The sequence below is a fragment of the Leptospira weilii genome, assembly GCF_006874765.1.
Classification (GTDB): domain Bacteria; phylum Spirochaetota; class Leptospiria; order Leptospirales; family Leptospiraceae; genus Leptospira; species Leptospira weilii.
Window position 1 is genome coordinate 3,862,501 of the sequence record NZ_CP040840.1, and the last position, 57,671, is coordinate 3,920,171.

The window sequence follows — 57,671 nt, forward strand, 5'->3', positions numbered from 1 at the left end:
GGACAGAATGACAACTTTAATACAACCTATAACTTGTATTGTTTTATGAAACGTAGAAAAGTTAGATTATGTATCATTCAGATACAAAAGAAGCGAACTTGAAAAGTTCTTCGACAAAGTTGCGATTGTATCCGATCAGACGACACTCAAAGCCTTCAAATCACTCGATTGAGTTTTAATCTTCAAAATCCCATCTTGAATTTTTCCGGATTCCTGGGTGATCTCGTTCACTTCCTTCTCAATCTCAAACATCGCTTTCATCATCTCTTTGTGACCGGTCATCTGCTCTTCTGTGGAAGAAAATAACTCATCAGATAATTTCTTCGCTCTCTCCAAATTCCTTACAAAATCATTGATTATCGTCGTTCCACGATCATACAAACCATTCATCTCTTCTATCTTAGATACCGTAAGATTAATTTTCACGCTCTGATTCTCAGTCGAATGACCTGTATCAAGAGACGCTGTGTTCGCCTCTTCGATAAACTCCAAAGATTCTTGAACCACTTTCGAAATTATTTTCGCATTCGTAGCCGTAAATTCCGCAAGTTTACTTACCTCTTGAGCCACTACGGCAAAACCGCGACCCGCTGCCCCTGCACGAGCCGCTTCAATAGAAGCGTTCAGAGAAAGAAGATTCGTTTTGTTCGCGATTTCACCAAGAATACGATTGATCTCATCCACACGTTGAAACGAATTCGAAATGTTCTTTAAGAATTGGCCGGTCTTTTCAACAGACTTCTTCACTACTTCCATTTCCAATTTGCTTTCTCTCGCATTCGTATCCAAACCTTTGGAATGGTCGGATATTTTTGCGATTACATCCAAAAGAACCTGAGACTTTTGATTCAGTTCGATCAGATTCTCGTTTTGAATTCGAATCGAGTCCACGTTCTTCTCCGAAGCGTTCGATAAGGACTCGATCACTGCGTTGACCTCTTCCAAGGAAGCCGCTTGCGATTCCATTTTCGCGCTGGTTAAACTCGTAAATTCCGAAAAGTCAGTCACCGAAGTATCCAATGTTTCCGCCGAAGAATGCAGTCGTTTTCTTGTGTTTTGAATGGACTGCGCCATTTTGTTAAACGAACGAGCGATAAATCCGATTTCGTCCTCCACCTTAACTTCAAGACGATATTCTAAATTTCCGGAATTGGCCTCCCTTAAACCGACTACCACCTCTTCGAGAGGATTGAGTAAAGCTCCTTGAAAGAAAAAACGGAATCCGAATAAAACAAGAAACAAAATACAAAGCACGGATACATAAAGGATTTTACCGGTAGGATGGAGATATTCCCTTAGGGATTCGTATCGAAATCCTACTTCATAAATTTTTCCTTCAGATACGTAAAAATAAGAAATATAATGTTTGGGAACCAGACCGTTTAATTCATAAACTCTTTCCCCCTTGTATGTTCTTTCGTCCGGCTTTCTTATTTGTGTCAGAAGAGTATCGAAAATTTTATCCCTTGTTGCAGAATCCGTCACATCCGGATTTAACGCGAATTTTTTTAGCTCCCTTAGATATCCGTCGATTCCTGGAACTTTCGATTGAAACAATTTATCCAAAGCAACCGGATCGTTTTTTTCCTTCGGAGGTAAGTGAAAGTGTTTGTTCCTAAGCACGACTAATGTATTTTGCAGAGAATCAAAAAACGATTCTATGTCCTTTCCTGAAAGTTGAGCTTCGTTTTTGGAAGAAAGATAATCTTTTACTCCCGCTTTATACGCATCGAAACCGGAGGGGGAATTTTTTAATATATCTTCCACACTTTGTTTAAATTCCCCATTGGGAAGAGAAGGAAGTTCGAAAAGACTATGAGCTATTTTGAAAAAACGGAATTCTCTCAGCGTGGATTCGTCAGGTTGCTGAGAATTTCCCGGAAAGAGGGACGTTATCGAATCCGTCCCGGAATCGTATTGGAAAACGTATTCCAAGTCCTTGGAAGCTTCTAAACCGGCTGCGGAAAGTCTAACCTCTGTTTTTTTAATTAAGTCGTACGATTCTTCATATTGATTGAAAATAAATATACTTACGATCTGTAAGATTAGAAAAAACGTAGCGAGCGTAATTCCAGTGATTCTAGAAAGAATGGAAGTTTTTTCACTCGTATAATTGATATAACCTACAAGCACGACAAACAAACCGGTTACAAGAGAAATGTCCAAAACCGTTTGGTACAACTCCCTGGAAACCGCCCCATCTCGACTCATAGCGTTGAACACTCCCGGAATCAGAATAATCAGGGCCATGGGTATTAAAACGATTCCGGTAATAATTCTGTCCTTGCCTTTGAGTGTTATCATTCTCCAAGTACCGATTGCCACGAAAAGAAAGGTATAAAAGATGATGGCTATGGCATAAACCTTATAGAAAAAGTTAACTTGAAAGTCCCAATAATGACCCGAAAAGTAAAAGACTCTTTTTGCGGAGAAAGACTCGTAAAAATACCAAATACAGATAATGACTACCCCAGACAAAGCGATTGAAAACGCGGGAATCATTATCTTTTTGGAAACCGGTTGCGGGTATTGAAAAAAGAACATTGCGAGAAATAAAGTCCCCAAAAAGGGCGAAGGAATTATGATCCATCTATGAAAGACGGACCACGATGAGTAAAATGGAAAACCTGCCATGTAACCGACGTGAAGTACTCCAAGAAATAAAAGACCGACACTAAGATAAATCGTGCCGGACGCTTTTTCTTGAATGGAGAAAAAAAAGAACGCAGTGAATCCGATAAAAAGAATCCCGATTAACGAAGCCAAAGAGAAATAATTTAAATAGATCAGATCCATAATATAGGTATTCTATAAACTTTTGCAAACTACTATCGTCAAGGAAATTCGAAAACCCATACTCAATATTGTTTACATAAAAAGAATTTAAAAAACAAGAGCGCCATCGAAAGATTTGCAAAGAGTCGTAGTTTCAACCTACGGTTTAGGTTTGTTGAGTAGTTTGGACATAAATTCAAATTCCCCTAACATTCCAAAACAGGGACGATAAGAAACTCGGGTTTAGACCGACCACAAACACTTAGACAATTTGTCTCTTAAAAACCGCCGATACAGACATACTTGATGTTAAGATATTCATGAATCCCGTATTTGGATCCTTCTCTTCCGAAACCGGACTCTTTTACACCTCCAAACGGCACTTGTTCACTGGAAATGAGACCTTCGTTGACTCCCAACATTCCCGATTCGATTTTTTCCGAAAGAAGTCTAATCTTTCGATAATCCTCCGTATAAACGTAAGCCGCTAATCCGGACGGCGTAGAATTCGCGATTTGAATCGCCTCTTCAATCGACTCAAATCGATATATAGGAGCGATCGGCCCGAAAATTTCCTCCTCCATCGAAAGAGAATTTTCTTTTACCTCGGAAAAAATAGTCGGAGAAAAAAACAATTTATCAGGTTCGATTCTGTCCCCACCGATGATGAGTTTCGCTCCTGTCGATTTTGCGTTCTCAACATGAATTTCCATCTTACGAACCGCCGCTTCATTGATTAACGGACCCATATTTACATCTTTTTCAAATCCGTTTCCTACTTTTAATTTTAAGACCGCTTCCGAAAATGAATCTAGAAATTTCTTATAAATTCCTTTTTGAACCAAAAATCGATTCGCACACACGCAGGTTTGTCCCGAATTTCTGAACTTGGAAAGAATAGCTCCTTTGACAGCGGCTTCCAAATTTGCGTCGTCAAAAATCAAGAAAGGGGCGTTCCCTCCCAATTCCAAGGAAAGTCGTTTTAAAGTTTTAGAACTCCTTTCCATGATAAGTTTTCCCACACGAGTGGAACCGGTAAAACTAATCTTTTTTACGTCAGCATGATCAATCAAAGTGTTCGCGATATTTTCGGGATAACCCGTTAGAACTTGAAAGACTCCTTCCGGAATTCCCGCCTCCTGTGCAAGCACGGCTAACGCAAGCGCGGAGAATGGCGTCAACTCGGAAGGTTTACAAATTACCGTACAACCGACGGCCAAAGCCGCTGCCGCTTTACGAGTAATCATCGAAGAAGGAAAATTCCAAGGAGTTAAAATTCCGCATACTCCTACGGGTTGCTTTAAAACTTCGATCTTCGTATCTTTTCTATGACTTGGAATGATGTCCCCGTAAGTGCGTTTCGATTCTTCGGAAAACCATTCCAAAAAGGAAAATGCGTAATCGATCTCGCTTCTGGACTCATCGAGAGGTTTTCCTTGTTCCAAGGTCATAAGAATCGCAAGATCCTCTCGATTCTTTTTCATCTTTTCAGCCCAATTTCGAATGAGAATTGAGCGTTCTTTTGCGGGTCTGTTTGACCAATCCGAAAATGCCTGTACAGAAGTTTGAATCGCCTCCGAAGTTTCCTTGGAACCCAAAGAAGGAACGAAACCCAAAACATCAAGGCTTGCGGGATTGTTTACGGAAATCTTTTCGTTAAGATATCCCGACTTCCAGGATCCTCCCCAAAAAGCCTCTTCTTTAAACAATTCTTTTCTATAAAGAAATTTCAAACTCAAGGACGCACCTCTTCTTCTTTGTATATTCTCCAAAACCGGAAAAAGAAAGAAAAATCCGTTAAAATTGTTTTCCAAATATCCGAACTTTTTTTCATTTTGAAATTTTAGAATCGAATGGATTCCGATTTTTTACGCTCAATGCAATGTAATCATTTAAAAGGATACTGTTTATGAAATTCAAAATTCTAAAACACAAAAAGGCTCTTTATTGTCTTCTATTCGCTTTCAATCTTCAAATAAACGCAGAGGCCGCCAAAATTGTCTCCGGGCCGATTTTGGGATATTCCACATTAAAGGAAGTTTTAGTCTGGATTCAAACCGATCAGGCATCTAAAGTTGCATTAGAATATTCTGAAATTGGAAATCCTAGGAATAAGTTTATTTCTGAAACAATACAGACGGATTATAAAACCGGTTTTATCGCAAAATTGATCGCAAACCGCGTCGAACCCGGCAAAAGCTATAATTACAATCTACTCGTGGATGGGAAAAGAATTAAAGGGGAACACCTGCAAATATTTCAAGCACAATCATTTTTTGCCTATGGATCCCATCAAGAGCCGCCTTCATTTTCGTTTGCACTCGGAAGTTGCGCTTATGTCAATGAAAGTGAATTTGACGTCCCCGGAAAACCTTATGGCGGTGAATACTTTATCTTTAACTCCATTCTTTCCAAAAAACCGGATTTCATGCTTTGGCTTGGAGACAACATCTATCTGAGAGAACCGGATTGGGATTCAAGAACCGGTTTTCTACATCGTTATAGACATCAGCGTGGAATTCCGGAGCTTGCTCCGCTTTTTGCATCGGTCCATCACTACGCGATTTGGGACGATCATGATTTTGGGCCGAACGACTCAGATTCCTCCTTTTGGATGAGGGAAACTTCGGAAGAAATGTTTAAACTTCACTGGGGAAATCCGAATTATGCAAAAGAGGGTATCTACGGCTCTTTTATTTGGGGAGACGTTCAATTTTTTCTCTTGGATAATCGAACATTCAGAACGGCAAATAACAACAAGGAAATCGGCCCGAGACAAATTCTGGGAGAAAAACAATTTCAGTGGTTTGTAAATTCCTTAGCATATTCAAAAGCCACATTTAAGTTCGTCGCGATCGGCGGACAATTTTTAAATCCGAATCCTATTTTTGAGAACTACGCCACATATCCTCAGGAAAGAAATAAAATTCTCTCCGCGATTCGAGACTTAAAAATTAAAAATCTGATTTTCCTCACGGGCGATCGTCATCATACGGAGTTGAACTTTCTCCAGGAAGACGGTTTATCGATTTATGATTTTACAATTTCGCCATTAACTTCCAGATATCATTCCCCTTCCGAAAAAAACCCTTTACGGGTGGAAGGAACCCTTGTTGATAAAAGAAATTTTGGAACGATTTCCGTAAGCGGGAAACGAGGTCAAAGAAAACTTGTTCTACAGACTTTTGACGTATATGGAAAGGAGCTTTGGAAAAAAGAAATCCTTCCAACTCCTTAATGTTTTATGAAAAGATCTATGAATCCCATTTTTATATTCTTATTATCTGCTATTTTCCTGGTTTTGATTCTCGTTTGGTGGAACCAAGACAGGCTGATTTTTTTTCCGGAAAAACTTCCCGAAAATTTTGTATTCCGTTTTCCGAACGAGTTTCAGGAAATCCAACTCAATACCCCCGACGGAGAAACAAGTTACGGACTTTACTTCCCATCCAAAAGTAACATTTCTAAGAAAACGGTTTTATTCTTTCACGGAAATGCGGGAAGTTTGAGAACTTGGGGAGGAATCAGCGAAGACTTTCTTTCCTTCGGATGGAATATTCTAATCACAGACTACCGAGGATACGGAAAGAATTCGGGAAATATTTCCGAAAAATCGATGAACGAAGATGCCGAGTTGTGGCTGAATTACGTACTTCAGGAAATTAAGGTTCCTAGAAACGAGATCGTAATCTACGGTCGTTCTATCGGCACAGGAGTTGCGGCGGACTTGGCTTTTAAGAATCCGGATCTTGATTTATTTTTAGAGACTCCATTTACGGATTTACCGACTCTGGCACGAAATTATTATCCGTTCCTACAAACTTGGATGTTACGTTTTCAATTTCAGAACCTGAGCAAATTGGAAACCGTACATTCTAAAATCAGGATTTTCCACGGAACGGAAGACGAAATCATTCCATATTCAAATTCGGAAATCATATTCAAAAAATTGAAAGAACGCAATCAAGATGTGATTCTTTTTACGATCCCAAACGGCTCGCATAACGACCTCGCCCTTTATCCGGAATACCGCCGGGCCTTGAAAAAAAGTTTAGACGAAATCCGATAAAAGATCAGTTTAAAAATATTCCGGAAAAAGAACTTTGAGCTTTTTTACGGTTTCCGGATTTCTTTTTTCAGGTGTCGTAATGATCGAATACCGAGTGCTATTTTTTAAACTCAGATCGTCCCCGTTTCCGATCACATGAATCAGTTCGGAAAGAAGTTTTTTAGCGGTTTCTGCGTTTTTCGTAAGATTTGCAATCACCATTTCAACGGTGACGGATTCTTCCCCTTCTCTCCAACAGTCATAATCCGTAGACATACAAATCATCTGGTATGAAATCTCGGCTTCGCGAGCAAGCTTCGCTTCCGGAAGTACGGTCATATTGATGATATCCGCACCCCAAGAACGATAAAGATGAGATTCGGCCTTTGTGGAAAAAAGAGGTCCTTCCATACAAATCAATGTTTTATTCGTATGAATTTTCAAGCCGATCTTTTTAGCGGTTTGTTCAATTCTTTTACCCAAGTTTTGAGAAAATGGCTCCGCGAACGGAGCGTGCGCAACCACTCCGTTTCCGAAATAAGTCGAATTCCTTAAACGAGTACGATCAATAATTTGAGAAGGTAAAACGAAATCGAGAGGCTTTATTTCTTCTCTCAAACTTCCAACCGAACTAAACGCGACAATCTCTTCCACACCAAGTTGTTTGAGCGCGCAGATATTCGCATGATTTGGGACTTCGGGCGGCGAAAGAAAATGCCCGATTCCGTGTCTCGGTAAAAACGCGATCAGCTTTTCTTTGTATTTTCCGATTTTGATTTTGTCGGAAGGTTTTCCCCAGGGAGTATCGGGATAAATTTCCTCTATCAATTCCATTCCATCCAAGCTGTAGAGTCCCGTTCCGCCTATGATCGCCGCTTTTACGTTATGTGGCATTAATCCGCTCCCTAGAAAAGAAAGTTATCGATTTCTTCAAGGACAGTTTTGGAAAGAGGACCTAAATTGTAAATCGGAAGTGCCTCACAAAGCGGATTAAATGACACTCAAAGCCTTCAAATCACTCGATTGAGTTTTAATCTTCAAAATCCCATCTTGAATTTTTCCGGATTCCTGGGTGATCTCGTTCACTTCCTTCTCAATCTCAAACATCGCTTTCATCATCTCTTTGTGACCGGTCATCTGCTCTTCTGTGGAAGAAAATAACTCATCAGATAATTTCTTCGCTCTCTCCAAATTCCTTACAAAATCATTGATTATCGTCGTTCCACGATCATACAAACCATTCATCTCTTCTATCTTAGATACCGTAAGATTAATTTTCACGCTCTGATTCTCAGTCGAATGACCTGTATCAAGAGACGCTGTGTTCGCCTCTTCGATAAACTCCAAAGATTCTTGAACCACTTTCGAAATTATTTTCGCATTCGTAGCCGTAAATTCCGCAAGTTTACTTACCTCTTGAGCCACTACGGCAAAACCGCGACCCGCTGCCCCTGCACGAGCCGCTTCAATAGAAGCGTTCAGAGAAAGAAGATTCGTTTTGTTCGCGATTTCACCAAGAATACGATTGATCTCATCCACACGTTGAAACGAATTCGAAATGTTCTTTAAGAATTGGCCGGTCTTTTCAACAGACTTCTTCACTACTTCCATTTCCAATTTGCTTTCTCTCGCATTCGTATCCAAACCTTTGGAATGGTCGGATATTTTTGCGATTACATCCAAAAGAACCTGAGACTTTTGATTCAGTTCGATCAGATTCTCGTTTTGAATTCGAATCGAGTCCACGTTCTTCTCCGAAGCGTTCGATAAGGACTCGATCACTGCGTTGACCTCTTCCAAGGAAGCCGCTTGCGATTCCATTTTCGCGCTGGTTAAACTCGTAAATTCCGAAAAGTCAGTCACCGAAATCTCCAATGTTTCCGCCGAAGAATGAATTACCTTTCTGTTATCCTCCAACTTATTTAGGAATTGTTTATTTTCCTGAAAATAGGAAGTTGCTTCCTGATATAAGTCGTCAAACAATTTCATCAAACGATAAAGAATAAAGCTCACTCCCATCATAAAGACAACCTTCGTGATTTCCGCGCTGAGTTTAATATAGCCTGGCTGCATATTAATCACGTTGTCCTCAGAAAATTGAAGACCGTGGAATACAGCATTTGTCAACGCAATCGCATAACCTATAGAAGAAATCAAACCCGTAATCAGTACAAACTTGGGTTTTCCTAACAAACCGGAATAAGCGATAATAAAATAATAAACGGAATAGAGAATCGCATTTTTGAGAACGGGCGCAATGATTTCCGCAGAAACCATACTATCCAAAAAAATCGTCATACTCAGTGTAAGAGAATCTAATATTATGAATAAATCATGAACCCAATTTTTAATCTCGTACTTTTTATATAGGATAAAACCTAAAATCGAGTAAATAAGCATAGTTAACGCGCCGCAAGTATGAATCACCCTAACCTGAGTCTGAAGAGCTTTAAAACTCGACGCCAAGGAAAGCAGCATCATAATCATAATTCCCATCCTGGCGTAATAGGTAAGCGTTTCTCCTTTCTTACGAATGGATTCTATAGATTGTTTGGACATAAACCAAACCTTTACAAAATTTAATTTAAGTAAATGAAAAGTAGGAACTTTTTTAGAAATCCAATACCCATATTATAAAAGGACAAATTACGACTTTAGAGTGGTGAAATTTTTACATTCATTCTTAATATTTGTTTAGAATTTTGGTTATTCCAGCTAGAAAATAATTGGAAAAAAACTTTCAGAAGGTAAGGAATCAAAGCAATTAGCCCATAAATAAATTCAAAATAATCGCGTACACATTTATAGAGACTCTAAATGAGAAACATTTCCGCAAAAATTATCTCTTTGCTCATTTCCACATAATAAGGTGTTCAAATTTCTACGCCTAAACGTGAGATCTGTACTCAAATTAACGGTATTCTATTTTATAGGGATCAGTAGTATCTTTTATCGTTTTAGAAGCTATCTCAAAAATACTTTATCTTTGTTTAAAACGTCGATCCCAATTATTTTAAGATATTCTTGAGATAGCTTCTAAAAACGACAGACAAACAAGGAAGAAATCAAAGTTTTACAACCTCGCCTATTTTATAGGATTGAAAATTCGATTTTGGAATTACTGATAAAAGAAAATTTCATAATTCCTTCAAAGACTCTCGTAAAGATTATAATCAAATTTTGCACCATTTTAGGATACGCCCGAAACTAAATGGTCCGTCTCGCTCTTGCTTATTTCCCAACCGATCATGGCCATTTTTCTCTCGGAACCCCAGCGATATTCTCCGATGCCACCTGTGCTTTTGATCACACGATGACAAGGAATCAGATATCCGATCGGATTTTTTCCGATCGCAGTTCCGACAGCCCTCGATGCGTTTTCTTGTCCAATGGAGTTCGCAATATCCGTGTAAGAAGACAACTGGCCCTCCGGAATTTTAAGAAGGGCTTCCCAAACCTTGATTTGAAAATCGGTTCCTTTAAGATGAAGTTCGATTTTTTCTTTTCCGTCGAATGTTTTATCAAAAAAGCGAATGACTCGACTTTGATTCTCGTCCGTTTGCTGAATTAGATTCGCTTTATTCCATTGCTCTTTTAGTTCGGAAACCACCCGTTCTTTAGAAACATCATAAAAGTATAAATTACAAATCCCTTTTTCTGTGGAAGCGATTACGTAATCACCGAAAACATTTTTCTGAAAGCTGTATCGAATCTTGAGTTTTTCTCCGCCGTTTTTAAATTCTCCGGGAGTCATTCCTTCGATTTTCACGAATAGATCGTGCAATCGACTCGTTCCTGACAAACCAATTTCATATGCGGCATCGAACAGAGTCGCTTGGGGTTTGGAAAGTATGGATTTTGCATTTTGCAACGTAAGATATTGCAAAAATTGTTTCGGACTGACACCGGCCCATTCGGTAAAAAGCCTTTGAAAATGAAACGGACTCAAGTTCACGGACTTTGCAATTTCATCTAATTCGGGTTGAGAAACAGCGTGTTTTTGTATGAACCGTATTGCTTCTGCGATTTTTTTGTAATGTTCCATATTTAGAATATTATCCGAAAGTCAAATTTTTAAAACCCGATCCTTGCTGTTTTTAGAATATTTTGGAATTCCTCAATTTGTTTTTTAGCGTCGCCTTTGTCGTTCTTAAATTTTCTTGTATGAGTTCCTATAAATTTTCATTTTAGTTACGACTCAAATTAAAATCGTATTGACTTCTCAACGTTTCTAACCAGTTCATTCTTTTTCAAATGCTGATTCTCCTCAAGAATCTACTCCCAAATCTTGTTCCGATTTTAACCATTCTTTTTAACTGTCCCGACAAATATCTAGCTTAAAAGATCTAGAATTTTCCCAAATCCCACCAAGCGCTAAGAGAAAGCAAAACGTCTGAGTTTCATAAAAATGTGGGAACGTTTTAGATGTCGGTGGATAGGTGTTAAGACTTTACAGAAAAGTAATTGAACCTGATTTCTATACATTGACATCTAAAAAGCAGATGAAGATCGACTTTCAAGAGAAGATGATCGAGTTTGCGGAGAAAGAATACTCAGTAGATACTAAAAAATTTGGTTCCAAACACTTCTGTGGTATTGGGAAGAACGATCTCGATTGAAAATAAAAATGTCTTTGTTGTATCTGGTCCTGAATACTACTTATCTCTGCAGAATAGAGCGCCTAAAGTTTTGCGTCTAAACGTGGGGGTCGTGCTCAAATCAACGGTACTCTATTTTATAAGGATCAGTAAACTAACCAAACAAAGATCGGAATATTTTAATAGAAATTTTAGCCGCGGAGTAAAAGTTAAGAATGCAATATTTTCAAGGAGAAGTTTCGTTCAAGTTTCCGGCGATTTGTCTACAGATTCCTTTTTCTTTCCAATCTAGTTTCCAGTCTGTCGCGGATGAATCCTCTTTGAATAATTTTACAATCAGATTCGAACAGATATAACGAATATTAAGGTCTGAAACTTCGTATTCTCCCGAATAACGATACCAATGCGTTTCCAAATCACTTCCAGCTGTCGGTTCGCCAATTTTTAGATTTTCGATCGTTTTTCCCTTCCATCGATCCTGGAGTAAACTTTCCTCAATCAATTTAAGAACGGTTTCTTTGTCCGGAGATTCCCTACCCGGATCGGAAAGAATTATATTTTTGCCGAATCCTAATTCTGAAAATAACCAACCTTTTGTACGAATAAAAATATAGTTCGCTCCAACTTCGGTACGCGTTACGCTACCATCTTTGTGCTTTACCGTAACTAAAAACGGAAATTTGTATAAAATATCCGCGTTAGATTTTGAGTTTTCGATGAGAACGGGTTCTCCGTTACTTTCGATGGATTGAATCTTATCGCCAGCGTTCCTTTTAAGCCAATGAGTTTGAACGTCTCTTTTCGCTTTTTCCTCATCGGGGGGACCTATCAATTGTGCGTCTAACAATGTCGGTATTAAAATGAGTAAAGTAATTCTTGCTAACGCAAAGACACCTTTCATAGCCTCATTATTAACCTTCTCTTTTATATCTTGTCAATGAATTTAAAGTTGACCGCAAAACAGTAAAAAGAGAGACAAAATTCATTGAAACAAATCCATTTATTCAGGCACTCTAAGTCGGATTGGAAAACGGGATTCAAATCCGATCACGGAAGACCTCTTTCCGAAAAAGGGAAGAAAAACGCTCGATCTCTTCGAAAATATTTAGAAAAGATAGAATTCAAAATCGATCTCTTTTTAGTTTCAGATTCCAAAAGAACTGTGGATACTTACAAAATTATAACTAAAGATCGAACTCTATCTTCTGAAACGAAAATCACAGAAAAATTATATGAGTCGGATAGCAAAGACATTCTAACAATGATCAGAGGGTTAAATTTAAGATTCAAAGATGTGGCTTTATTAGGTCATAATCCCGGAATCGAAGAAATTGCAAATCGACTCATTCGAGGTAATGAAGACCCATCACTCTCCGAATCCGTGTTTCTTAAATTTCCTACGTCGGGTTTTCTCAGTATACAAATTGAAACGGAATCTTGGGAAGAATTAGGCAAAGTTCCCGGAAAAATAATTCAATTCTGGATACCCAGATGAACGAGATCGATTCAAATATTTTACGTCCTTGTTTTAGTCGAGAGCAGATCTCTCAAAAAGTAAAATTTCTAGCTTCCGAAATAACGAAGGATTATAAAAAGTTAAATCCGATTTTTATCTGTGTATTAAAAGGCGGAGTGTACTTTTTTACAGATTTAACAAGAGCGATTTCTTTTTCGGTAGAAATCGATTTCATTCAAGCAAGGTCTTATTCCGGAACTTCCTCAACCGGAAATATCGATTTATTGAAAGATATCGATACAGACCTCTCCAATCGTCATGTGATTCTCGTGGAAGACATTTTAGATACGGGTCTTACCCTTCAATATCTCATACGACATATCTTTACCCGTAATCCTGCGAGTTTGGAAATCGTAACCCTTCTTTTAAAAGAAAGAAAGAGTATCTTAGAATTCCCTGTAAAGTATGTGGGTTGGAGAATTTCAGACGAGTTCGTCGTGGGTTATGGTATGGATTTCGACGGAAAATACAGAAACCTGCCAGACATTCATGTTTTGGAAACAGGGCAATTTTCCGTTTAAGACTTTTTTATTATACCTTGAATTTGAAGGAAATAATTCATTTTTTCAGGAATTGTTTCCTTATGAACAATGTCGTTTTAAAATTTCGAATCACCTCTTCTGTTTTCTTTTATATGCCGATTTTTGTCAGATCGATAAAAAAAATGTTTTTTACTTTAAGAATCTTTCATACCTTAGCATGCAGAGCGATTTATAGGAGACCGAGTACTTGTCGTGAAAATTAAAACGCGATAAGGAATAAAGTTTAGGACAAACCGTAAATGGAGCATCAGTCACTCTCCCTTTTAAATGATATAGCCTTGAGCATTATCTTTGCTACACTTTTCTCCCACATAGCCAGGATTACAAAACAACCTTTGATTTTGGGTTATGTAGCGGGAGGGCTTTTACTTGGGCCGAATCTGGGTTTAAGCCTTGTCGTTAACGAAGAGAGCATAGAGTTGATTTCCGAGATTGGACTGATCCTTCTTTTGTTCATCATCGGTCTTGAAATTGATTTAAAAGAACTGGCACGTATGGGAAAGTCGATGTTCATTCTTGGGATTGTCCAGTTTGTGTTCTGTGTGTTGTTGGGGCTTTTATTTTTCAGGGAAATTCTCGCTAACTTCAGCGGTAAGTTCGATCTTTTATATTTCGCCATCGCACTGGCCATCAGTTCCACGATGATCGTGGTCAAACTTCTACATGACAAATTCGAAGTGAGTACGATTGCGGGCCGCCTTACAATCGGAGTATTGGTTCTACAAGATATTTGGGCGATTATCTTTATGGGTATTCAGCCGAGTCTTCAGGATCCGCAGATTTTAAAGATTGTAAGTTCGCTTGGAGTCGGTTCGGTATTAGTCTGCGTTTCATTTTTAATCAGTAGATTCTTTTTATCCAGATTGTTTCAAGCGGCGGCTTCCAAACCGGAGCTTATCTTAATCACTTCGATTGCCTGGTGTTTTTTACTTTGCGGTTTCGCGGAAAGGGCCGGTCTATCCAAAGAGATGGGAGCTTTAATTGCGGGAATTAGTATCGCCGCATTTCCTTACGGAGCCGACGTTATCGCAAAACTTTCGGGGATTCGAGATTTTTTCATCACTCTCTTTTTCGTTGCACTTGGAATGAAAATTCCGATTCCTTCGATCCAGATTATCAGCGTTTCTTTAGTAGCGGTAGTGTTTGTAATTTTTAGCAGAGTCCTCACCGTTGCGACTCCGGTTTATTTTTCCGGCAGAGGACTTAGAGCCGGAATTGTAACCGGTTTAAATTTGGCTCAGATCAGTGAATTTTCTCTTGTGATCCTCTCATTGGGAATGGGTTACGGTCACATCAGTAAAGAATTGGAATCTACAGTTTTGACTTCGATGATTCTCGCATCGGTAGTTTCCACTTATATCATTTTTTTCAATGATCCGATTTCAAGATTCATTTTAAGGCTATTGGGAATAATCGGTCTAAAAGAAGAAAAAAGAACCGAATCCTATACCAACGGTCGGCCGAAAAGAGACATCGTTATTCTTGGTTATTTTAGAATTGCGCAAAGTCTTTTAGAGGAGATAGAGCGTGAAAAACCGGAATGGCTCAATCGAATTTTAATTGTGGATTTTAATCCCGTCTTTCGTGGATTTCTGGAAGCGAAAGGAATTCGTTGGGCTTACGGCGATCTCGCGAATCCGGAAACTTTGCATCACCTTGGAATCGAAGATGCAAGATATGTAATTTGTACAATCTCTGATATGATTCTCAAAGGGACAACCAATCGTAGACTTTTGGAGTCAATCAAAGGAATTTGTCATCACACACAACCTTCTATCATTCTTACCACCGACGATGTAGAAGAAGCAGAAGTTCTTGTCAAAAGCGGCGCCGCTCATGTGATCGTACCGGGAAGAATCAGTGGAATGTCTCTTTTTAAAGAAATGAAAACGATCGTAAATCATTCTAAAAACGATACCGCGAACGTTCCGCTTAAATCGAAGAAAAAACCGTTGAAGAAACAAGTTGTTTCCAAATCTAAAGTTAAAGCGAAGTAAATAAATTGATTCGTTCGCCGTGCAATAAGATCTGCATAATGGACTCTAAATCCGGTTATTGTCAGGGATGTTTTAGAACCATAGATGAAATCGGAAACTGGTCTCGTTATTCCGATGCCGAAAGAGAAAATCTATTCTTGAAATTGAAAGTTCGCAAAGAAGAGATTTTTTCCAAAGGACCGAATAAAAGTAATTTATAATACTCTAAATCTTTGTTTCAAAACAGAATGACGTGTTTTCGATTGTCATTTTATTCTTTTTGCGAAATTTTTAGGATAGACTTTTATAAACCTCCAAAATTTCTAAAGCCGCCTTTTCCCAAGAAAATCTGGCGGAATTTTTTTTTCCTTTTATGATCAAGTTTTTTACGATGTTTCGATTTTTTGAAAAATCTCTCAAAAGACTTTGCAATTCTTCCGGTTTATTCGGAGAAAAATAGTACACACTGTCTCGAAGAATTTCCGGCATGACAGTTGTATCGGAAGATACCACCGGACGACCGCAGGCTTGGGCTTCTAAAGGAGGAAATCCGAAACCTTCGTATTTTGAAGGAAAGATGAAAAGTCCCGCGCAAGAATAAAGGCAACGAAGTTCGTTCAAGGACAGTCTTTCCATGGGAAGAATTCGATTTTCATAACCCATAATGTCCGCTTGCAAATAATCGGGAATTTTTCCAGAAACACCGCCTAACACCCATTTTGTTTTTAGAATCTTAGAATCCCAAAGAGGTTTTAGAGCATTGAGAACAAAGTTTAAATTCTTGTGGCCTTTTCCGATTCCTACGCTCAGTAAATAACCCTCTTTGAGTTCGTATTTTTTTAGAAATTTTTTTTTCTCCGTAGCCGTCGCAGGATAAAAAACGGATCGGTCGACTCCGTTGTGGATTACTTTAATTTCCTCTTTAGAAAAACCGAAAACGAATTCCAAATCCTTTGCCGTATATTCGGAAACGGATACGATTTTTTTTGAAAATCGTCGAAGCAAACGAAATACGACCTGCATATAAATCCGTTTTAGAAAACTCGAATGAAATTCCTTCATTCGAAAGGGAATGATATCGTGGATTGTCACGATCGATTTTCTGAGATATCTCAAAGGTGCATTGAAATGAGGTATGTCCAAAAGATCCATTCTTCCCATCAAAGGATGACCTAAAAACTCGGAAAGAGAATAGATCGGAGAGCGGTAGCGAATTACAGGATAAGAAAAATCCTTTTCTTTTTTAGAAGAATTATCCGAAGTTTCAGTTTCACTTCGGTTTTTTTCAAAATCGGAAAATTCATAACATAAAATTCCTTCGTTCAAAATCGTCGTTACATCTCCAAAAAGATAGATCTGAAAATTCTCTTTCAACGCAATTGGACCGAGATACTTCAAAAGACCGCGGATTCTCATCCCAATCCCTGAATGAGCGATCATGCGCGCATCCAATCCGATCGCCAAAGCTCGGTTTTTTTGTACTTCCTTTCTTTTGGTCCTCATGATCAGACAGAATTACCCGCTGTCGGAAATCTGCAAGAAAATGAAAATCCGATGGAAGATTCAATAGGCACTTTCGAGAATGGGAATGAGGCGTTAGATTTAAAAAACCGATCCGGAATTCTCCGAAAGAAATCTAACCAAAAGACTCCCGATTCAATTGGGATAATCGAATGAAGAGAGTTTAATTTGGAAGAAAATATCGTAAACATTCTAAAATCAATCGGAGAAGATCCGAACAGAGAAGGTCTCCTCAACACTCCGAAACGAGTGAAAAAAGCTTACGACTTTCTGACATCCGGCTACCACGTCGACATTACGAAAGTTGTCAACGGAGCGATCTTTGAAGAACCTACGGAAGGAATGATTCTTGTTCGAGACATCGAAGTATATTCTCTTTGTGAACATCATCTTCTTCCTTTTTACGGAAGAGCTCACGTCGCTTATCTTCCTAACAAAAAGATCATCGGGATCAGCAAAATTCCTCGAATCGTCGATGTGTTTGCCAGAAGACTTCAAGTTCAGGAGCGTCTCACGGAACAAATCGCCTACGCCGTTCAGGAAGTTCTTGATCCCCAAGGAGTCGCGGTGGTCATTAAGGCGAAACATCTTTGTATGATGATGAGGGGAGTCGAAAAACAAAATTCGGAACTTTTCACCTCTTGCCTGTTAGGGGCTTTCAAAGAAAATATGGTAACCCGTTCCGAGTTTTTGGATCTCATTCGTACCGGATCCACCTAAGTAATCAATATCTTTCGGACAATTTTCCTAAGAGAAAGGTTCAAATTTTCCTTTTCCGCAATTTGGTAGACAAAGAGAAAAAAAAGAACATTCTTTGCTGAATTCGGAGGAAAGTTATGGCAAAAGAACGAGTAGTTTTACCATCCGCGGAATTTAAAAAGAATGCAAACATTACCCTTAAGGATTATAAATCTCTCTATAAAGAATCCATTGAGAACCCGAACAAATTTTGGGCAAGGGAAGCGAACCGACTGACTTGGTTTAAAAAATGGACCAAGGTTTTAAACCACGATTTTAAAAATGCAAAAGTGGAGTGGTTCAAAGGCGGAAAGCTCAACGTTTCTTACAATTGTTTAGATCGTCACATCAGTACTCCTTTGAAAAACAAAGCCGCTTTGATCTGGGAAGGAGATAATCCTTCAGAATCCAAGGTTCTTACATATTATGACCTTTACAGAGAGGTAAATCGTTTTGCGAACGTTCTCAAAAAATATGGAGTAAAAAAAGGAGATCGGGTTCTTGTTTATCTTCCTATGATTCCGGAGTTAGCCATTACGATTCTTGCATGTACTCGAATTGGCGCAATTCATTCCGTTGTTTTCGGTGGATTTTCTCCGGAAGCGCTTCAAAGCAGAATCGACGATTGCAAACCAAAGTTAATCGTCACCGCCGACGGAGGTTTCCGAGGCGGCAAACCCATTGAACTCAAAAGGAACGTCGACCTTGCTCTCGAAAAGTCCAAAGAGAATGTTAAAACAGTAATCGTTGTTCGTCGTACAGGGAACGAATCCGGTCTAGTTTGGAAAGACGGTCAGGATTATTGGTATCATTTTTTGATCGGCGATCCCGATTTGCCTTCCTATTGTAAACCGGAATCGATGGATGCGGAAGATCCTCTTTTTATTCTTTACACTTCCGGTTCGACGGGAAAACCGAAAGGAGTTTTACATACTACCGGCGGTTATCTTCTGGGAGCTAATTTAACATTTCATTATGTATTCGATATCAAACCAGAAGACACATATTGGTGCACTGCGGACATAGGTTGGGTGACGGGTCATTCTTATTTAGTTTATGGTCCTTTGTCCAACGGGGCTTCTTCTGTGATGTTTGAAGGGGTTCCTTCTTATCCGGACGCAGGAAGATTTTGGGACGTTATCGATAAGTACGGAGTGAATATTTTTTATACGGCTCCGACCGCGATCCGTGCTTTGATGAGAGAAGGATTGACTCATGTTCAAAAAAGAAATTTGAGTTCTTTACGTCTTCTGGGTTCTGTCGGAGAGCCGATCAACCCTGAAGCTTGGGAATGGTATTTTAAAATTATCGGAAAAGGAAAATGCCCGATCGTAGATACTTGGTGGCAAACCGAAACCGGATCTATTATGATCACTGCGTTGCCCGGAGCTATTCCGCAAAAGCCGGGTTCGGCTACTTTACCGTTTTTCGGTGTTCAACCCGTATTGGTGGATAATAACGGAAAAGAAATAAATAACAAAGGAGAAACTTCCGGAAATTTGTGTATCAAGAGTCCTTGGCCTTCGATGATGCGCGGAGTTTACGGAGATTCGAAACGATTCTTTGATACATATTTCTCTCAATTCAAAGGATATTATTTTACAGGAGATGGAGCGCGCAGAGATAAAGACGGTTACTATTGGATTACTGGTCGTGTAGATGATGTGATCAACGTTTCCGGTCATAGAATCGGAAGTGCGGAAGTAGAAAGCGCACTCGTTGAAAATAAATCCGTCGCCGAGGCTGCTGTAGTCGGATTTCCTCACGATATTAAAGGGCAGGGAATATACGCATATGTTACCGTAAAGGAAGGCGTTACGACAAATGATGCCTTGAAAAAAGAGCTCGTTGCAACCGTTGAAAAGGTAATCGGCAAAATTGCGAGACCAGATGTGATTCATTGGTCGCCAAGTCTTCCAAAAACTCGTTCCGGAAAAATTATGAGAAGAATTTTAAGAAAGATCGCTTCGGGAGAATTCGAGGGGCTCGGTGATACGTCGACTCTCGCGGATCCGTCGGTGGTTCAGAAGTTGATCGAAGACAAAAGGAAATTCCATAGTTAAGATCGGATTTCCTATAGAAACCCTTTCGAAACGAAAGTAAAAAATGAGCGAATCATTATGCCGAATTCCAATAAACTTTGTTTGAACAAGATGAATGATTCTATAACTCAAACCTGCAACGCGACCCTTAGGGAGCGTTGCATGAGTTACTTATCACTATGGTCGCTTCGCGGAACTCAAACCTCGCTCCTATGGTCGCTTCGCGGAACTCAAACCTCGCTCCTATGGTCGCTTCGCGGAACTCAAACCTCGCTCCTATGGTCGCTTCGCGGAACTCAAACCTCGCTCCTATGGTCGCTTCGCGGAACTCAAACCTCGCTCCTATGGTCGCTTCGCGGAACTCAAACCTCGCTCCTATGGTCGCTTCGCGGAACTCAAACCTCGCTCCTATGGTCGCTCGGTTAGGTCCGAAAAGAATTATCTGTCTCACAGAAGAAACGACCGAGTTATTTTATTTACTCGGAGAGGAAGAACGTATCGTAGGCATCTCCGCATATACAGTTCGACCTCTCAAAGCTAAAGAACAAAAACCCAAGGTTTCCGCGTTTATCAACGGAAATATTAAACGTATTCGGGAGTTGAAGCCGGATCTTATCATCGGCTTTTCGGATATTCAAGCCAACTTAGCAAAAGATTTAATATCGGAGGGACTTAACGTTCTTGTAACCAATCAAAGAACAATTTCCGAGATTTTTGATACGTTGTTGCTCCTCGGATCCATCGTAAACAAAAGGAACGAAACACAAAAACTAATAGAAGGTTGGAAAAGAAAGTTAGACGAAATTCAGAAAAGATATCTTTCTCGAAGTCGTGTTTCCGTTTTCTTTCAAGAATGGGACGAACCGATCATCAGTGGAATCTCCTGGGTTTCCGAATTGATTGAGCTGGCGGGCGGAAAAGATTGTTTTGAATATCTTAAAAAAAAATCCTTAGCGAAGGATAGAATTATCTCCGCATCGGACGTGGCAAAAGCGAATCCGGACATATACATAGGTTCTTGGTGCGGAAAACCGGTGAATTTTGAATGGGTGCAGAAACATCCGGATTGGCAAAATGTGAACGCAATTCGAAATCAAAAAATTTACGAGTTGGATTCTTCAATCATTCTCCAACCTGGTCCCGCATTATTTGAGGAAGGGATCGATCATCTCGTCAGATTGATTCATTCTTAAAAAAGTTTCAAAGCCTTAGAAATAAGTTATAATACTACGCAAAAACATTTCAAAATGAAATATAAAAATTTTAAGATGAAAAGTCTGCCGCAAGTCCTTAGAATGTAGGAACTTTTTAAGGCAGGATTTAAATTCAAAGTCCTTGCCCTTTCGCGGAAGATAACCATTTTATCCAAATTCAACAATAGAACCACAGTTTATTCATCATTTATGAGCTGTAGGAATTCTTACATTTTTTGTCCTACTAAATTATTCAGTTAACGTGAGTTCAGCGTAAAAAACCCATAATTCATTTTTCGTTGGAATTTGAACTTTATAAATCTATTCTTAAAATACAGAACTGCAACAAATCTTGATTTTACGGACAAATTCTTTCTCATTTTCAACCACCAAACTCACGTTAGTTAAAAAACCGGAGGACTTCCTAGAATAAGACTATAATTTATTTTCAGTTCATTACTGATCTTTATAAAATAGAATATCGTTAATTTAAGCACAATTCCGCGTTTGGACGAAGAATTTTAGGCACTCTATTATGTAAAGATGAGTAGCATCTATTTTAAAAATAATTTATAATATTAGAGTTGTTGAAAAATTAATGTTCCATTTGTTTCTGTTTCATTGAAATGGACGATTGAAGCGGTTTTGTGAAACTTCATAATTGAATTTTTCAAAAATTTTATTATGTATAATGATTTTCCAAGTACAGTAGCGGATTTCGCAGCAAATTCCAAAAAGAAACTCGCGTTTTTCATTAAATTTTTTTATATAAAAAATTTTTAGTTTCCTAAATTATAAAAATCGAATTTTTTATGAGACAAACTTTAATTTCCCGACGATAAATCTTTTACAACCACGTTTATCCTGGAAGTTTTTTAAAGGCACCGTTAACAAACGTATCGGCAGATTACCGATTACAATATGATGGAAACGTTTATTTTAAAATTTGCGATTCTACTAGAAAATGAATTTTACAATTATTTTCTAACTGATACTATGAGAGCATAAGTCTGTCCCAAAGCCTCAGAATGTAGGAGCTTTCTAGATGTTAGTGGATTTTATACTCCCGATCCCTATAAAATAGAATATCGTTAATTTAAGCGCAAATTCTATGTTTGGACACAGAATTTTAGACACTCTATTAGAGAGATGAGTAACATCTAGAAAGTTTCACATTTTTGTGAAATTCAGGCGTCTCGCTTCTATTGGCGCTCGATAGAACTCAACGTCTCGCTTCTATTGGCGCTCGATAGAACTCAACGTCTCGCTTCTATTGGCGCTCGACGGGTTTGGGACAGACTTCAAATTTCGAAGTCATTCGAAAATAATTTTGTTTTCGATCAAAGAAGGACAAAAACATTTTTCGAATGACTCAGTAAAAAGAGGCTGATTGTGCAAGAAGTCCATCAGTACTTGAATCAATATTTGGAAGAAAATATTCTTCAATCGGAAACAATTCACAGAATGAAACACGTCATTCGAGAATTCAGTATTCGAGCACCAAAAGTTCTCGTCACAAAATGTATCGACGGCCGCGTTCACGGAAGTAAATTAAAAGGCTATCCAGTGACTACGATTCGTTTCGGCAGAACGGACGGCAATATTGTTTCCACAAACCTAAATAACTTTTGGTTCTGGAATCGTATTGATCGTTTGATCAATGACGCAACTTGCAATACGCCGAACACTCCCGCTTTATTCATCGCATATATGCATAGATCCGACCTACCTGGACTCGGCTGCGCCGCTCACAATCACGACGATCAAGCCGCCAGAAAAGCGATCCAAGCGCAAACTCAAGCGGTCCGTAAAATCTTTAAAAAAGACAGACTCTATGTGATGGAAGGAATTACCAACACAGACTCCATGGCGGAAACATTGATCTTTGAAAACGAAAGCATGCTAGATACGACTGAGTTCATTCGTAATTTCGACTTTCAAACTAGTTCTGATATTTTTCATAAGGCGTTTTTAAAATTTCCTCTCAAAGATACTTCAACAGCCAGATACGTGGGTTTTAAAACTCCGGAAGAATTGTTTGCGGAACCAGAACTTGCTTTTTTCAACGATTTTCAAACCGCACTTTGTATGAAATCGTACCTCATTCGGGAAGTAATCGGAATTGTCGTATCGGACGATTTCGCTTCTCAAAAATTGATTCAACCCGATTTGTTCAACGCATTGGCTCAAAAACTTTTTTCAGTCAAAGATCTTCCCCCTCTTTTAATTCCCGCTCTTTTATATCAATCCATTTGGAATATTGCATATTCTCTTTATCACAAGCGAAAATTATCCAATCTAAGCGAGATTGAAAAATGGAAAATTTTAGATCATGCAGAGGAGCTGATCTGTTACGGAGACGGTTTTGAGCTATTGCAGAGAAACAAAGCGATTCTTGTAAAGACGGGAAGAGGAAACGATACGGATGCCTTAAACGTCGCTCGAAAAGTTTTAGAAAAAAATCGAGCGAAACAATCCGAAAAAGGTCCCATTCTCGTTCATCTCAACATAGAAATTTCGGGAGAACTTTCCGCTTGGGAAGATATCAACGAAAACATCGCTTCTAAAACAAACACTTTACTTCGAAATTTAGAACAGGTCTTTCATGATGTTGAAACGGTCATTTTAACGACTTATTCCTATAGAGATCAAAAACGTTTTTATCCGATTCATACGAAAAAGGATAAACGAATTACATATCCCGTAGACATCTTAAGCGGAATGAATTCAGAAACATTGTTTTCAAGTATGAGTTTAAAATCTAGAGAAGCTCTTTATGCTACGGAAAGAATGGGAAAGTTCATTTAAAAACATGTTTTTATTCCCGCCTACTATAAATTATTTGGTTTCCTTTAAATTTTGAACGAACTTTGCCAGTTCCGCTCTGAAAGAGAACTCTCTGGTTCCCATCAAATACCGAAACGCGGAAACAATCACATCCGGGCGAGGAGGATCTCCTCCAATGAACAAGTCAGGTTCTTTTGGAAGTTTACCGAGCTTGAAAAGCCCTCCTGAAACCGCTTCCGAACCGCAAGCCACAAGAGCTTTTGGAGAAGGCATCGTCTCCCACGCCGTATCGAGTGGGCCTTCCATATTCGGTCCAACCGGACCCGAATAGACAAGCGCGTCCGCGTGCTTCGGAGAAGCGACGACCCGAATTTTACTCGCCTCACTGTCAAAGAGAGCGTTAAAACTTGCGTTGATTTCCGCTTCGGTTGTATTATTCCCGCTGGCAGCGACCTCTCTAAACTGAAACCCGGTTTTCTTTGTGGCCTTTCTAAACCGCTTTACTTCCTCGTTTTCCATTTCCGGTTTTTCATCCGGCATTCCATTGGTATACGTTACTTTTAAGGCTTCCCGATCGGTGGAATATACGTGAACAAAACCAGAATCGATAATCTTTCCATCAGAGCAAAACTCGGAACATCTTCCACACTGAAGACAAGCTCCATAATCAAAACTCATCTTATCCTTGGAATGAATTTTGAGTGAATGAGTCGGACATACTTGCTCGCAAGACTTGCAGGAAAGACAGGATTCATTGGAAGATAACATAGGAATCGGAATTCCCCTCGCGTTCGGGTTGAAGGGTAAAACCTTTTTATAATTCATCGTTTTTGCAGGACGAATTATATTCAATATTTCGAATATAATTTTCATAGATCCACTCCTACGTAGCTCAGATTAAAGGATTTATTGTTTAACGGAAAATCCCCGATGTATTCTCCCCTTACGGCTAACTCAAGAGCATGCCAATTAGGAACGGAAACTTCCCTGATATAAGCGTTTTCAATCGAGCCGACGGCGTCCAAATCCAAGGATACGAGCACCGGTCCTCTCCATCCTTCCACTGCGGAATAATAGGTCCCTTTTTTGACAGCGGATTTTGACTGGACCTTTCCGAGTTTCAGGGAGAAAGCGGCTTCTAATTTGGGAATCGCCTCTATGAGCCATTTACCGCTGTTTTTCAATTCCTCATAACGCAGATAAAATCTTGCCCATGCGTCCCCTTTCATATGATCCCGATTCAACTCAAGAGAAATCGGAGAACTAAGCATATACGATTTTTCTAAATTACGAAGATCCCTGCTGAGTCCTGTGCACTTCTCCACCATTCCTATAAAGCCAAGATGTCTAACTTGTTTCTGCCGGATTATCCCGCAGGACTGGAGCCTCTCCCGGTTTGTGGAAACGTTCGCGGCTCGTTCAAAATGTGCGACGACATCCGCAGTAACGGAACGAATTCTTTCTGCGAGTTCGTTTAATTTTTCGCGGTTGAGTCCCTTTCTAAGAACGACCTTACCCGGAGATAACGCTCCTCTTCCGAAACGATTCCCGGTCAACGCTTCCATCACTCCAAGAGGAATCCCCCTTTGCAAAGAACAAACACCTTGTAAAGGATAATAACCCACGTCTCCCGCAATCGCACCCATATCTCCGATATGAATCGCAATTCTTTCGAGTTCCAAAAGAACGAGTCTTGCAAAATCCAATTCTTGAGGAACGACGATTTTCTGCGCCTCTTCGAAAATTCTGGAAAACGCGATCGCATAAGCAATTGTACTATCTCCTGAAATCGCTTCCGCATAGGGTAAAGAATCCTTCGATCCTTTTCCCTTGATCAAATCGATTAAACCTCGTTTTTGAAAACCGAGCCGAATGTCTAAATTTCGAATCTCTTCTCCCTTTACGATAAAACGAAAATGACCGGGCTCGATCACTCCCGCGTGAATCGGTCCGACTGCGTGAGAATAATGACTCGCCGGAATCGGTATTTTTAATCCTTTATATACTAAATCTTTAATGCCTTTTTTGGTTACGAACTTTTCCAGATCGGTTTTGCGATCTGCCGTAATATATCTTTCGAAATCATAGGAAGAATAATCCTCTTCTCCCTGATCGGTTCCAAGAGAATGCCTGAGAATCCAAATCGGATTCGAGGTGTCCTCAAAGGCTTCCTTTTCGGAATACTCTACGATCTCGTGTTCCACTCCGTCGCTTGTAAGCCAAAAGCGGTTGTAACCCTTTTTACCCTTTCTCGGATAGAAACCAGTCACGCTACGCATTCAAAATTCTCCTTGCAGTAGATGATAAAAACCCCAAATACCGAGGCCGAGCACCATGATAAAAAGCAAAAACGAATTGGTCATACGGATCTGTAATGTTCCGGCAAATTCCTTTGCAAACGGCCGGTCCTCCAAGTTAAAAAGAGGAACCGTTTTGTAGAGCAACACTCCGAAAAAGATCAATCCCAAAAACGGCACCGTAATCACAAACCACTGGCCTTGAGCCCAGCCTACTTTCAAAAGTAAAAGATCATTTACGAAAATCGGAGAACCGGGAAGAATAAATGCGACAAACAAAGAAGCCGTATAAAGCGATAACGCTTTCTTGTTGATCTTCTCAGAAAGAAAAATTTTGCTCAACTCTCTCTTTCCGGCATCCATTCTCACGATCCCCATCGTTAAGAATAGGACCGATTTCATTACGATATTTCCGGCCATTACGAAATTGAACACAGAATCAGGAAGATCCATCCAGAGAAAAATTCCAATCGCGCCACTGTGAAATAGAGCCACCTTCGCAGTCATCATTCTCAAATCGTTCCTTTGATAGAGCGCAACGATACTCTGCAACATCGTTATAATTCCTAAGATTAATAACCCGTCCGCCGCGCTGAAAGTAGTCGGATACAATTGGTGATCCATGTGAATGAACGGACGTAACGCGTAACTTACCGCGATCGGAACAAACGCGGCGATCAATGCGGAGATTTGACTCGGACTTTCACCATAAGTATCTACGACCCAAACATGATTGGGAAAAAGTCCGAGTTTTGCGGAATACCCGAAAATCGCCAGCCAAAGTCCGATTTCAATCCAGAGATTTTCCGGATGTTCGGATAACTTACCCGCCAAAACTTCGACCGGATGATCAATGCCGTATAACGTAGCTGTAACTATGATGATTCCTAAAAACGCGATCCCTAACCCGAAGGAATTGATCAAAAGAAACTTCCAAGCGATCGGAAACGACTTAGACGTTCTGCTCGAAGACACAAGCAAAGCTCCGGTAAAAGTTGTGGCTTCGATCAAAACCCATTGAAGCGCAAATCCTTCCAAATTCCACGCTGCAAAACTTAAGGCAACGCAAAGAATCATCAAAAAAGACCACATCGTGATTTGTCTTTGGCCTCTGGTGGGCGCTAAAATATAAGCGAGAAGAATCAGAAACAAAACCGTTACACCGATTCCGTTCAAAACGAGAAGATTCATACAGATACCTCTTCTTTTTCGTTCTCGGAAGAATTTTCCATACTAATTCTAAGAGTCGCGGCCGCACCTATGATAAAAACCGCATCTAAGAAAGAACCGAATTCGATTCCTAGGGGAAGTTCCGTCCTCAAAATTTGAGTCAAAAGGAAAGTTCCGTTTTCAAAAACCGCAAAGGAAGCGATCACCCCAACCCAATGACGCCGAACCACAAAACCCACCATTCCCACATACAACAAAAGAAAAGTATAAAGAAAGGACATTTGGTTCACTTCACCAAATCTAAATTTAGTAAAACCTAATATAATAAATCCCACGACAGCTCCCACCATCAAAAGCGCAAACGTGGGAATGTATCCTACTTTCGGAAACGTCGATTCTACGGAATTGGTTCTTCTGGCCGTCCAATAAAGAATCCAAGGAGTGAGAATTACTTTGAAAAGTATGATCATCCCGGCCAGGAATAAACTGTGAGTTCCGTATCCGCCATCTTCGAAAAGCGGAACCAAAAGAAACACACTCTGAAACGCAAGCAATAGAACGAGTCGTTTCAAACGGTTCTCGAGTAAAATCACCACTCCAAGCAAAAGGAGAATTAAATAACTGAATTCTGTTCCCATAAAACTTTCCTTAGGATCAACCTAACTTGAGAAGGATACCCAAAAAGAGCATAAAAATAAAATTCAAACCGAGTAACTCTGGAATCCAAAGCCATTTTCTTCGAGTACTATTCGCTTCGATGTAACCAACGCAAACGGAAACAAAAAGAGCGCCTAAGATCGCCACCACATCAAGCCAGAACGGAGATACCGATCTACTTAAAAAGAATTCCCCGTGATAAACGCCCATCTTTGCGACAAAAAGAAACAAAGAACTTGTTTTAAATTGTTGCGCCAATTCGAAAAGAGCCCTTCTGCTTCCAGAGGCTTCCAACAACATCGCCTCGTGAACCATCGTAAGCTCCAAATGAGTTCTCGGATCGTCAAACGGCGGTTTTGCGAGTTCAGCTAAAATTACCAAAGAAGTTCCCAACAAAAAAAGGCCGCCGAACGCGAGACTTGCAAAGTTCGCGTTGAACACAAGATGCGATTCGAACACCACGAGAACGAGGATCATGATCGGTTCGCAAAACACGTAGAGAATTATTTCTCTCGCCGCTCCCATTCCCGCAAACGAAGTTCCGTTTTCCACGGAATAGGCGAGTAACGCAAATCGCATAACTCCGATTAGGAACGGGATAAGAAGAAACGATCCCCATTCGAAACTCGCCAAACTCCAAACCACAAGCCCCGCCAAAAAAGCTATGAGAGGAGACGCTTCCGTAAAGAACCCGGAAAAGGGCCCATCCACCGGTTTTTTACGGATCATTCTCCAAGTATCGTAGAGTATCTGAAGAATAGGAGCGCCCTTTCTTCCTTGCGAATAGGAACGTATTTTTTGAATAAGCCCCCCACACAAAAATGGGAGAGCAAAAAACGATATTATCCGAATTACTGGGTCAAGGTACTTAAGAATAATTTCCATAAATCTCCCTCGGTTAATTTCAGACCGATAATCACAAACAGAAGGATCACCACGGTTACGGACGAAAATGCAAGGTTGATCGAAATCGATTCCTCATCCGCCTCGTTCACTCTCGTCTTAAAAGTATTTAAGAATTTTATAATTCCATGAAGTATTCCCTCGTCTAAACGAGAATTTCCTTCCTCGTTGGTAAAATATCTTCCCAGAGAAGGGAAAAGAGGATCCGAAATTCCATCGGAAGGAATCGCAACGTCCGCACCGCCGTAATTGCCGCCGCAGTCCCAAAGTTTCCTTCTAGCAATTTTTGTTCTCCAGCCGAAAATTCCAACAAACGTGAGCATACCGAGTCCGAGAAAGTTGACGATTGCAAGTCCGCGATACCATTTCTCATCCAACCATTCGGTGGTTGGGGAATAGTAAACCGCGTACGCCGAAATCACCAAAGAAACGAGAAGGATCAAAGTTCCGCTCAAAGAAAGAGAATAAAAAATCGAACGCGAAGGTTTGTTTTCAGACCATTCGGTTCTCGGTCTGGACAACACCATTCCCAAAAAAATTCTCAAGTGCCCCGCTGCTCCTAAAACCAAACCGGAGGAAACTAAAATCAAAAGAGGAAGGACGAGAATTGCGCTTTGTCCCGGAATTTCCAAAACTCCCGCGACTAATTTCACAAACGTCGCTTCCGAAAGAAATCCAGTGGTCCCCGGAATCGCGAGAAAACTGATCGTCCCTAAACTCAACAACGAAGCGGGTAATCCAGAAATTCTTCCGACACCTGTGTTCTGATCTACATTCGAAAAACCTGATATTTTGGTGAGGTATCCGATTGAAAGGAATTGAAACGTCTTACTGATACTGTGGTGGATCAAAGAAAGAATGAACAGAAACGAAAAAGATCTGCTGAGTACTTTTAAATTCTCCACTTCACTGTCTTTCCACAACGCGGAAAGAAGAATACAAAGAAACAGAAAATTCATATTCTCTACGGTGCTGTAAGCAATCGCCTTCTTAGCATCCTTTGAAAATAAAGAAGATAAACCCGCCCAAAGTACTCCGAAACCCGCCAAAGGAATTAAAATTTTGATATAAACAGTATTACCGAGCCAAGGTGCCACGAGCTGATGAAAAAGAATCAAAGGAAGATTTACCAAAATTCCCGAGTAAGCGGCAGACGCATGCGCCGGAGATCCAGAGTGAGCTTCCGGAAGCCAGAAGTGAAATCCAAAAAAGGCCGCTTTCACCAAAAGACCGGCAACCAAAAAAACATTTCCGAACTGACCTTCGGGAGAATAAATCCAATACGTAAAACAAAAAGCTCCGACCCCACCCGCAACGACTAACGCAATAAAACTTTTGATGGAATTCGGAGTCCATTTGCCTCCTTGATAAAGAAGGAAAGCGCTAACCGTGGACAATTCCCAAAATAGAATCAGCCATAAAGTTTTACCGACTAAATAGCACAATCCAGTACTGAGAAAAAATATAGCATAGCCCAAAAGAATGGTTGTTCTTTTACGGTGCTCATAACCGTGAACATAAACGGAAATTATCATTCCCAACACCGTCTGAAGAGTAAGGCCAATAAATACAGCCGTATCCTGCCCGAAAAAATCCTTACCGAGCACCTTTGCTGCTAAAAAGGGTACAACAAGAGACATTGCAACTATCAAATAAGATAGAATAATCATTGGCTGATTGAGCCTCCTTTTGCTAGAGCGCGGCGTTCATCTGAAAGAAGAATACGCTCGCGTTTTTGTCAGAGGTATGCTGTTTCATCAACGCCGCAGTATTTAATTCAAACTGGTTCGTCGTTCCATTGTAGAACAAGGGACTGTTTCTATAATTTCGAATCGAATTTCCCGCGATCAAAAAACCCGCACCTGTCCAAATAGACACATTATCGTTCACCTGAAATATCCACGTTAGATCCAATTCGTTATAAATGTTTCTACCCGTAGAATACGATTGCGTGAAAGCGTTTCCCGTATAATTTTCCGTAGAACCCGCGGAAGAAATATTCCCGGACGCGTTAGTCGACGTTGCTACTGGAGAAGAAAGTACAGAACCTGCGATCGAGTTCGCGCCCCCGTTGATCGCATACCAAGCGTCGTTTTTCTGAACCTTATCGTTGATGATATACGCTATTTGAAACATTCCCCACTTGTTGCTTTTGTAGGTAAGGTTCGCATTCCAGGAACTTAAGTTTTTCATATCGATATTTTCGGAAAGGCCGGCTACGTTATTCCAATAAGGAATTACTCCGAAACGAGGGTTCACAAGAGTTTGGAAAGTGGAAAAACTTCCATCCGTTCGGTTATTATCGCCGGAGGCGTACATGTATTGTAATCCCAACCTTAACTTCTCCAGAAAGGTATAACCACTTTGAGCGACATGAAAATGGCCGGAATACTTGATCCTTTCGGTTTTCGTATCGGCAAGGTTTATACCTTCGATCGCGCCCGGGAGGTCGTAACCTAAAAATCGTTTATGAATTCTTTGACCGTTGTAACCGTTCTGCCATGCGCTTTCGAAGGTCCAATCCCAAGCCTTTCCTTCGGGAAGATTGTTTTTATTGGTTCTATTAGTGAGTCTGAAACCGGTCGTATAAAGTTGATCGTTTTGCCTTTTACGATTGATTGCAAGAACGTCGTCCGCAACGGAAGCGGGAGTCGTTTGAGGAATCCACTTCTTGACCACATTTATATTATAAACATCTAAAACTATTTCATTCAAGATTTTGAACGTATTGTATGTACCGAAAAGGGTTGTGTCCGATTGAGAAGCGGAAGAATTCGTGTTTCCCGGAGTAGAATTGACCTTTGGATCGTTGGAAGAAAGAACACCGTTCACACCGCTTTGAGCCCAATAAGGTCTCGCGGCAAAAAAGTGAGAACTAAAATTCTCGTAATCGAACATAATTCGGGCGCCGTCGTAGGATAAACCGTTGATCGTCCAGTTTCCTCCGCCGATCATTCTTTGATCACCGTAGGCCCAAATCTGCCGACCAATCTGCATTTTAGCTTCCAAAGGAAGTTTTTGAATCATTACAAAGGCTTCTCTAATACTTGTATTGTTGGGAGCGATTGAATTGTTCGGTTTTCCCGGAATATTCGGATCCGAGCTAAGAGTCGGAGTATTGCTGAAAAATCCCGAACGAATGTCTCCGACATTTGCAGGAGATACACCGCCCCAAACTCTGGTATCTTGAATGGTAATTTTAAAAGTCACATAAGGATTCGGATCGATGAGAAAATAAAATGCAGAAGTCTGCATGATTCGATCCGTATAAGCGTGATTGGACTTATCAAAGTTGAGATTATTTCTAGATTCGTATCTGGGTCTCAGATAAAAACCTAATTTGATCCAATCATTGATCCAAAGTTTATTCGAGTATTTGTTTACTGTCTTAGAGAGATCCGGATCGATAAACATGTGCCGATTGTACTCGGGACTAATTCCGTTTTTTTTCATCGGAGAAACAAAATCAAAATGATCCAATTTTTCCTCCGTCGTAGGTTTCGTTTCCGTTGTAACGACAGGCCCTGCGTTTGTCGGAGTAGCCTGAGAAAACAAAATCTCACTTTCGAAAAAGAAAGAGAGAAAAAACAAAATAAACATTATTTTCGTTTTCGTAGTGTGTTTTTTTTGATTTGAAATCATCTGATTTAACTCTTCATTTTTATTTGAGAAAATGAAAATCGCAAGATCTTATACTTAACCTTTTCAAGAAAGATCCACACAAAAATTCAAACATCAGATATGAACTCCCTTGACGACTTACTATGAAATTCAATCCCAATAACTCGGGAACCTATCCAATATACGGATCACAGATTTAAAATAAAACCTATCTATGATGGCCGAACCCCAAATCACCTTGTTTTCATCTATACTCGATAGGAAAAAAACTGCGAGTTCAAGCGTGACATTGAATTTTTAAGCACATAAAAAGACAACTAAGCGCAACAAGTTTCGAATCTTATTGCAATAGAAATTCGAGTTTTTAAAACAAACTGTAAAAACAATCGCCAAGAAAAATCGTGCGTTTCTTCTCCTTAAGTTAAAGTTACGAAATAATAATAGAGCGGAATACCGGCAATTATGTTGATCGGAAATACGATAGAAAGTGCGACTGTAAGATAAATACTCGGGTTCGCTTCGGGAATCATATCTTTCATAGCGGCAGGCACCGCAATATAAGAAGCGGAAGCACAAAGAACAACGAACATGAGAGCGTCCCCAATAGGCATTCCAATAACTTTAGTAAGAATTAAACCTACTGTTGCATTTACAACCATCAAAACAATAGCCGTTATAATCAAAAAGAATCCGACATGAGCAAGTTCTTTGAATCTACGAGCCGCGGAAATTCCCATATCCAAAAGAAAGAATGTAAGAATTCCCTTAAATAAATCATCCGCAAATACTTTCTCGGCTTTCCAACCAGAATCACCCGTGATATAACCTACGATCAACGCCCCAACTAGAAGATAAATCGAAGAGCCAAAAAGAGCCTCGTGGAACAATGCTCTCCAATTGATTTTACTTCCGCCATTCATTTTATTTTTGTTCAAACGATCTAATATTACCGCGATTACGATCGCAGGGGATTCCATCAAAGCCATTCCCGCAACGATAAAGCCGCCGTATTCGACTTTGAGATTGTGTAAGAACGCGCCCGCGGTTACAAAAGTAACCGCACTAATGGACCCGAAAGAACCGGCCAAAGCGGCGGCATTATGTTTATCAAGTTTAATTTTCAAAATGAAGTACGCGTATATCGGAACCAAAATGGCCATAATCGAACAAGCAATTAAAGTGAAAAAATGTTCTTGGGTAAATGCGGTTTTGGACAACTCGTGCCCCCCCTTAAAGCCAATGGCAAAAAGAAGATACATTGAAAAGAACTTAGACAGCGATTCGGGTATAACCAAGTCTGATTTGAAAAAAACCACACCCATACCGAGAAAGAAAAACAATACCGGCGGGTTTAATACGTTTTCTAAAATTGCGTGTGTGTTCATAATAAGCTAACTCCATGATTTAAGAATATCGTGACTTCGATTAAATCTATTTCCTAAACCCCTATTCGAATAGACTTTCCAAGATTATAAAATTGGACAATCATTTTTTGAAAAATTGAGTTTCTATAAATTTTTGATGGTTTTTATAATCTTTTAGAGACAGATAAAAACTTAAAATTGAAACCGGAGATTTTCAGTAAACGGTTTAAAAGCGAAATTATTTTTACTATTTTATAGCAATTTGGGTAATCAAATAATTCATCTATCATACTGTAAAAACCGCTTTTGGGGATTGAATTATAGAATTTTTGAGTAGGCTTTTATCGATATTGCAGCCTCCATATATTGAATTATAAGTCCGGTAATATTTACCAATTGTTAATAATTCGCGTGAAGCCTTTTTCTAATCGATTGTTGTTTTGAAATTTAAAATCTATTCTAAAACGATAAATCGATTTTAAATCATTTATTGATCCCTATAAAATAGAGTACCGTTAATTTGAGCACAATCCACGTTTAGATACAGAATTTTAGACACTCTATTATGATTATGGAAAGATGAGTAGTAAGCTCGTAATCATAACCTTACCCACAAGCAATGGGATCTCCAGATCAATTTGTCGGAATTACGACAAAATCCCCCGTGAAACTTAGTTACCACAATAAGAAGGTGTTTACTGAGTTTAAGAAGCGTTGTGCCTGAGTTTCCCCTTATCTTGGGCGGGGTGAAAAGGTTCGGGAAATTTTTCTCTATAGAAAATTATACTTTTTGCAAGGTAAAAAGCCTTATTCTTGTCGGAACACTTGAAAAATGAGCGTTTTTTGATCTTTCTGATTCTAAAAATCTTTTCAATTTGTGGGTAAGGTCATGGCTCGTAATAAAACGCTGGAAGTTTTCACGTTTTAGTGGATAGATGCTAGGAATCAGGGTTTTAGGGTCAGTGGATAAGTAAAAAAATGACCTTGCCTAGGAGAGGGATCAGACGTTAACAAAGGTTAATTTTCCTCCTTTATAATGTAAAGTCCTATAGAAGCTTCACATCCTAAAAGCCTATTTCAAAACCTCAAAAATGTAGGGACTACAATTTTAAACGACAAGAAAAACCACCAATACGACGTAATCTATGAGAACTTACGTTTTTTTAGAAACTTGCCGGATCGCTTAGAGATACTTCTTTAAGGTTTTGAGACGAGCTCTTAGTTTTTGGGCAAATTCTGAATCGAAATTCCCTTTTCTAAAAAATGAAAAGGAAAAAACTCAAACCAAGAAACTATTGAACATATAAAATCGGAAATTATTGTCACAGGATATAAAAAGATTTAGATTTAAAAAAGTACTGGTACACATGAGATTTTCCGAAAAAATCTGATCCATTATAGAATATAGAAAAATCCAAGCTTTTGTAGAAAAAATAATTTATTTCGGAAGCATTTTTAAAAAGAATAATTATTGCTTTAGTCATATACGATACTAAAGGTCGTTGAACGGAATGTATAAGAATCCAAATTTTAAAACTTTCATTCTTCTGTTTGGCTTTTCTTTTTCTTCAATTTTTGCACACACCGAACCTGTGGTATTACTTGATCAAGATGTCTCTTCAAAAAATATCAGTTCTCTTATCGAATACCGATATAGGGATCAAAAATTTGCAGGTTGTTCCCCGAATCATATCGATGGTCTAGAAGATTTAGAATGGCATTCGATTTCAGCCAACGTTCTCAGAGTGAAAAGGACTTCTTTCGGAAATTGGTTACGCTTCAGCATTCAAAATTCTGAATCTACAATTCAGAGTAGAATTCTTCTACTCGGCTGGTTGAATGTTCCTGATACTCAACTTTGTTTTTTTGATAAAAATGGAAAATTCGTCACCGTAAAATCGGGCTATTCAAATCCTACAACGGATGAAAGGGTTCTCACAACATTACCACATTTTAGAATAGATTTGCAACCGAACGAAAATAGAATTTTTTATCTTTTTGTGTTATCAAACGAGGATATCAATTATCGAATCCGGATTATGGGTTTAGAAGAATTCGAACTTCACAAAAGGCTTAAATTCATTATTTCCTATTCGATCGCCGGAATCGTTGGATTTGCAATTCTCTATTCTTTTTTCGGCTATTACCGATTTAAGAATTCGACTTTCATTTTTTTTCCGTTATACGTACTTTCGATCATCGTCACTTTTTACTTTCTTCATGGACGTACTTTTGCCGAAATTTTCGGAAACGCAAATAATCTATTTCGGCACAGCTACTTCTTATTTCTCGGGATCTCTTACGTGTTTTTATTTTTATATCTATTCTCAATCGACAAAACCAATCAGAAGAAAGTTTATCGCTCGGTGTTCTTTTGGATCGCAGGAGCATTGGGAATTTTATATTCTCTAATCCCTCTCCTACAATCTTGGTATGATCACAGAATTCTTCTTTTAGTCGCGACTGTCGGTTTTTCTTCTTTTTACTTTATTCGAGTTCACTATCAATTCTTCAGTTCCAATTCTTCAATCGGATTACTTTACACAACTTCTTGGGCCATATTTCTTGTTTTAGACACATACAAAACGATTTTCCATTTTGATTTTTATCCGTTTAATTATTTTTCGGTGTTTGGAGTCGTACTCTTTTTTCCTTTTCACTCGATTTTAGTAAGTTTTTCGTTAAACGAGTTTTTCAATCGAAAAAGAAACCAAGAAATAGGGGAAAAAGAATCGGCGCAAACCAGAAAATCAATTACAAGTTCCTTAAATGTAAACGAGGTCGTTCGAAATATTAAGGATCTTTTAGAAAAGAAGAAAGTTTTCCTTCAAAAATCTTTAAAAGAAGAAAATATAGCCAAAGAACTCGGATTAAGTCTTCACCAACTTTCAGAAATCGTCAACGTAGAGTTTGGAAATAATTTTCCCTCCCTAATCAATCAATATAGGATCGAAGAAGCTAAAAAACTTCTTTTAGATCATCCAGAAAAAACAACTTCGGAAATCGGGAGCCGCGCTGGATTCAGCTCCAAATCCACGTTCTATATGGAATTTAAAAAGCTCACCGGAACCAATCCGAATGCCTACCGTAGAAAAAAACTCAAAAGCGAAGCCGTTTTCAGTAAAAAAATTTAGAGAATTATAATATATTTAAAAATTTACAGAACCGAATAATAAAGCGTTCGTTTGTAAAAACAAATAAAGATACTTTTCGAAGGTTCGAAATCATAATTCATAATAATTATAATATTTAAAAGATAGCAAACGCCCTTAGAAAATAAAATTAAAATAGCCGAATAATCTATAAATTATTGGGAAAAGGCGCGATTTGTGAGCTATCGCATTGTGCAGTAATTCAACTCTGATTTTCAATATTACTTTTATACGTTGTCATAGTATTTCCGTGAGTTCGGTGGTTGAAAATGAGAAAGAATTTTCTAAAAGTAGGAACCCCCTACTTTTAGAATTTGTTCGTAAAATCTCGATTTGTTCTAGCTCCCACATTTTAAGAATAGATTTACAAAGTTCAAATTCCAATTTTCTACGGAAAAATGAATTAGGCCGAATTCACGTTGATTTGTTTCAAAATCTTGAATGTAGGGACTCCACAAATACCATATATCATAAAAATGGCGCCAAAAATTAACGGACAGTTTTCACAAAATATAGAAGCGTTCACAAAATTGCTCCGAATCCAGAATTGTTGTTTTTTTGAAGAGATCTAACATTCTAAATTTTGAAACAAACTTATTATAGTATTCTTTTCGTTCGTCCAAGTAATAATAAAAATAATACCGATTACAACATTTTCAAACCAAAGTGAAATTTGTTTTAAAAACCTTTTTCCTCTCGGAACGTCATTCTGCGATGTGGATTGCAATTTTTGAATAAATGAAGATTTTCTTTTTGATCTTTCTAATATTTCTTTCAGTCTGCCGATAAGACTATGAAAAAGAAAATTCTTCTTTTAGGATCCGGGGAACTCGGTAAAGAATTCGTCATCGCAGCACAAAGATTAGGACAATACGTAATTGCCGTCGATTCTTATGACAACGCGCCCGCTATGCAGGTTGCTCACGAAAAAGAAATTATCAACATGCTAGACGGCAACCTTTTGGATCAAGTCGTAGAAAAACATAAACCGGATCTGATTGTTCCCGAAATCGAGGCGATTAAAACCGAACGTTTCTACGAATATGAAAAACAAGGCTATCAGATAGTTCCCTCCGCTAAAGCCGCTAATTTCACAATGAATCGGAAATCAATTCGCGATCTTGCGGCAAAAGATTTAAAACTTCCTACTGCAAAATATTTATATGCTTCCTCGGAAGAGGAATTGATAAAAGCAACCGAAATATTAGGTTTTCCTTGTGTGGTCAAACCCCTCATGTCTTCTTCCGGAAAAGGACAGTCAGTCATCAAATCCCCGAAAGATATTTCCAAAGCATGGGAGGCTTCTCAAACTAAAGGCCGTACGGGCACCACGGAAATCATCGTGGAAGAATTCATTTCTTTCAAATCAGAGATCACACTTCTAACGGTTACGCAGAAAAATGGCAAAACGCTTTTCTGTCCACCGATCGGTCATAGGCAGGAAAGAGGAGATTATCAGGAAAGTTGGCAACCGGCAGAAATTTCCGAAGCTCAATTGAAAGAAGCGCAAAAAATGGCGGGAGCGGTAACAAAAGAACTGACAGGTTTCGGTATTTGGGGCGTGGAATTTTTTTTAACCGAAGATCAGGTCTATTTTTCGGAACTTTCTCCGAGGCCGCATGACACTGGTATGGTTACGTTAGCCGGAACACAAAACTTCAACGAGTTTGAACTTCACATTCGTGCGATTTTAGGAATTCCGATTTCCGAAATCACTCAAGAAAGAAAAGGCGCAAGCGCTGTAATTCTTGCGAGTACGGACGGTAAAATTCCGGAAACAAAAGGATTAGATATCGCATCAGAAATGCCCGAATCAGATTTCAGAATTTTCGGAAAACCGATCACAAGACCTTACCGTAGGATGGGAGTCGCCCTCTCTTATTCCTCAAAAGGAGAAGGAACTTCCTCTCTTCGCAAGCGTGCGATTCTTTTAGCTTCTAAAATTAAAGTCGATTAAGGGGATTCGTCCGTACACATATTCGCATAATATTGGATCAGATTATGATCTAATATCTTTATGCTCTCATTCTTCAAAAGAACTATCTTTCTTTGTCTTAATATCTTAAGACCTCGTTTTAAGATTTCATCGGAATCCCGAATAAGATAATTTCCTTTTTTAGTCAGAATCGTTTCCTTAATTAAATTCCTTAACTCGCCCATCTTTACTTCCGTTCCCGCTTCCACGATCAAACGCGCCACAAGTTGATTCGGTAAAATTCTCCTGTATTTTCTCCAACTTTGTGTAATTTCAAATCCGATAACCCCCACCGGATCTTCTTCGTGTATATATCTCGAAACCGGAATCGGTTCGCAAAGATCCATGTACACTTCCTTTCTTTTATAGAAAAAATCTTTAAAGCCGGATTTTTTATCTTTTCCGCAAAACTCTTCGTCCTCCGGAACGTTTTCATAAGACAACACAATCGGAACTACGATAACTTCAGAACCAGTATGTTTATAGGCCTCCACGGAAGTGGATAAAATTCCGGTTTTAATCGGAAGAATCCCTCCAGTTCGAGAACGGGTTCCTTCCGGATACACCAAAGTCGGAATTCCAGCCTCCAACATCATCGTAGAATATTGAGTTAAACATTCCAAATATAGAATATTCCGATTTCTTTTTCTATCCACCATGTAAGCACCGAGGGACTTCAATATGTTAGCAAGCCCAGGAGTAGCCATTACTTTTTTATCGGCGGCGTATCGCGGCACCGGAAGTCCGAGCCATTTTAAACCAAAAGCAACTTCTATCGAATCCAAATGGGATCTGTGAGTTGGCGTATAAAGAATATCGTATCTCGAAGCTAAAGCTTTCACTTCTTTGACACAACCGCCGATCTTAGGCAATCCAGATCCCGATTTAAAACCGTTTAAAATGTAACGAATCGGTATGATCAGGTTTATGAGCGTATCACGTAAGAACGGCTTGTAATCATCCGCAATTTCAGAAACATAAAAATCTAATATTTTTGTTAGATCCTTATTCCCCTTTTCCTGAAACTTCTTTTCTACCTCGTTCCAGAGTTGTATCTCTTTCGGAATCTGCAAAAGATCCGTAATATCCTTGGATGCTTCCGCTTCCTTATATCTTTTTTCCAATGACTTCACAAGAAGCGAGGATTGTTTAACGATACGATCCGTCATTCCCGGTTGGCTGTTGATATGCCTTAATACATTTTTACTCAACGCTTCCTGAAATTTTTTACCGGAAGCCATTCCTAAACCGGAACGTTTTGTGGTGGTTTTGGAAATGTGACGAACCTCGTCGGAAGTGGATTTGGAAACGAAACGAATCAATTCCGTCGGAGAAACCCTTCTGGTAAGTATTTGAAAAAGAATGCTATAAAGTGGAATATCTACGTTTTTTTCCTCAGCCAAAGAAATGATCGAAGCAAGCGCAAAAGCCCCCTCTACGTGACTTTCGCTTTGACTGACTTCTTTTTGAATGAATTCGGCAGGATTAAAAAACAATTCGATTCTTTCGATCAGATTAGGCCGGTCTTCTCCGGAGATCAATTTATGTACAAATCGATGACCGTATGCCTTGTTTCGACTATAACGGGAAGTGCAAGAAGCAATCAAATCTGCAAGACCATATTCTTGTACGGGCTTGGTGGGAATTCCGAGCGTTTCCAAAAGAGTGATAATTTCCGAATAACCTAGACTGATCAGTTCTCCTTCGAAATTACTTCCGCACTCGGGAATTCCCGAAGCGATTCCGCAAGCGATCGCGATCGGATTTTTCATCACTCCGAACACCTCTAAACCCATCAGATCTTCGTATGTTTTGGTATGACTACGAGAATCGCCGAATAACGTTTCAAAAATTTCGACCGATTGAGTTCCAGAAGAAGCCAAACAATAAAAACTGTGATGACCCCGTTTTAATTCTCCCAAAATATTCGGGCCGTTAACCGCGGTGTATTCCACATTTTTTAATTCTCCCGTAACGGAAAGTTTATGAATATATTCAGAATATGTAATGCAATTTGTTTTTCTTCTTGTGGAGATAGATAAAAGTCCTTTCGTAAAGGCAAAGACATAATGGGGGGAATTTTTATCCAAAATTTTGATCAATTCGTCTAAAATTCCCTCCATCAATCTCGAAGGCACCGCGATCACAAGAATCCAAGAGCCGCTTTTTAAAAAGTCGAATTCGCTTTTGACACGAACGTTTTCGGGAAGCGCGATTGAATCTTCAAGAACCGCGGCTATTCTTTCTTTTTCGATTTTTGCGGCTTTTTTCCGATCATCGTACCAAAGAAAAATTTCTTTTGCCTTAGGAGAAAGATACGCGGAGAGATAGATCCCCATCGGCCCGCCTCCCAAAACTGCGATATTAGCAGATATAATTGCGGATGATTTTATTTCTTCCATTCTGATTCTATTGAGACGCTAAGAATTCGGGAAACAATCAGAAAACGGATCTTTCGTTTTCTTTTTCCGGGTTGCCTAACCGACAAATCGCAAGAGAGTGGGCTTGTGACTTTATCGAGTGCGACAAAAAAATATAACGGATCCTTTCTTTTTTTCCTATTCTTAAGTTACCTTCTTATCAGCTCTATAAATTGTGCCACATATTTTCAAAACAGAAAAAACGATCTGAAAGATATCTTTACCTTGGGGGTGGAAACTCCAGGTTATGGCGCAGGTCTTAGAATCGGCCCTTTAGCGGCGGGTTTCGTTTTTCAAGGCGGGGAATCCGCTCCAGGTAAAAGAGACTTAGGAAAAGGCTACGGACTTCGGAGCGGTTATTTCGGTTTATACCGGTCTCAACAATTGATCTTCGGAATTTTGGGAAGTGATACTTTTTTTCCTTTGGAAGCAGAAACACAAACGTCCGAAACGGAAGAAGCATCCGAAACAATTTCTTCGGAAACCGTAGAAGAATTCAAAAACTTGGAGAATTCGAAAACACCAGGCGATCTGGTTCCCGAGTTCTTAAATGAAAGATACAACATCAAAAGTCAAAAACTCCGTTATCTTTCGTTTTACAATATTCCCATAGCGGAAAGACGAAAGAGAAAAAAGGAAGAATTTTACAAAAGATTCATAGAAGGACAAAGTTTCGATCGGAATGATCCCGCGGTACAAAACGCATTACAAACTTTTAATAAAAGAAAAGACGGCTATCCGAAGAGTTTTCTTTATCAGATCGAAGTTTATTTGGGTATTTATGGGGGACTTAGGATCGGATTTAATCCCGCAGAACTTCTCGACTTTCTAGTCGGACTCGCGGGATTGGATTTATTAGAAGACGATACTGCAGACTAAACTTTTTCCATTAAAGTTTATATTCCATCTTTTTGATCACGCCTTTCTTATCAATCGTAAGTCTGATAAACTTTGTATCTTCCGATATCGTTTCGGGCTTCTCAGCCAAAGTTTTATAAGAATTTTTTTGATAATCAGTAGAAACCAAATACCACTCTAAAATCGCGCCGTCTTGCGTATTCAGTTCCACCGACGGAGTTCCCAAAACGGCTTCCGCTTTAATCCGTTTGTCTCCTTCCTTTATCATCCCTACTTCGAACATCCTAATATCGGAATTAGGCTGAAACTCTTGTCTCGGAGGTTGCTTTTTATTTTCGGAACTGCAAAAGAAAAAAACCAAGATAAAAACTAAAATCGAAAACGTTGAAAGTATTTTTTTCACCGTAATGCTCCTAAGTCTAAACTTCAATCCACAAAGTACGATTTCTATTTTTAACCGTCGAGAGCAAAAATAAAATTGGAGTTCAAAAAATTCTTCTTTATCCTTATCAAAAAATCAAAATGGTTCCATGAATGATAAAGGGAACTTTATAAAAACCGTCCTAGTAACCGGCGGCAGCGGTTCTTTGGGTCGAATACTTCTTCCGGAATTAGTTAAAAATTACAGAGTAGTTTGTATCGGAAGAAATCTTTCCTCCTTTTCCGACTCGATTCGATTTCATTCCAATTTTGTTTTTTACGAGGTTGATCTGGAAAACGATCCGGAATTTTCCATCAACGAAAAACCGGAATTTATCATTCATCTTGCGGGAAAGGTAAGCGGCCAAGCGGCTTCTTTGGAAGAATACAAAAGAGGAAACGAACTTTCGACCCAGAAGATTCTTCGATTCGCTTCCAAAAATCGAACGACCAAAGTTTTATTTTCAAGTTCTTCCTCCGTCTACGGTTTTTCAAATCAACCCGTTACCGAAACTTCGGTGCTAAACGGAAATACTTTTTACGCGATTTCAAAAATAGAATGCGAATCCCTCGTGCGAAAATCCAAAAATCCTTTTGTGATTCTCAGAATCGCATCCGTTTACGGACCCACCAGTAAAAGCTTTCTGAACAAACTTTTAAAATTATTTCAATATGGAATTCTTCTCTATTCCGGAAATCCAAACTTTAAAAAATCTATGGTTCATTCTTCCGATGTTGTCGCAATTTTTTTAATTATATTAAAAAAATGGAATAAAGCATCCGGCAAAACATTCAACGTCGCGTACCCGAGAGCATTATCTTCAAAAGACATAGAAATTCTTTTTTTAAAATTGAAACCCGGAAAGTTTTTTTTCAGATTAAAATTTAAGGGTTTAATTTTATTTCTATTTAACTTAGCCAACGGTTTATTAGCCAATGTTTTTAAAAAGAAAGCCAACTTAGAATATATTCAAGAGTCTTCGATCGTAATTTCGGACCGTATTCAAAAAGAATTAGGTTTTCAATTTAAAATGGATTTCGAAGAAGGAATCCAAAGTGTTCTAAACGACACGGTTTAAATCCATCCATAAAACAAGATTATCGAGCCGATCTGAATACTTAATAAAAAAATAAAGTGTTTTTTAATGAAATTTAGTTCTACATCACGATATGAAATGCTTACGTTTTTACAGAGTAAGTTGATACAAGAGTCGTCCGGCTTTTTTACCGAGACGTTTTGAAACAGAAAGAAACTTCCCTACGTTCTCAAAAATTGAGGAATCTTCTTTGGAAAAAGTTTCAAATCTTTTTCGGGAAAACAAAGCCAAATATTTTCCGAAATCAAAAGAGTAACCGTTTCGGAATTACTTTTTTGAAGAATCAAAATAATTTCACGATCGGAATTGAACAACGAGTCAAACGTATTTTAGATAAGTTTCAAATACAAAATCTTATCGAACTACTACTCGAACGCAAGAATAGAATACTATGACAAACTTATTTCGAAAATTAGAATATTGGAATCTTCCTTTAAAAAGCCGGGGTTTCCCGATTTGACTTAATTCTTGAGAACCGCTGTACTTTTGCAAAATCGACCGCTTATTTTCGAGTATCATTTTCACGCGTCCGAGTAGTAAAAGTGAAATTTTACTCATGTCTACATAATAGAGTATCCAAAATTCTGCGTCTAAACGCGGGATTTGTGCTCAGATTAACGGTAATCTATTTTATAGGAATCAGTAGCACTCGTTCTGAAACATTTTTAAAATTTTCCGCATCGAAAATTCAATTTTATGATTCAATAAATTAGAAAACATTTTGAATAAAAGATTCATTCGGTTTTTTCAGAAAGAATAAGTAACAACCGGTCCAAATCATTTTTTAAACCGGTAAGACTTCTTTTATCAATTTCTAAGATTTCAAGAAGTTTGGTCGGAACATTAACCGCTTTTTCTTTTAATTTCTTTCCTTTTGAGGAAAGAAAAATCCGCACCGAACGTTCATCTTCTTCGGAACGCTTTCTAACAACAAGTTCGGAATCCTCCAGACGTTTCAGTAAAGGGGTCAAAGTTCCAGAATCCAAATACAATTTTCTCCCAATTTCTTTTACACTGCATCCATCCCCTCTCCATAATATCAAAAGAACGAGATACTGAGGATACGTTAAGCCCAATTGATCTAGTATGGGGCGATAAAGGGAGGTTAACGCTCTAGAACAAGCATAAAGAGGAAAGCAAATCTGATTTTCCAAAAAAAGATCTTTCGTACTCATAAAAAACCTGTTTCATTTTCATGAAATGAGTTCGGTTTTTATTTTTTTAAAAGTTCTTGAATAACTTTTTCGATCTTTTCCGGTGCGGTAATCGGAGAATAACGTTTAATTACGTTCCCTTGTTTATCTACCAAGAATTTCGTAAAATTCCATTTAATCGAGTTTCCGAAAAATCCAGAGGCTTTTTTCCTCAAAAACCGAAATACTGGATGAGCATTATCTCCGTTTACATCGATTTTTTTAAAAATCGGAAATTCAACTCCATAGTTTTTTTGGCAGAAATTCTTGATCGTCTCATCCGAACCCGGTTCCTGATGTCTAAACTGATCGCAAGGGAATCCGAGAATTTCCAACCCTTCCGTTTTGTATTTCCCATACAAACTTTGTAAACCCGCATATTGAGGAGTAAAAGCACATTCACTCGCAGTATTCACGATCAAGAGAACTTTTCCCTTATAATCCTCCAATCTCTGCTCTTTACCGCTATTCAGAGTAGCCGTTAAATCGTATAACGTTTGGGTCATTTTAGCCTCCATTTAGATTGTGCACAATTTAATTTTACAAAATATAAGTTCCTTACTTCAGTCAAGAAGATTTTGACAGCTTATTCCAAAACTCCAATTTTTCAGTACCGAGAATCTAAAATCGAAAGATTCATCCTTACCGAGCAGCCTTAATGCGATTACTCATTCCCACATAACAGAGTGTCCAAAATTCTGCGCCTAAAAGCGGGGTTTGCGCTCAAATGAACGGTATTTTATTTTATAGGGATGAGTAAGACGATGTCGAGTTCAAGAGTAAAGCGTAGAATCGAGTTAAAATCAATTTTATAAGTTTTGAACAAATTGAGAATTAGAAATGAAAATCCTTAAGGTGTTGATTTTTTTAGAGAAAAGTTAAAATCAATCCTATGATCCCCAAGTATAAAATTCTCATTCCCTTACCCTCCGCCGACTTTGATCCATCTGAAAGTTCGATTCCTTGGAAAATTTTAAAGGAAAACGACTATGAAGTATTCTTTGCGACCCCTAACGGTAAACCGGGATCGGCGGATTTTAGAATGCTCACCGGCAAAGGCCTTGGAATTTGGAAACCGTTTTTAATTGCTCATAAAAAAGCGAGAGCGGCCTACGATGAAATGATCTCCGACTCTCATTTTCAAAATCCCCTTTCTTATAAAGACTTAAAACCCGAAAACTTTGAAGGGCTAATTCTTCCCGGCGGACACGCCCCCGGAATGAAAGAATACTTGGAATCGAAGGAGTTACAAGAATTCGTAGGTTCGTTTTTTGCAACCGGTAAACCTTTGGGAGCGATTTGTCACGGAGTCGTTTTAGCGGCTCGAAGTAAACTACCCGGAACGGACCGATCCATCCTTTATGGAAAAAAAACGACAGCGCTCTTGAAATCGCAAGAGATGGCAGCTTGGAATCTTACGAGACTGTGGCTGGGAAATTACTATCGAACTTATCCCCAAACCGTAGAAGAAGAAGTAAAATCGGCCTTAAGCGATCCGAAAGATTTTCACTTCGGTCCAAAACCGATTTTCAGAGACAATCATAAGAAACTGAAGAGAGGTCATGCGATTGCAGATGGAAATTATGTTTCTTCGCGATGGCCTGGAGACGCTCACTCTTTCATAATTTCTTTCATGAAATTGTTTCCAGATCGCGAGAGAAAAAGTTCGTAATTTAAGTATTCGAGGATAAAGAATGCAAGATAATTTACTCGTGACCCTCATCGTATTTCTTTCAGCAGCAGTCATTTCGGTTCCATTCTTCAAAAAAATCGGATTAGGTTCCGTCGTAGGTTATCTTATCGGCGGAATCATTATCGGCCCTTGGGGAATCGGATTGATAACTAATGTGGATAGTATTCTTCATCTTTCCGAATTCGGAGTTATTTTACTTTTATTTTTGATAGGTTTGGAGTTAAAACCTCAAAGACTTTGGATTTTGAGAAAACCCGTTTTCGGCTTGGGCGGGCTTCAGGTAATTCTTACATTTTTCTTCTTTTTCGCGATCCTTCTTTTTCTAGGTATGGAAAAATCCCAAGTAATCGTAATCAGCATTAGTATTTCATTATCTTCTACCGCCTTTGCTCTTCAGTTATTGGGTGAGAAAAACGAACTTAAGACTATACACGGAAGAAGCGCTTTTGCAATTCTTCTGTTTCAAGATCTTGCCGTAATTCCGATTATGGCGATACTTCCCTTTTTAGCAGAATCAGCCGCCGATCCGGGATCTCAAGGAAGTATAAAACAAATTGCTGTTGGGACCGGAACGATTCTCACTGTTATCTTAGCAGGAAGATTTTTAGCGAGACCTTTGTTCAAGCTCGTAGCTTCCAGCGGGAATCATGAAATTTTCACGGCATTATCCTTACTGATTGTGATCGGAGTTTCATTGCTTATGGATCGGGTAGGATTATCGATGGCGCTTGGATCTTTTTTAGGCGGAGTGATCCTTGCAGACTCGGAATACAGGCACGAACTGGAATCAAATTTGGAACCGTTCAAAGGTCTCTTTCTCGGGTTATTCTTTTTAGCCGTGGGAATGTCGATCAATCTTAGTGAAGTTTTAAAAGATCCGATCCTTGTCCTTTTCTCCGCATTCATTTTAATCCTCGTTAAAGCGACAGTTCTTTTTTTTATAGGAAAAATTGCAAAGCATTCCAACGAGGTTTCCTTAAATCTCTCTGTGACAATCGCCCAAGGCGGGGAATTCGCATTCGTAATCTTAGGAGTGGGCGTATCCTTATCCATTCTTCCAAAGGAAAGAGCCGACTTAGTCATCGCGGTCGTTACTCTCTCCATGGGCTTAACCCCGATCCTTGGAATCCTCAAAGATAAAATAGTGGAATTGATTTTCAAAAAAGATCAAAATTTCAAAGAAGATACAATCGAAGAACAGAATCGGGTTATTGTGGCAGGATTCGGGCGATTCGGACAAATTATTGCAAGGATGCTTTTCGTTCATAGAATCGGTTTTACCGCATTAGAACACAATCCTGATCAAGTCAACGTTGCAAGAAAATTTGGTTATAAGATTTATTACGGAGACGCGAGTAAGTTGAGTCTTTTAAGATCGGCAGGCGCCGAGCAAGCCGATCTATTTATATTAGCAATTCAGGATATAGATATCTCTATAAAAGTCGCCGAACTAGTTAAAAAACATTTCCCGAATTTGACGATTATCGCAAGAGCACGAAATCGAGAACACGTTTTTAAACTGATGGAACTCGGAATTCAAATCATTCGCAGAGATACTTTCGCTTCCGCACTTGAATTGGCGGGAGAAACTCTGAGGAAATTAGGTTTTACGGATTTTGAAGTAGAAAAAAAAGTTAAAAAATTCAGAGCCCACGACGAATTAACCTTGAGAGGGCAGTTTCAAATTCGAGACGACGAAAAAGAATTTATTAAATTTTCAAAGAACTCAATGCGCCAATTGGAGGTTGCTTTTGAAGCCGACCGCCAAGAAAAAGAAGGAAAAATACCAGGTCAAAATTTGTCTTCTTTATAAAGAGCGCGATCGTCTCGCTCCATAGAAAAACGTTCCGCCGCATTCACAAATTAGTCAATAAATTATTTCAACTTGGGTTTTATAAAAACTGATGAAAATATAGCAGTATAATTTATTTTTCTCTGTATTTTAGATCCAGTTCAACAGATATGTTCATTATAGGAAGCTTTTCTATCTTAAACTTCACAAGTTCAAGGTGGGAAAATCCAATTCTCTTCACTATTCTCTGCGGAGTGGCTTTTTACAAAGCCGCTCCGATTTTTTGAAATTTTTTCCAAATTCAAAAATATTAAAGTGATTTCAGAATCTCTTCCCGTTTCTTTTTAAATTCCTCTTCGGAAATTAATTTCTTATCGAACAAGTTTTTCAGCTCTATGAGTCTTTTCTCGATGTTTTTTGAATCCTTTTCTTTTTTCGACCTTTCTACTCCGGCGTTTTCCAAAGTAGAAAAATGAGTTTGAAAAACGATGTGAAATTTTTCGGATTCTCCTTGAAAATCCTTATAATAAGATAAAACTCCGATTGCAGAATCCGGAATATATACTTCTAGAGAAGGTTTGATATTCGATTCGGATAGGGAATAATTAGACCAATCTTGAAACGTATAAGGTGTTTGAAAATCTATGAACTGATTCAATTCAAAGAAAACGAAATGAATGGAATCGACTTTCGGATAAAGTAAAAACACCGTCCTTCGAATTCTACGTCCTGGATTGATTGTGTCCTCTTTTTTTAATATCCAAAGCTGATACGTATGATACGGAGAATGTTCAAATTTTTCATAAGAACGCTCAGCGATTTCCTTACTCAACTCTTTCGAAAAAATTCTGAATGTAGAATCGTTGATCAGAGAATCATTTTTATTTCTCATCTGATACAAAGCATCTGCGATCAGACTTTTAAAATTATTTTTTTCTTCATTTTGAAGATAGGTAGCACTACGATCCAACCATGAAGGAAGTCCGGGATCGTTTTCGAAAGAATAGAATGCGATCGAATCGGAGAAATAATTTAGCTCTTTACGGATTCCAGCAAAACAGGAAAACGAAAGAATCATAAAAAATAGAACTATGACTTGGTTCATAACAAACTCAACAAACGCTCCTTACAATCATTTCCCAAGAGAATTTAATTTTTGGGAACTACCGCAATTTACGAGTAAAATCGTTAACTCTTATAGATTCCTCAAAAAATGAAAGGAATCTATTCTAAATTTAAGCCATCTGATCCTTTCTCTTATAAACCGATTACGATATAAATTGATGCCAATTGTAGTACTTCCCACAACTACTTCTGCCCAAATTCTATTCAAATCAAAAGCGATAGAACAATCTGCTATTTTCAAATGAGGAATTCCACAGTTTTTCGAAAACAACCTAGAAGTAGTCGAAGTTCACTTCATATAATAAGCCACAATCTAGTTCGGAATAGGAACTCTTACAATTCCTGAAACCTTTTGCCAAAGTTTGTCCCAAAACTACAATGGGAGAACACTCCGCTTAGGAAGAAATTGACTGTTGACATTGATTCGCTTCCAACAATCTCATATCTGATTCCTAAAATACCTTGTCTTCGATTGAAATGGATAAAAAACAAAAGTTCAAACAACTGAGAGAAAAATTGAGCCATCAGTATGAAGATTCAGCGAACCATTAAGACGACAAATTATGACGGATATAGAAATTAAAGTGACAACGATCGCAAATTAAAAGGAAGCATCTAATTCATGTAAGGTTATTACATATTAATCGTTTATAAATTCTTAAAATACCGTCAGTCTTTTTTTCCGGAATCTTTCTTTTTTAGAATGTCTCCAATCTTACCGAGATCTTCGGGCTTAACCTTTGTTCCTGCCGCCTTTTTATTTTCTTCCTGAATGTCTTTATAAACTTCAGCCCTATGTACCGAAACGTTTCTCGGAGCTTTAACTCCAATTTTCACTTGATCGCCTTTTATATCCACAATGACAATTTCTATGTCATCACCGATCATGATCGATTCGTTCGTTCGTCTTGCTAAGACCAGCACTTAATCCATCTCCACTGCGGCCGACGCAAGAATTTTTTCCCGAACGGAATGAGATTCGTTCCTTGAAATAAATTGTTTTCCTAAAAGAGTTTCTTTATTAATTAAAATCGGACCCTGCATATTCGCGGTCATCAAAGACGGATCTTCTCCAGGAACCGTTACAATCACCAACATCAGGCCATCTTCAATCCCGGCAATCCCTATTCCCTGCAGCTCCTGTTCCGGAATCAAAGGCTTATATTCCTTTTTAAAAAGGGAAGGCGGAATGACCACGAATGCAAGATCCACTTCTTCTATAGATTGAAGCCACTTAAAAACAGATTCCTCTTCCTCTTCTATGAGTGCGAATTTTTTATAATCTTCAAATCCGAGCAAACCTTCCGGAAAAGATAAAATTTGTTTTTCCGATATTTGCATTTTTCCAAACGGTTTTGTTTGAATCTCGATTCCCATTCTAAATTTTTACCTTCGAATTTCTCTTCTGAACATTTTACAGCGGATCATCAGAACCAAATTAACTTTAAGAAAAGAGTCAAAGTCATAAGACTCTTACTCATTTTTGATTATCTCAGAAAATCCATCAATGTCGGTTTAATAATTTTTGATCCGACGTTAAGAGCATATTGGTGTACGGTTTCCAACCACTTCATATTCATAATGGTTTCTGGAAAATCGATCCCTTCGTTTTTGGAAAGAAGTTCCGTCATGTAAGATTTATCGAAGTCAACCCTTTGAGCGTGTTCTTCCATTCGATTCATCCTCGCGCCTACAACCGCACGGTAACGAAGAATATTTTCCATCGCCAAATCCAAATCCTGAAGATCACGTCCAGAAATTCTTTCCTGATCCTTTTGAATGAGATCGTTTCTGAATTGAATCATCACATCGAACACGGAAAGACCGGTTACAGTGGCAGATTTTGAATAATTGTTCGGAGGCTCGAAAGTCGCAGAATCCACAAGACCGATATCCCTTAATATCGTTCCCCCTTCTATGTCCTCCATCCAAATTTGATGCGGAGCCGTTGAACTCAAACTGATGTTATCTTGAGCGAGCTTGTTTGCTTTCACTTCCAAAGGAGAGTTATTTATCTTGTCGATAATATCATCAATCGTATCTCCAGCCGAAACATGAATTTCAATTCCATCGATTTTAAATTTTTGATCCGAAGAAGTCACATAACCGGAGTTATCCACCTTACTCGTGATGCTCATGTTCGTTCCCCAAAAAACTTTGTTGCCCGGTATCGTTACGGGAACGTATTCCCCCTTTTCAATCTCTCTTAGTTGTTCTCCGATATCGCCGCGGTATTCAACACCGATATATTGGTTCTTTAATTCGATTCCTTGAAGACCTTTGATCTTGGACTCTATCGGTTCGAACGGCGGTCTCTCAATCACATGACCACCGAATAAGGGACGGCCGGTCGCATCTCTCGTGTTCGCAATATCTACCAAGGCTCTTAATATTTCATCGATCTCTTTCCCGATTGCAACCTCGAGTTCAAAACCTTTATCACCTTGATAGATACCGTTTGAAGCTTGAACCGCCAACACTCTTGCTCTTTGAAACAAGGAGCCGATACGATCTAATTCTCCATCGATTTGCTGAAGGCGAGAATTTCCGTCGTCGATATTTCTTTGAAACGTTTCGAGTTCATTCAGTCTAGAACGAAAAAACATCTGATTTGTAGCGCGACCAGGTTCGTCCGAAGGAAGACGAATTCTTTGTCCTGTGGAAAGTTGGTTTTGAGTTTCGTCCATGTTGAGTTGATGTCTGTTCAAATTATGAATCAGGCTGTTGTTCTGCATCATGTTCGTTATGCGCATCATAAAATTCTCTCCTTACCCGCTTATATTATCGCGAGATTAAACGCCCAATCGATTGATGATCGTATCCAAAATTTCGTTCATAGTGTTGATCATCTTTGCGGACGCATTGTAAGAATGCTGGAATTGGACCATATTGGCCATTTCTTCGTCCAAGTTAACGCCCATGACCGACTGTCTCATGTTTTCAAGTTCTGTCATGAGATCGTTTTGAATCCCGAATTCCTGTTTTGCTTCTCTTGCTTCCGTTCCCAATTTTGAAATGAGAGTATTGTAGAAATCATCGGTCGTTTTAGAGTAATCAACCATAACCGGATTGTTCCTCAAAGCGGATGCGACCATCAATGCGTTTCTTCCGTCCTTATGACCGCCGGGCGAATTATAATCTCCGGTTCCGCCCACATCCTTACCTCGAGCCGCCGCAATGTTTGAAACGTTATTCGCTATTGAATCCGCCACCCTAAAATGGGAAGAAGGATGAAAGTGAGGGGTTAGGGTGATATCTTCGGAGCGCGCTTGCAACTTGTTGATTTCGCCGAGACGTTTATAATCGTAAGCGCCGGAAGGACCGGATGCCATTAGGATACCGGTCATTCCCACAAGAAGGTCTCCCGAATCTTCCAAATGTCTGAGTATAAAATTCTTATTGGGATGATCGTCGGCAACCGTCGCCTTTAAAGCCAATTGGTTGTCGTGGTTCATATAAGCCACAACGCCGGAACGAGAGGCGTTGATCTTCTTAATGATTCCGTTTAACGTATCATTGGAAGAATAAGGAATCAACACGGGAGCTTCTTTAACATCCGATTGATTGAAACTGATCGTTCCGTTAATTCCGATCGGCCTGTCGGGATCGATTGTATTTCTACCGGTGACTCTAAAAATCGCAGTGACATCGTTTTGCCCGTCTCCGTTGGAATCGTATTCCCCGAATGTGTTGATGGATAAGGAACGAATATTAAAGAAAGCTTGATTTGTATTTCCGTTGATACCGAATCCGTCTTTGTGAATTTCGTTCACAGCGTCCATCACGTTGATGGAAAGGGAATCCACTTGATCGATCTTCTCGCGAATGATTTTATCACGCACCTCGATGAGACCTTGCAACCTTCCTTTTCTCAAAAGAACCGGATCTCCCGTCGCGGACCAATACAGATCCAAAAGCCCGTCTTTGGAAGAATTTCCTATAATATCGATCTTGTTCGCTTTATTACCTTGAACGAGAATTTGTTGGCCGATAAAAACCATCAGTTCATCCTCGTCGGAACGACCAATCGTAACATCAACTAAGGAAGAAAGTTCCTGCAAAAGCGCATCCCGTTTGTCGTAGAGATCGTTCGGTTTATCGCCCAAAGCTTCCGACTTACCGATTCTCTCGTTCAAAGTACGAATATTTTCGGCGATCGTATTCATGTGATACGCCTTGGTTTCAATCTCACGATTGGCCTGGTCTTGCAGTTGCGCAAGTTTACGATACACGTCTTCGGTTCTGCTTCCGAGTCCGTTCGCCCTTTCAAGAACGACGGAACGATGCGCGTTATCTTCGGGATAATTAGCCAAATCCTCCCAAGAAGACCAAAACTTATCCATCAAAGTTCTGAGAGTGGTTCCGTTGGGTTCATTAAAAACAGTCTCTAATTGATATAGATATTCGTTACGCGCCGCCCAATAGTCCTTATTCCCTGAAGTTTCTATGATTCTATCGTCGATAAAGTTATCTCGAATTCTCTCAATCGAAGCGATTTCAACTCCCTGTCCGATTTGCCCGGGAAGGTTGGCGCGGTTCAAAGACGGGTCATACAACGGATCCATAGCGGTCATTGTAACTCTTTGTCTCGCATAATGCTTGTTATCCGCATTGGAAATATTATGACCCGTGGTTTGAAGCGCTTGCTGGTGTGCGGCCAAACCCCGCTTTCCGATTTCAAGTCCTGAAAATGTGGAGCCCATGGCTTCCTCCTGTTACGAAAATGCAGATCGATTTACGCCGATGCGTTAAGCATCAAAGCTTGTCTTTTAGTTTGTTTGCGTTCCGGATTTTTCCCCGAACCGTATGTGTTTATACCGGATTCCATCGCTTTTTCTTTCATTGCATCGATCGTTCTGGAAAGAATTTCTTGACGAGTCAGGATTAATTTTTCGTTGGATTTAATTTTTTCTTTTAAACGATGTAGTATAGCTTTCAGTGAGGAAGCATGTTCTTTTAATTTAAAATTAGAATCTCTGTCGAGTCGGTTTAAAAAATCGGATAACGTAAGTGTTCCGGTTTCAGGAAAAGCAAAGTTTTTAAAGCGATATACGTCTTCGATCGATTTCATTCTGACCCTTTCGATTTCAGCGGCCATCACGAGCAATTCGTATGTTTTTTTAGTAATCGCCTCGAGAGACTTTCCATCGGCTTTAACGACTGCGATTGATTTTTGAGTTTCTAATTCCAGAACATCCGTATAAAGATTAATCTCGTCTTGAAAAAGTTTCGTAAGTTGTCCCAACCATTCCTCTTGTTTCATTGTTTTATCCGTTTCCCGCTATCAAAGATCGGTAAAACCGAAAATTTGCTTAGGTAATTTTCAAAGAAAATAGAGGAATAGATTTAAGACATAAAAAGGGATTTGAATTGTGTTCTTTACATTTTCGGTCTTAAGATTTGGGATTTCAGAACTCGTTTCAAAACCTTTGAAACCACGACCACGTTTGCCAAAGCGTTTACAATGAAACAGTACTTCCCATAAATTACGTCTCTTTGCGGAGTTTACGAACTTTTAAACCAAGTTTATCGTTGTTTAATCCCCTACCTAAAGTTTTAAGATAGATTTTTAGTTTTTCAAATTATGTAAAATGACCGGATAATCTATTTTTAGAACATATTATAAAGAAAAATTCGCCTTAAATCCAATCTGAGTTCGGTGTTCGTTTTTTCATAAAAACAAATGTGAGGCCCACTCATCTCTACATAATAGAGTGTCCAAAATTTTGCGTGTAAACGCGGGATTTATGCTCAAATTAACGGTATTCTATTTTATAAGGATGAGTAAGATTCGAATATAACATTGCAATTCATTTTAAATTTGGTTATTTGAACGCGGTATCCCACAAATTACGTTTCTTGAGTAGCATAAATCGTTAAATTTTTACAGAGTTTTGCATTTTAAGATTCAGAGCAAGTTGTTTAATGCGACCATTATGAAGGTTAAAAAGTAAGTTTATAATTTATTTCTAAACGGTTTTTTAGATTGTACTTACCGAATATTTTCAAAATTATAGTAGGATACGATGCAAAAATATTTTAGAATTTTTTATGTCATTTTTCTAACTCAGTTTTTAAACACTGAAACGATCTTTGCCAAAGATAAACCCGGAATCAAAACAAAAGAAATAAAACTTACGGATACGGCCCATCACGAATTCAAGAAAGAAAAACCAAAAAAAAATCAAAAAAAAGAAAATCAGGAATTCGAGTTCATCAAAAAGAAAGAAGCTCTTTTTTTCTTTTCCATTCAAACCAGAAAGTTCGCGCAAGGCGAGTTGTCATTTCTCAAGCTTACTCCGAAAAAAACGATTCTTTCCAAATTAGATAGAATTAAAATTTTTTGGGAAAAAAAAGAAATTCCTTATACGAAAAAGGATTCCGTCTTCTACGCTTGGATTCCGATTTCTCCGGATTTTAATAAAAAAAGCGGAATATTAGAAATTCATAATAAAAATCTTTTTAGAAAAAATGACTACAAAGAATATGAAATTCCCATTCGCAAAACGAGCTTTTCCGAAACAAAAATTTCTTCTTTAGTGATCGATAAAAAATACACCTCGCAAGAACTTTCTCAGGAAACTTTGAATTTTATCGCCGCTTGCTCTCAAGCAAAGGCCGAAGCATTTCAGTCGAAAACCGACTTACAAATTGTGTCCGATTTCGTCTATCCAGTTCAGGAAGTTCACTTTACAAGTCCGTTTTATAAAAGACGTATTTATAACAAAACCAAAGGAAAACCTCATGGCGGAGTTGATTTCAAAGGTGCGGTGGGAACCCCGATTTATGCGATCAACGATGGAACGGTAATTTTGTCCAGACCGATGTATTACGAAGGGAACCTTACCGTAATCGATCACGGCTTGGAAGTTTATTCTTTATATATGCATCAATCCGAATTAAACGTAAAAGTAGGCGACAAAGTAAAAAAAGGAAGTCAGATCGGTAAAGTGGGTTCCACTGGAATGTCCACGGGCCCACACCTTCATTTAGGCTTGCGAGTTCAAGGAACGATGGTGGATCCACTTTCCGCAATCGGTCAAAAATTTTTTGATTAATATTTTTTGAATATTCTGTTTATTTACTACTCGAAAATAAGCGGTCGGTTTTGCAAAAGTACAGCGGTTCTCAAAAATTAAGTCAAATCGGGAAATCCCGAATTTTTAAAGGAAGATTCTAATTTTCGAAATAAGTTTGTCATAGTATTCTATTCGTGCGCTCGAGTAGTAATTTAAAAAGTCTCCTTATATTTTTTAGGCTTTAAACCTTCTCAAAGGAATGGAGTCGGGCACGCCTTTTGATCGAATTAAAACTAAATCGTAATGGAAGCGCATATTTTACGACCCATAGGAGAGTTCTGCGTTGAGTTTCCCCTGATTTTGGGTGATGAGCGAGAGATTTTTCTCTATCAGAAAATCATACTTTTTGCAAGTAAAAAGCTTCATTCTTATCGGAATACTTGAAAAATACCAGTTTTTGATCCTTATGATCCCAAAAGCCTTCTTCATTTGTGGATAAGTTTATGACCCCTTGCCGGGTAAATCCAGATCGCCGCCTGAAATTGGATTGTAACTGAATTTACGGACATTGTTTTATTTCAGAATTAACATGAGTTCGGGCTAATGTAGATATTCCAATACTTCGCTCGGTTCAAGATCGTATCCTATCGCCCGATTTCCGGTCCAATTGATACCGACTAATAAATTATCCTTTTTTAATCCAGGGAGCCATCGATCGACAAAATCTTGATAAGAAATTTCATGGGGCTTAAATAAAGAATAAGCATCGCTATATTCTATTATATTTCGAACTCGTTTCAAAGAGGACCAAAATGGCATGGATCTTTTTCCAGAGGAAGTCATAGGGCTCGGAAAACCTTTACCATCTCGTAAAGTCCATACTATCTTATATTTTTTTATATCTATAAAAAATTGATGATATTGAGCAGCGGATGATCTCATAATTTTTACGTCCGGGATCAATATGTTGTGACTGTAATAAGCAACATTAAGCTGAAACCTCGCTAAAAACGTAAATAAGATTATGACTTCGAACGACTTTCTCGAAGGAAGTTTTAGTATGAGTTTCTACAATTTATAGTTTTCTGATAAACTTTAACTTCCCTATTCTCATTAGAGTTGTTGAAAAATTCAATGATGAAATTTAACAAAACCGCTTCAATCGTCCATTTTAATGAA

At 38.8% G+C, this 57,671-nt stretch carries 43 protein-coding genes and 1 pseudogene; 17 read left to right on the top strand and 27 right to left on the bottom strand.

Features of this window, described 5'->3' with window-relative positions:
- Positions 1 to 135: 135 nt before the first annotated feature.
- Both FHG67_RS22490 and FHG67_RS18880 read right to left on the bottom strand, forming a co-directional pair.
- Positions 136 to 2,796, bottom strand: a complete 2,661-nt coding sequence (locus tag FHG67_RS22490) for a methyl-accepting chemotaxis protein (protein ID WP_004497125.1) — start codon at positions 2,794 to 2,796, stop codon at positions 136 to 138.
- Between the two features lie 257 nt (positions 2,797 to 3,053).
- A complete protein-coding gene (locus FHG67_RS18880) occupies positions 3,054 to 4,514 on the bottom strand; it encodes an NAD-dependent succinate-semialdehyde dehydrogenase (RefSeq protein ID WP_026054548.1) in 1,461 nt (486 codons plus the stop codon).
- A 170-nt stretch (positions 4,515 to 4,684) separates the two neighbouring features.
- Here FHG67_RS18880 and FHG67_RS18885 point away from each other — a divergent pair, with 170 nt between their 5' ends.
- Both FHG67_RS18885 and FHG67_RS18890 read left to right on the top strand, forming a co-directional pair.
- Positions 4,685 to 6,013 carry an alkaline phosphatase D family protein gene (locus FHG67_RS18885; RefSeq protein ID WP_004498608.1) on the top strand — a complete coding sequence of 443 codons (1,329 nt, stop codon included), beginning with the start codon at positions 4,685 to 4,687 and terminating at the stop codon, positions 6,011 to 6,013.
- Between the two features lie 6 nt (positions 6,014 to 6,019).
- Positions 6,020 to 6,844, top strand: a complete 825-nt coding sequence (locus FHG67_RS18890; protein ID WP_172616507.1) for an alpha/beta hydrolase — start codon at positions 6,020 to 6,022, stop codon at positions 6,842 to 6,844.
- Positions 6,845 to 6,853: 9 nt separating this feature from the next.
- On the opposite strand, the gene mtnP is transcribed toward FHG67_RS18890, so the two are convergent.
- The 4 genes from mtnP to FHG67_RS18920 form a co-directional block, all read right to left on the bottom strand.
- Positions 6,854 to 7,717 (bottom strand): S-methyl-5'-thioadenosine phosphorylase, encoded by an 864-nt coding sequence (gene mtnP, locus FHG67_RS18895; protein ID WP_002556553.1) that lies wholly within the window; start codon positions 7,715 to 7,717, stop codon positions 6,854 to 6,856.
- A gap of 96 nt (positions 7,718 to 7,813) precedes the next feature.
- Positions 7,814 to 9,382: a methyl-accepting chemotaxis protein gene (locus FHG67_RS18900; RefSeq protein ID WP_142499882.1), complete on the bottom strand. Its 1,569-nt coding sequence runs from the start codon at positions 9,380 to 9,382 to the stop codon at positions 7,814 to 7,816.
- Between the two features lie 631 nt (positions 9,383 to 10,013).
- A complete protein-coding gene (locus FHG67_RS18905) occupies positions 10,014 to 10,868 on the bottom strand; it encodes a bifunctional helix-turn-helix domain-containing protein/methylated-DNA--[protein]-cysteine S-methyltransferase (protein ID WP_142499883.1) in 855 nt (284 codons plus the stop codon).
- Positions 10,869 to 11,647: 779 nt separating this feature from the next.
- On the bottom strand, positions 11,648 to 12,322 hold the full coding sequence (locus FHG67_RS18920) for a hypothetical protein (RefSeq protein WP_061235247.1): 675 nt from the start codon (positions 12,320 to 12,322) through the stop codon (positions 11,648 to 11,650).
- Between the two features lie 84 nt (positions 12,323 to 12,406).
- On the opposite strand from FHG67_RS18920, the gene FHG67_RS18925 reads away from it, so the two are divergent.
- The 4 genes from FHG67_RS18925 to FHG67_RS18945 all read left to right on the top strand — a co-directional run bounded on the left by FHG67_RS18925 (position 12,407) and on the right by FHG67_RS18945 (position 15,676).
- A complete protein-coding gene (locus tag FHG67_RS18925; RefSeq protein ID WP_002632945.1) occupies positions 12,407 to 12,916 on the top strand; it encodes a SixA phosphatase family protein in 510 nt (169 codons plus the stop codon).
- The gene (hpt, locus tag FHG67_RS18930; protein ID WP_004495039.1) at positions 12,913 to 13,458 is read left to right on the top strand and encodes a hypoxanthine phosphoribosyltransferase; all 546 of its coding nucleotides are present in this window, start codon (positions 12,913 to 12,915) and stop codon (positions 13,456 to 13,458) included. Before FHG67_RS18925 ends, hpt begins: the two co-directional genes overlap by 4 nt.
- 260 nt (positions 13,459 to 13,718) lie before the next feature.
- Complete coding sequence (locus FHG67_RS18940; RefSeq protein ID WP_080634015.1) at positions 13,719 to 15,476, top strand: cation:proton antiporter; 1,758 nt, start codon at positions 13,719 to 13,721, stop codon at positions 15,474 to 15,476.
- Positions 15,477 to 15,481: 5 nt separating this feature from the next.
- Positions 15,482 to 15,676, top strand: coding sequence for a DUF1289 domain-containing protein (locus tag FHG67_RS18945; protein ID WP_080634014.1), 195 nt, complete (start codon positions 15,482 to 15,484; stop codon positions 15,674 to 15,676).
- Between the two features lie 70 nt (positions 15,677 to 15,746).
- On the opposite strand, the gene FHG67_RS18950 is transcribed toward FHG67_RS18945, so the two are convergent.
- Positions 15,747 to 16,958 carry a glycosyltransferase family 4 protein gene (locus FHG67_RS18950; RefSeq protein ID WP_036086544.1) on the bottom strand — a complete coding sequence of 404 codons (1,212 nt, stop codon included), beginning with the start codon at positions 16,956 to 16,958 and terminating at the stop codon, positions 15,747 to 15,749.
- A 186-nt stretch (positions 16,959 to 17,144) separates the two neighbouring features.
- Between FHG67_RS18950 and folE the strand changes: the two genes are divergently transcribed.
- From folE to FHG67_RS18975, 4 genes are all read left to right on the top strand, one after another.
- Positions 17,145 to 17,696 carry a GTP cyclohydrolase I FolE gene (folE, locus tag FHG67_RS18960; RefSeq protein ID WP_002632959.1) on the top strand — a complete coding sequence of 184 codons (552 nt, stop codon included), beginning with the start codon at positions 17,145 to 17,147 and terminating at the stop codon, positions 17,694 to 17,696.
- A 116-nt stretch (positions 17,697 to 17,812) separates the two neighbouring features.
- Positions 17,813 to 19,777, top strand: a complete 1,965-nt coding sequence (acs, locus tag FHG67_RS18965; protein ID WP_004499661.1) for an acetate--CoA ligase — start codon at positions 17,813 to 17,815, stop codon at positions 19,775 to 19,777.
- Positions 19,778 to 19,968: 191 nt separating this feature from the next.
- The gene (locus FHG67_RS18970) at positions 19,969 to 20,949 is read left to right on the top strand and encodes a cobalamin-binding protein (protein ID WP_004499657.1); all 981 of its coding nucleotides are present in this window, start codon (positions 19,969 to 19,971) and stop codon (positions 20,947 to 20,949) included.
- 1,392 nt (positions 20,950 to 22,341) lie between these two features.
- A complete protein-coding gene (locus FHG67_RS18975; protein ID WP_036075089.1) occupies positions 22,342 to 23,757 on the top strand; it encodes a hypothetical protein in 1,416 nt (471 codons plus the stop codon).
- Positions 23,758 to 23,787: 30 nt separating this feature from the next.
- Here FHG67_RS18975 and FHG67_RS18980 read toward each other — a convergent pair whose 3' ends face one another.
- The 8 genes from FHG67_RS18980 to FHG67_RS19015 all read right to left on the bottom strand — a co-directional run bounded on the left by FHG67_RS18980 (position 23,788) and on the right by FHG67_RS19015 (position 33,769).
- Positions 23,788 to 24,609: an NADH-quinone oxidoreductase subunit B family protein gene (locus FHG67_RS18980; protein ID WP_004499668.1), complete on the bottom strand. Its 822-nt coding sequence runs from the start codon at positions 24,607 to 24,609 to the stop codon at positions 23,788 to 23,790.
- The gene (locus tag FHG67_RS18985; RefSeq protein ID WP_004499650.1) at positions 24,606 to 26,015 is read right to left on the bottom strand and encodes a hydrogenase large subunit; all 1,410 of its coding nucleotides are present in this window, start codon (positions 26,013 to 26,015) and stop codon (positions 24,606 to 24,608) included. The genes FHG67_RS18980 and FHG67_RS18985 overlap by 4 nt, the downstream gene beginning before the upstream one ends.
- Entirely contained in the window at positions 26,016 to 27,224 is a 1,209-nt protein-coding gene (locus FHG67_RS18990; protein ID WP_002632944.1) for a proton-conducting transporter transmembrane domain-containing protein, read from the bottom strand.
- Positions 27,221 to 27,841: a hypothetical protein gene (locus tag FHG67_RS18995; protein ID WP_002632953.1), complete on the bottom strand. Its 621-nt coding sequence runs from the start codon at positions 27,839 to 27,841 to the stop codon at positions 27,221 to 27,223. Before FHG67_RS18995 ends, FHG67_RS18990 begins: the two co-directional genes overlap by 4 nt.
- A 16-nt stretch (positions 27,842 to 27,857) precedes the next feature.
- Positions 27,858 to 28,745, bottom strand: coding sequence for an NADH-quinone oxidoreductase subunit H (locus FHG67_RS19000; RefSeq protein ID WP_004501245.1), 888 nt, complete (start codon positions 28,743 to 28,745; stop codon positions 27,858 to 27,860).
- Complete coding sequence (locus tag FHG67_RS19005; protein ID WP_036075086.1) at positions 28,712 to 30,433, bottom strand: proton-conducting transporter transmembrane domain-containing protein; 1,722 nt, start codon at positions 30,431 to 30,433, stop codon at positions 28,712 to 28,714. The genes FHG67_RS19000 and FHG67_RS19005 overlap by 34 nt, the downstream gene beginning before the upstream one ends.
- 22 nt (positions 30,434 to 30,455) lie before the next feature.
- On the bottom strand, positions 30,456 to 32,405 hold the full coding sequence (locus FHG67_RS19010; protein WP_004499682.1) for an alginate export family protein: 1,950 nt from the start codon (positions 32,403 to 32,405) through the stop codon (positions 30,456 to 30,458).
- Positions 32,406 to 32,800: 395 nt separating this feature from the next.
- On the bottom strand, positions 32,801 to 33,769 hold the full coding sequence (locus tag FHG67_RS19015; protein ID WP_002632956.1) for a sodium-dependent bicarbonate transport family permease: 969 nt from the start codon (positions 33,767 to 33,769) through the stop codon (positions 32,801 to 32,803).
- Between the two features lie 1,490 nt (positions 33,770 to 35,259).
- Between FHG67_RS19015 and FHG67_RS19020 the strand changes: the two genes are divergently transcribed.
- Positions 35,260 to 36,882: a helix-turn-helix domain-containing protein gene (locus FHG67_RS19020; RefSeq protein ID WP_016760975.1), complete on the top strand. Its 1,623-nt coding sequence runs from the start codon at positions 35,260 to 35,262 to the stop codon at positions 36,880 to 36,882.
- Positions 36,883 to 37,693: 811 nt separating this feature from the next.
- Positions 37,694 to 38,857 (top strand): formate-dependent phosphoribosylglycinamide formyltransferase, encoded by a 1,164-nt coding sequence (purT, locus tag FHG67_RS19025; RefSeq protein WP_004495026.1) that lies wholly within the window; start codon positions 37,694 to 37,696, stop codon positions 38,855 to 38,857.
- Here purT and FHG67_RS19030 read toward each other — a convergent pair.
- Entirely contained in the window at positions 38,854 to 41,277 is a 2,424-nt protein-coding gene (locus FHG67_RS19030; RefSeq protein ID WP_004501186.1) for a 1-acyl-sn-glycerol-3-phosphate acyltransferase, read from the bottom strand. The two genes, purT and FHG67_RS19030, sit on opposite strands and share 4 nt — an antisense overlap.
- Before the next feature lie 105 nt (positions 41,278 to 41,382).
- On the opposite strand from FHG67_RS19030, the gene FHG67_RS19035 reads away from it, so the two are divergent.
- The gene (locus tag FHG67_RS19035) at positions 41,383 to 42,174 is read left to right on the top strand and encodes an LIC13411 family adhesin (protein ID WP_061231106.1); all 792 of its coding nucleotides are present in this window, start codon (positions 41,383 to 41,385) and stop codon (positions 42,172 to 42,174) included.
- A gap of 10 nt (positions 42,175 to 42,184) precedes the next feature.
- Here the strand turns inward: FHG67_RS19035 and FHG67_RS19040 are convergent, their stop codons facing one another.
- Positions 42,185 to 42,556: an LIC13410 family lipoprotein gene (locus FHG67_RS19040; RefSeq protein WP_002615380.1), complete on the bottom strand. Its 372-nt coding sequence runs from the start codon at positions 42,554 to 42,556 to the stop codon at positions 42,185 to 42,187.
- Positions 42,557 to 42,683: 127 nt separating this feature from the next.
- Between FHG67_RS19040 and FHG67_RS19045 the strand changes: the two genes are divergently transcribed.
- Positions 42,684 to 43,652: an NAD-dependent epimerase/dehydratase family protein gene (locus tag FHG67_RS19045; RefSeq protein ID WP_004501205.1), complete on the top strand. Its 969-nt coding sequence runs from the start codon at positions 42,684 to 42,686 to the stop codon at positions 43,650 to 43,652.
- A 120-nt stretch (positions 43,653 to 43,772) separates the two neighbouring features.
- Here FHG67_RS19045 and FHG67_RS19050 read toward each other — a convergent pair.
- The 3 genes and pseudogenes from FHG67_RS19050 to FHG67_RS19060 form a co-directional block, all read right to left on the bottom strand.
- Positions 43,773 to 43,984, bottom strand: a pseudogene (locus FHG67_RS19050) (DUF1564 family protein); the annotation flags it as partial.
- 420 nt (positions 43,985 to 44,404) lie between these two features.
- Entirely contained in the window at positions 44,405 to 44,845 is a 441-nt protein-coding gene (locus tag FHG67_RS19055) for a MarR family winged helix-turn-helix transcriptional regulator (protein WP_004499658.1), read from the bottom strand.
- Between the two features lie 38 nt (positions 44,846 to 44,883).
- A complete protein-coding gene (locus tag FHG67_RS19060; protein WP_004494997.1) occupies positions 44,884 to 45,369 on the bottom strand; it encodes a glutathione peroxidase in 486 nt (161 codons plus the stop codon).
- Between the two features lie 386 nt (positions 45,370 to 45,755).
- On the opposite strand from FHG67_RS19060, the gene FHG67_RS19065 reads away from it, so the two are divergent.
- Together FHG67_RS19065 and FHG67_RS19070 are read left to right on the top strand one after the other, a co-directional pair.
- Positions 45,756 to 46,535: a type 1 glutamine amidotransferase domain-containing protein gene (locus tag FHG67_RS19065; RefSeq protein ID WP_004495007.1), complete on the top strand. Its 780-nt coding sequence runs from the start codon at positions 45,756 to 45,758 to the stop codon at positions 46,533 to 46,535.
- 22 nt (positions 46,536 to 46,557) lie between these two features.
- Complete coding sequence (locus tag FHG67_RS19070) at positions 46,558 to 48,369, top strand: monovalent cation:proton antiporter-2 (CPA2) family protein (protein WP_004501265.1); 1,812 nt, start codon at positions 46,558 to 46,560, stop codon at positions 48,367 to 48,369.
- A gap of 289 nt (positions 48,370 to 48,658) precedes the next feature.
- On the opposite strand, the gene FHG67_RS19075 is transcribed toward FHG67_RS19070, so the two are convergent.
- The 6 genes from FHG67_RS19075 to FHG67_RS19110 form a co-directional block, all read right to left on the bottom strand.
- Positions 48,659 to 49,453: an LA_1326/LA_4305 family lipoprotein gene (locus FHG67_RS19075; RefSeq protein WP_002615395.1), complete on the bottom strand. Its 795-nt coding sequence runs from the start codon at positions 49,451 to 49,453 to the stop codon at positions 48,659 to 48,661.
- Positions 49,454 to 50,142: 689 nt separating this feature from the next.
- Complete coding sequence (gene csrA / locus FHG67_RS19090) at positions 50,143 to 50,397, bottom strand: carbon storage regulator CsrA (protein ID WP_016758817.1); 255 nt, start codon at positions 50,395 to 50,397, stop codon at positions 50,143 to 50,145.
- Positions 50,398 to 50,850: a flagellar assembly protein FliW gene (fliW, locus tag FHG67_RS19095; RefSeq protein WP_002615403.1), complete on the bottom strand. Its 453-nt coding sequence runs from the start codon at positions 50,848 to 50,850 to the stop codon at positions 50,398 to 50,400.
- A gap of 110 nt (positions 50,851 to 50,960) precedes the next feature.
- Positions 50,961 to 52,226, bottom strand: a complete 1,266-nt coding sequence (locus FHG67_RS19100; RefSeq protein WP_004499674.1) for a flagellar hook-associated protein 3 — start codon at positions 52,224 to 52,226, stop codon at positions 50,961 to 50,963.
- Positions 52,227 to 52,265: 39 nt separating this feature from the next.
- Positions 52,266 to 54,176, bottom strand: coding sequence for a flagellar hook-associated protein FlgK (gene flgK, locus FHG67_RS19105; protein ID WP_002615406.1), 1,911 nt, complete (start codon positions 54,174 to 54,176; stop codon positions 52,266 to 52,268).
- 32 nt (positions 54,177 to 54,208) lie between these two features.
- Complete coding sequence (locus tag FHG67_RS19110) at positions 54,209 to 54,736, bottom strand: flagellar protein FlgN (RefSeq protein WP_002615397.1); 528 nt, start codon at positions 54,734 to 54,736, stop codon at positions 54,209 to 54,211.
- A 763-nt stretch (positions 54,737 to 55,499) separates the two neighbouring features.
- On the opposite strand from FHG67_RS19110, the gene FHG67_RS19115 reads away from it, so the two are divergent.
- Positions 55,500 to 56,531, top strand: coding sequence for a M23 family metallopeptidase (locus FHG67_RS19115; RefSeq protein ID WP_016758815.1), 1,032 nt, complete (start codon positions 55,500 to 55,502; stop codon positions 56,529 to 56,531).
- 561 nt (positions 56,532 to 57,092) lie between these two features.
- Here the strand turns inward: FHG67_RS19115 and FHG67_RS19120 are convergent.
- Positions 57,093 to 57,434, bottom strand: a complete 342-nt coding sequence (locus tag FHG67_RS19120) for a DUF2750 domain-containing protein (protein ID WP_026054275.1) — start codon at positions 57,432 to 57,434, stop codon at positions 57,093 to 57,095.
- Positions 57,435 to 57,671: the final 237 nt, after the last annotated feature.

Excerpts from the sequence above, each read along its gene's own strand:
- FHG67_RS19070 (WP_004501265.1), top strand. The coding sequence starts at position 46,558 with ATGCAAGATAATTTACTCGTGACCCTCATCGTATTTCTTTCAGCAGCA.
- FHG67_RS18890 (WP_172616507.1), top strand. The coding sequence starts at position 6,020 with ATGAAAAGATCTATGAATCCCATTTTTATATTCTTATTATCTGCTATT.
- FHG67_RS19020 (WP_016760975.1), top strand. The coding sequence starts at position 35,260 with ATGTATAAGAATCCAAATTTTAAAACTTTCATTCTTCTGTTTGGCTTT.
- purT (WP_004495026.1), top strand. The coding sequence starts at position 37,694 with ATGAAAAAGAAAATTCTTCTTTTAGGATCCGGGGAACTCGGTAAAGAA.
- FHG67_RS22490 (WP_004497125.1), bottom strand. The coding sequence starts at position 2,796 with ATGGATCTGATCTATTTAAATTATTTCTCTTTGGCTTCGTTAATCGGG.
- FHG67_RS19075 (WP_002615395.1), bottom strand. The coding sequence starts at position 49,453 with ATGAACCAAGTCATAGTTCTATTTTTTATGATTCTTTCGTTTTCCTGT.
- FHG67_RS19030 (WP_004501186.1), bottom strand. The coding sequence starts at position 41,277 with ATGGAAGAAATAAAATCATCCGCAATTATATCTGCTAATATCGCAGTT.
- FHG67_RS18900 (WP_142499882.1), bottom strand. The coding sequence starts at position 9,382 with ATGTCCAAACAATCTATAGAATCCATTCGTAAGAAAGGAGAAACGCTT.
- FHG67_RS19120 (WP_026054275.1), bottom strand. The coding sequence starts at position 57,434 with ATGAGATCATCCGCTGCTCAATATCATCAATTTTTTATAGATATAAAA.
- FHG67_RS19015 (WP_002632956.1), bottom strand. The coding sequence starts at position 33,769 with ATGAACACACACGCAATTTTAGAAAACGTATTAAACCCGCCGGTATTG.
- FHG67_RS19005 (WP_036075086.1), bottom strand. The coding sequence starts at position 30,433 with ATGATTATTCTATCTTATTTGATAGTTGCAATGTCTCTTGTTGTACCC.
- acs (WP_004499661.1), top strand. The coding sequence starts at position 17,813 with ATGGCAAAAGAACGAGTAGTTTTACCATCCGCGGAATTTAAAAAGAAT.
- FHG67_RS19060 (WP_004494997.1), bottom strand. The coding sequence starts at position 45,369 with ATGACCCAAACGTTATACGATTTAACGGCTACTCTGAATAGCGGTAAA.
- fliW (WP_002615403.1), bottom strand. The coding sequence starts at position 50,850 with ATGGGAATCGAGATTCAAACAAAACCGTTTGGAAAAATGCAAATATCG.
- FHG67_RS18995 (WP_002632953.1), bottom strand. The coding sequence starts at position 27,841 with ATGGGAACAGAATTCAGTTATTTAATTCTCCTTTTGCTTGGAGTGGTG.
- FHG67_RS19010 (WP_004499682.1), bottom strand. The coding sequence starts at position 32,405 with ATGATTTCAAATCAAAAAAAACACACTACGAAAACGAAAATAATGTTT.
- FHG67_RS18940 (WP_080634015.1), top strand. The coding sequence starts at position 13,719 with ATGGAGCATCAGTCACTCTCCCTTTTAAATGATATAGCCTTGAGCATT.
- mtnP (WP_002556553.1), bottom strand. The coding sequence starts at position 7,717 with ATGCCACATAACGTAAAAGCGGCGATCATAGGCGGAACGGGACTCTAC.
- FHG67_RS18980 (WP_004499668.1), bottom strand. The coding sequence starts at position 24,609 with ATGAAAATTATATTCGAAATATTGAATATAATTCGTCCTGCAAAAACG.
- hpt (WP_004495039.1), top strand. The coding sequence starts at position 12,913 with ATGAACGAGATCGATTCAAATATTTTACGTCCTTGTTTTAGTCGAGAG.
- FHG67_RS18990 (WP_002632944.1), bottom strand. The coding sequence starts at position 27,224 with ATGAATCTTCTCGTTTTGAACGGAATCGGTGTAACGGTTTTGTTTCTG.
- FHG67_RS18985 (WP_004499650.1), bottom strand. The coding sequence starts at position 26,015 with ATGCGTAGCGTGACTGGTTTCTATCCGAGAAAGGGTAAAAAGGGTTAC.
- FHG67_RS19065 (WP_004495007.1), top strand. The coding sequence starts at position 45,756 with ATGATCCCCAAGTATAAAATTCTCATTCCCTTACCCTCCGCCGACTTT.
- FHG67_RS19055 (WP_004499658.1), bottom strand. The coding sequence starts at position 44,845 with ATGAGTACGAAAGATCTTTTTTTGGAAAATCAGATTTGCTTTCCTCTT.
- FHG67_RS18905 (WP_142499883.1), bottom strand. The coding sequence starts at position 10,868 with ATGGAACATTACAAAAAAATCGCAGAAGCAATACGGTTCATACAAAAA.
- FHG67_RS19000 (WP_004501245.1), bottom strand. The coding sequence starts at position 28,745 with ATGGAAATTATTCTTAAGTACCTTGACCCAGTAATTCGGATAATATCG.
- FHG67_RS19110 (WP_002615397.1), bottom strand. The coding sequence starts at position 54,736 with ATGAAACAAGAGGAATGGTTGGGACAACTTACGAAACTTTTTCAAGAC.
- FHG67_RS19115 (WP_016758815.1), top strand. The coding sequence starts at position 55,500 with ATGCAAAAATATTTTAGAATTTTTTATGTCATTTTTCTAACTCAGTTT.
- FHG67_RS18950 (WP_036086544.1), bottom strand. The coding sequence starts at position 16,958 with ATGAGGACCAAAAGAAAGGAAGTACAAAAAAACCGAGCTTTGGCGATC.
- FHG67_RS19100 (WP_004499674.1), bottom strand. The coding sequence starts at position 52,226 with ATGCGCATAACGAACATGATGCAGAACAACAGCCTGATTCATAATTTG.
- FHG67_RS19045 (WP_004501205.1), top strand. The coding sequence starts at position 42,684 with ATGAATGATAAAGGGAACTTTATAAAAACCGTCCTAGTAACCGGCGGC.
- FHG67_RS18970 (WP_004499657.1), top strand. The coding sequence starts at position 19,969 with ATGGTCGCTTCGCGGAACTCAAACCTCGCTCCTATGGTCGCTTCGCGG.
- flgK (WP_002615406.1), bottom strand. The coding sequence starts at position 54,176 with ATGGGCTCCACATTTTCAGGACTTGAAATCGGAAAGCGGGGTTTGGCC.
- FHG67_RS18885 (WP_004498608.1), top strand. The coding sequence starts at position 4,685 with ATGAAATTCAAAATTCTAAAACACAAAAAGGCTCTTTATTGTCTTCTA.
- FHG67_RS18920 (WP_061235247.1), bottom strand. The coding sequence starts at position 12,322 with ATGAAAGGTGTCTTTGCGTTAGCAAGAATTACTTTACTCATTTTAATA.